This is a genomic window from Microbacterium sp. CFBP 13617, from assembly GCF_014839445.1.
Taxonomy (GTDB): Bacteria; Actinomycetota; Actinomycetes; order Actinomycetales; family Microbacteriaceae; genus Microbacterium.
This window is the reverse complement of record NZ_JACYNW010000001.1, coordinates 1-57671: the sequence shown is the minus strand read 5'-3', so window position 1 is coordinate 57671 and position 57671 is coordinate 1. Positions and strand designations below refer to the sequence as shown.

Annotated in this window: 49 protein-coding genes and 1 pseudogene (1 of these 50 running past the window's edge); 24 read left to right on the top strand and 26 right to left on the bottom strand. The window is 71.5% G+C overall.

The features are described from left to right. From IFU40_RS00250 to IFU40_RS00230, 5 genes are all read right to left on the bottom strand, one after another. Window positions 1-428: the start of an LCP family protein gene (locus tag IFU40_RS00250; protein ID WP_070408687.1), read on the bottom strand. 817 nt of this gene lie to the left of the window's left edge; 428 of the gene's 1245 nt are visible here — the first part of the coding sequence; it begins with the start codon at window positions 426-428; the stop codon falls past the left edge of the window. Between the two features lie 132 nt (window positions 429-560). Beyond that, window positions 561-1583 carry a pirin family protein gene (locus IFU40_RS00245; RefSeq protein ID WP_191924984.1) on the bottom strand — a complete coding sequence of 341 codons (1023 nt, stop codon included), beginning with the start codon at window positions 1581-1583 and terminating at the stop codon, window positions 561-563. Then, the gene (locus IFU40_RS00240; RefSeq protein ID WP_055935615.1) at window positions 1580-1918 is read right to left on the bottom strand and encodes a GNAT family N-acetyltransferase; all 339 of its coding nucleotides are present in this window, start codon (window positions 1916-1918) and stop codon (window positions 1580-1582) included. The genes IFU40_RS00245 and IFU40_RS00240 overlap by 4 nt, the downstream gene beginning before the upstream one ends. A 121-nt stretch (window positions 1919-2039) precedes the next feature. Beyond that, window positions 2040-2984 carry an alpha/beta fold hydrolase gene (locus IFU40_RS00235; RefSeq protein WP_191924983.1) on the bottom strand — a complete coding sequence of 315 codons (945 nt, stop codon included), beginning with the start codon at window positions 2982-2984 and terminating at the stop codon, window positions 2040-2042. 132 nt (window positions 2985-3116) lie between these two features. Further along, a complete protein-coding gene (locus tag IFU40_RS00230; RefSeq protein ID WP_191924982.1) occupies window positions 3117-3638 on the bottom strand; it encodes a CGNR zinc finger domain-containing protein in 522 nt (173 codons plus the stop codon). A gap of 25 nt (window positions 3639-3663) precedes the next feature. On the opposite strand from IFU40_RS00230, the gene IFU40_RS00225 reads away from it, so the two are divergent. Then, complete coding sequence (locus IFU40_RS00225) at window positions 3664-3858, top strand: hypothetical protein (protein WP_055935621.1); 195 nt, start codon at window positions 3664-3666, stop codon at window positions 3856-3858. A gap of 62 nt (window positions 3859-3920) precedes the next feature. Then, the gene (locus tag IFU40_RS00220; protein ID WP_191924981.1) at window positions 3921-5147 is read left to right on the top strand and encodes a DUF5684 domain-containing protein; all 1227 of its coding nucleotides are present in this window, start codon (window positions 3921-3923) and stop codon (window positions 5145-5147) included. On the opposite strand, the gene IFU40_RS00215 is transcribed toward IFU40_RS00220, so the two are convergent. The 10 genes from IFU40_RS00215 to IFU40_RS00170 form a co-directional block, all read right to left on the bottom strand. Continuing rightward, window positions 5144-6469 carry a S8 family serine peptidase gene (locus tag IFU40_RS00215; RefSeq protein ID WP_191924980.1) on the bottom strand — a complete coding sequence of 442 codons (1326 nt, stop codon included), beginning with the start codon at window positions 6467-6469 and terminating at the stop codon, window positions 5144-5146. The two genes, IFU40_RS00220 and IFU40_RS00215, sit on opposite strands and share 4 nt — an antisense overlap. After that, window positions 6466-7800, bottom strand: a complete 1335-nt coding sequence (gene eccB, locus IFU40_RS00210; protein ID WP_191924979.1) for a type VII secretion protein EccB — start codon at window positions 7798-7800, stop codon at window positions 6466-6468. The genes IFU40_RS00215 and eccB overlap by 4 nt, the downstream gene beginning before the upstream one ends. A gap of 4 nt (window positions 7801-7804) precedes the next feature. Beyond that, a complete protein-coding gene (gene eccD / locus IFU40_RS00205; RefSeq protein ID WP_191924978.1) occupies window positions 7805-9139 on the bottom strand; it encodes a type VII secretion integral membrane protein EccD in 1335 nt (444 codons plus the stop codon). A 138-nt stretch (window positions 9140-9277) separates the two neighbouring features. Further along, window positions 9278-9565 carry a WXG100 family type VII secretion target gene (locus tag IFU40_RS00200; protein WP_055831861.1) on the bottom strand — a complete coding sequence of 96 codons (288 nt, stop codon included), beginning with the start codon at window positions 9563-9565 and terminating at the stop codon, window positions 9278-9280. Window position 9566: 1 nt separating this feature from the next. Continuing rightward, window positions 9567-9884, bottom strand: coding sequence for a WXG100 family type VII secretion target (locus IFU40_RS00195; protein WP_191924977.1), 318 nt, complete (start codon window positions 9882-9884; stop codon window positions 9567-9569). Then, entirely contained in the window at window positions 9877-11439 is a 1563-nt protein-coding gene (locus IFU40_RS00190; RefSeq protein ID WP_191924976.1) for a hypothetical protein, read from the bottom strand. Before IFU40_RS00190 ends, IFU40_RS00195 begins: the two co-directional genes overlap by 8 nt. Continuing rightward, the gene (locus IFU40_RS00185; protein ID WP_070408678.1) at window positions 11436-12734 is read right to left on the bottom strand and encodes a S8 family serine peptidase; all 1299 of its coding nucleotides are present in this window, start codon (window positions 12732-12734) and stop codon (window positions 11436-11438) included. The genes IFU40_RS00190 and IFU40_RS00185 overlap by 4 nt, the downstream gene beginning before the upstream one ends. Continuing rightward, on the bottom strand, window positions 12734-13102 hold the full coding sequence (locus tag IFU40_RS00180) for a hypothetical protein (protein WP_055831853.1): 369 nt from the start codon (window positions 13100-13102) through the stop codon (window positions 12734-12736). Before IFU40_RS00180 ends, IFU40_RS00185 begins: the two co-directional genes overlap by 1 nt. A 173-nt stretch (window positions 13103-13275) precedes the next feature. Then, window positions 13276-13563, bottom strand: a complete 288-nt coding sequence (locus IFU40_RS00175) for a WXG100 family type VII secretion target (protein ID WP_070408677.1) — start codon at window positions 13561-13563, stop codon at window positions 13276-13278. A 29-nt stretch (window positions 13564-13592) separates the two neighbouring features. Continuing rightward, on the bottom strand, window positions 13593-13904 hold the full coding sequence (locus tag IFU40_RS00170; RefSeq protein ID WP_055831852.1) for a WXG100 family type VII secretion target: 312 nt from the start codon (window positions 13902-13904) through the stop codon (window positions 13593-13595). 292 nt (window positions 13905-14196) lie between these two features. Between IFU40_RS00170 and IFU40_RS00165 the strand changes: the two genes are divergently transcribed. The 5 genes from IFU40_RS00165 to IFU40_RS00145 all read left to right on the top strand — a co-directional run bounded on the left by IFU40_RS00165 (window position 14197) and on the right by IFU40_RS00145 (window position 25067). Continuing rightward, entirely contained in the window at window positions 14197-15558 is a 1362-nt protein-coding gene (locus IFU40_RS00165; protein WP_191924975.1) for a hypothetical protein, read from the top strand. Further along, window positions 15555-16577 carry an RDD family protein gene (locus IFU40_RS00160; protein WP_055935640.1) on the top strand — a complete coding sequence of 341 codons (1023 nt, stop codon included), beginning with the start codon at window positions 15555-15557 and terminating at the stop codon, window positions 16575-16577. The genes IFU40_RS00165 and IFU40_RS00160 overlap by 4 nt, the downstream gene beginning before the upstream one ends. After that, window positions 16574-20575, top strand: coding sequence for a type VII secretion protein EccCa (gene eccCa, locus IFU40_RS00155; RefSeq protein WP_191924974.1), 4002 nt, complete (start codon window positions 16574-16576; stop codon window positions 20573-20575). Before IFU40_RS00160 ends, eccCa begins: the two co-directional genes overlap by 4 nt. Before the next feature lie 84 nt (window positions 20576-20659). Beyond that, window positions 20660-22702 (top strand): DNA helicase RecQ, encoded by a 2043-nt coding sequence (recQ, locus tag IFU40_RS00150; RefSeq protein ID WP_441004779.1) that lies wholly within the window; start codon window positions 20660-20662, stop codon window positions 22700-22702. A 262-nt stretch (window positions 22703-22964) separates the two neighbouring features. Next, on the top strand, window positions 22965-25067 hold the full coding sequence (locus tag IFU40_RS00145; protein WP_191924973.1) for an acyl-CoA dehydrogenase family protein: 2103 nt from the start codon (window positions 22965-22967) through the stop codon (window positions 25065-25067). A 67-nt stretch (window positions 25068-25134) separates the two neighbouring features. Here IFU40_RS00145 and IFU40_RS00140 read toward each other — a convergent pair whose 3' ends face one another. Further along, window positions 25135-25908, bottom strand: coding sequence for an IclR family transcriptional regulator (locus tag IFU40_RS00140; protein ID WP_055935650.1), 774 nt, complete (start codon window positions 25906-25908; stop codon window positions 25135-25137). 241 nt (window positions 25909-26149) lie between these two features. Between IFU40_RS00140 and IFU40_RS00135 the strand changes: the two genes are divergently transcribed. From IFU40_RS00135 to IFU40_RS00070, 14 genes are all read left to right on the top strand, one after another. Next, window positions 26150-27400, top strand: coding sequence for an ABC transporter substrate-binding protein (locus IFU40_RS00135; RefSeq protein ID WP_198424660.1), 1251 nt, complete (start codon window positions 26150-26152; stop codon window positions 27398-27400). Window positions 27401-27419: 19 nt separating this feature from the next. Then, window positions 27420-28430 (top strand): branched-chain amino acid ABC transporter permease, encoded by a 1011-nt coding sequence (locus IFU40_RS00130; RefSeq protein WP_055935656.1) that lies wholly within the window; start codon window positions 27420-27422, stop codon window positions 28428-28430. Beyond that, a complete protein-coding gene (locus IFU40_RS00125) occupies window positions 28427-29503 on the top strand; it encodes a branched-chain amino acid ABC transporter permease (RefSeq protein ID WP_191924972.1) in 1077 nt (358 codons plus the stop codon). Before IFU40_RS00130 ends, IFU40_RS00125 begins: the two co-directional genes overlap by 4 nt. Continuing rightward, window positions 29500-30234 carry an ABC transporter ATP-binding protein gene (locus IFU40_RS00120; protein WP_191924971.1) on the top strand — a complete coding sequence of 245 codons (735 nt, stop codon included), beginning with the start codon at window positions 29500-29502 and terminating at the stop codon, window positions 30232-30234. Before IFU40_RS00125 ends, IFU40_RS00120 begins: the two co-directional genes overlap by 4 nt. Then, window positions 30224-30925, top strand: a complete 702-nt coding sequence (locus IFU40_RS00115) for an ABC transporter ATP-binding protein (RefSeq protein WP_198424659.1) — start codon at window positions 30224-30226, stop codon at window positions 30923-30925. The genes IFU40_RS00120 and IFU40_RS00115 overlap by 11 nt, the downstream gene beginning before the upstream one ends. Window positions 30926-30927: 2 nt before the next feature. Next, entirely contained in the window at window positions 30928-32301 is a 1374-nt protein-coding gene (locus IFU40_RS00110) for an MmgE/PrpD family protein (protein ID WP_191924970.1), read from the top strand. Continuing rightward, window positions 32298-32969, top strand: a complete 672-nt coding sequence (locus IFU40_RS00105) for a cysteine hydrolase family protein (RefSeq protein WP_191924969.1) — start codon at window positions 32298-32300, stop codon at window positions 32967-32969. The genes IFU40_RS00110 and IFU40_RS00105 overlap by 4 nt, the downstream gene beginning before the upstream one ends. After that, the gene (locus IFU40_RS00100; RefSeq protein WP_191924968.1) at window positions 32966-33919 is read left to right on the top strand and encodes a polysaccharide deacetylase family protein; all 954 of its coding nucleotides are present in this window, start codon (window positions 32966-32968) and stop codon (window positions 33917-33919) included. The genes IFU40_RS00105 and IFU40_RS00100 overlap by 4 nt, the downstream gene beginning before the upstream one ends. Further along, entirely contained in the window at window positions 33916-34839 is a 924-nt protein-coding gene (locus IFU40_RS00095) for a polysaccharide deacetylase family protein (protein ID WP_191924967.1), read from the top strand. The genes IFU40_RS00100 and IFU40_RS00095 overlap by 4 nt, the downstream gene beginning before the upstream one ends. A gap of 5 nt (window positions 34840-34844) precedes the next feature. Next, window positions 34845-36260 carry an MFS transporter gene (locus IFU40_RS00090; RefSeq protein ID WP_191924966.1) on the top strand — a complete coding sequence of 472 codons (1416 nt, stop codon included), beginning with the start codon at window positions 34845-34847 and terminating at the stop codon, window positions 36258-36260. Then, window positions 36257-37369 carry an NADH:flavin oxidoreductase/NADH oxidase gene (locus IFU40_RS00085; RefSeq protein ID WP_191924965.1) on the top strand — a complete coding sequence of 371 codons (1113 nt, stop codon included), beginning with the start codon at window positions 36257-36259 and terminating at the stop codon, window positions 37367-37369. The genes IFU40_RS00090 and IFU40_RS00085 overlap by 4 nt, the downstream gene beginning before the upstream one ends. Window positions 37370-37460: 91 nt before the next feature. Then, the gene (locus IFU40_RS00080; RefSeq protein WP_055831839.1) at window positions 37461-38033 is read left to right on the top strand and encodes a DNA-3-methyladenine glycosylase I; all 573 of its coding nucleotides are present in this window, start codon (window positions 37461-37463) and stop codon (window positions 38031-38033) included. Between the two features lie 219 nt (window positions 38034-38252). Next, entirely contained in the window at window positions 38253-39806 is a 1554-nt protein-coding gene (locus tag IFU40_RS00075) for a DEAD/DEAH box helicase (protein ID WP_055935685.1), read from the top strand. 162 nt (window positions 39807-39968) lie between these two features. Further along, complete coding sequence (locus tag IFU40_RS00070) at window positions 39969-42314, top strand: ATP-binding cassette domain-containing protein (RefSeq protein ID WP_191924964.1); 2346 nt, start codon at window positions 39969-39971, stop codon at window positions 42312-42314. A 116-nt stretch (window positions 42315-42430) separates the two neighbouring features. Here the strand turns inward: IFU40_RS00070 and IFU40_RS00065 are convergent, their stop codons facing one another. The 8 genes from IFU40_RS00065 to IFU40_RS00030 all read right to left on the bottom strand — a co-directional run bounded on the left by IFU40_RS00065 (window position 42431) and on the right by IFU40_RS00030 (window position 50784). Then, a complete protein-coding gene (locus IFU40_RS00065) occupies window positions 42431-42907 on the bottom strand; it encodes a hypothetical protein (protein WP_055831833.1) in 477 nt (158 codons plus the stop codon). 199 nt (window positions 42908-43106) lie between these two features. Beyond that, window positions 43107-43859, bottom strand: a complete 753-nt coding sequence (locus tag IFU40_RS00060) for an SDR family NAD(P)-dependent oxidoreductase (protein ID WP_055935692.1) — start codon at window positions 43857-43859, stop codon at window positions 43107-43109. 185 nt (window positions 43860-44044) lie between these two features. Beyond that, window positions 44045-45793: a cation:proton antiporter gene (locus IFU40_RS00055; RefSeq protein ID WP_342343447.1), complete on the bottom strand. Its 1749-nt coding sequence runs from the start codon at window positions 45791-45793 to the stop codon at window positions 44045-44047. A 68-nt stretch (window positions 45794-45861) separates the two neighbouring features. Further along, on the bottom strand, window positions 45862-47103 hold the full coding sequence (locus IFU40_RS00050; RefSeq protein WP_342343446.1) for a kynureninase: 1242 nt from the start codon (window positions 47101-47103) through the stop codon (window positions 45862-45864). Next, window positions 47093-48031 (bottom strand): hypothetical protein, encoded by a 939-nt coding sequence (locus tag IFU40_RS00045; protein WP_070408670.1) that lies wholly within the window; start codon window positions 48029-48031, stop codon window positions 47093-47095. Before IFU40_RS00045 ends, IFU40_RS00050 begins: the two co-directional genes overlap by 11 nt. 11 nt (window positions 48032-48042) lie before the next feature. Beyond that, entirely contained in the window at window positions 48043-48300 is a 258-nt protein-coding gene (locus IFU40_RS00040) for a glutaredoxin family protein (RefSeq protein ID WP_055831826.1), read from the bottom strand. 43 nt (window positions 48301-48343) lie between these two features. Beyond that, a complete protein-coding gene (locus IFU40_RS00035; RefSeq protein ID WP_055831824.1) occupies window positions 48344-49471 on the bottom strand; it encodes a glycosyltransferase in 1128 nt (375 codons plus the stop codon). Window positions 49472-49629: 158 nt separating this feature from the next. Next, entirely contained in the window at window positions 49630-50784 is a 1155-nt protein-coding gene (locus IFU40_RS00030; protein WP_070408669.1) for a polysaccharide deacetylase family protein, read from the bottom strand. A gap of 129 nt (window positions 50785-50913) precedes the next feature. On the opposite strand from IFU40_RS00030, the gene IFU40_RS00025 reads away from it, so the two are divergent. The 3 genes from IFU40_RS00025 (at window position 50914) to IFU40_RS00015 (ending at window position 54775) form a co-directional block, all read left to right on the top strand. Further along, window positions 50914-51870 (top strand): Gfo/Idh/MocA family protein, encoded by a 957-nt coding sequence (locus IFU40_RS00025; protein WP_191924962.1) that lies wholly within the window; start codon window positions 50914-50916, stop codon window positions 51868-51870. Window positions 51871-51911: 41 nt separating this feature from the next. Beyond that, entirely contained in the window at window positions 51912-53108 is a 1197-nt protein-coding gene (gene chrA / locus IFU40_RS00020) for a chromate efflux transporter (protein ID WP_191924961.1), read from the top strand. Between the two features lie 83 nt (window positions 53109-53191). Further along, window positions 53192-54775, top strand: coding sequence for an AMP-binding protein (locus IFU40_RS00015; RefSeq protein ID WP_191924960.1), 1584 nt, complete (start codon window positions 53192-53194; stop codon window positions 54773-54775). A gap of 59 nt (window positions 54776-54834) precedes the next feature. Here IFU40_RS00015 and IFU40_RS00010 read toward each other — a convergent pair whose 3' ends face one another. Together IFU40_RS00010 and IFU40_RS00005 are read right to left on the bottom strand one after the other, a co-directional pair. Next, the gene (locus IFU40_RS00010) at window positions 54835-56895 is read right to left on the bottom strand and encodes an MDR family MFS transporter (RefSeq protein WP_249404010.1); all 2061 of its coding nucleotides are present in this window, start codon (window positions 56893-56895) and stop codon (window positions 54835-54837) included. Window positions 56896-57082: 187 nt separating this feature from the next. Continuing rightward, window positions 57083-57671 (bottom strand): annotated as a pseudogene (locus tag IFU40_RS00005) (lamin tail domain-containing protein); the annotation flags it as partial.

Here is a 57671-nt window from a genome sequence, read left to right as displayed (position 1 = left end):
CCGTCGGCGGTGTCGCAGGCCGGGGCGTCGAAGAGCAGGTCGCGCGGGAACGACACCACCGTCACCCGACGCGGGGCATCGGAGATGTGCACGAGGATGTTGACGTCGTTGAGTTGCCCCTCGGCGTCGGGGCCCTCGCAGCGCTCGCCGAAGACCTCGCGCAGGCTCTCTTCGCACGCGTCGATGCCGACGACCATCATGTTCACGCCGCCCTCGAGCTCGCTGAGGTCGGGCGGGACGGGCGGCTGGTTCTCGACGACGACGGCCTCTTCGGTGAAGCTCGTGGTCAGGTCGTAGGCGGTGTACGCGGCAACGCCCGCGGCCGAGACGAGGACCACCACGACGGCGACGGCGAGAACGGTGAGCAGCTGAGCGATCGGGTGCGGGGACCGCAGGCGCGCGTGCTGTGCGACGGTGCGACGGCGCATGGTTCCTCCTCGAATTCCCCCGAGTCTAGGGGCACCGGATGCCGCGGCTCGGCGGTCTCGGCGAGGCGTTTCACGCCGGGCTCGCTGGTCGGGTCGGACTCGTGCGCCCTGCGCGCTCCGCGGACTGACGCGTCAGTCGCGCCGCCGCCGCGGCGTCAAGCGCACCGCGGGCAGGGGCGGAGCGGGAATGCGCTCGGGGCCGTGATCGATCACCGTGCCGAAGCGGTCGGCCCGGGCCTCCCAGGCGTCGCGCGCCTCGACGATCTCGTCGTGCGAGCGGCCGACGAAGTTCCACCACATCACGATGTCGGCTTCGAACGGCTCTCCGCCCAACAGGAAGACCCGGGCGCCGCCGTCGCTGCGCAGTTCGAGGTGGTCGCGTCCTTTGCCGACGTACACCAGCCGGCTGTCGTCGATCGCCGCGGTGGATCCCGGCTCCAGGCCCGGCGCCGGTCGTCGCGCGGCGTCGGCGTCGACGGCATCCATTCCCGTCACGGCGTCGGCGTGGCCGGTCATTCCGTAGAGGGCATACTCCCATTCGGGGCGAAGGGGCACGCGCACGGTCACGCCGGCGGGCAGCCGGACTTCGGCCCCGACGATCGGGGTGTGCACCGTCGCGGGAGAGGCCACGTCGCCGAGTTCGCCCATCACGACGACCGCGTCGGCGCCGTCGCCGAGGTCGATCGTGGGCAGGTGCTCGTGTCGCTCGAAGGCGGGAGCACCGTGCCGGCGCGCGTCGGGAAGCGCGACCCACAGCTGGAGGGCGTCGAGGGGGATGGGGCCCTCGCCGACGGAGTATTCCGAGTGCGCGATGCCCGCACCACTGGTCATGAGGTTCAGCGCCCCCGGTCGCACCACGACGTCGCTGCCCACCGCGTCGCGGTGTCGCACCTCGCCCACGATCGGCCACGTCACCGTCTGCAGGCCGATGTGCGGGTGCGGTTCGACCCGCATGAGGGTCTCTTGCGGGCCGAACCGGTCGAGGAAGCACCACGCCCCCACCATCGGCAGGGCGCGATGCGGCAGCGTGCGGTGCACCTCCATGCCCCGGACGCCGCCCAACGGCACCTCGCGCGCCTCGATCACGAGGGAACGCGGTCCGTCGCACGCGATCGGACCCTCGGATGCCGGCGGGGCGACGTCGAGTCGGGTCACGAGGGTTCGCCGGGCCCGGCGGCGTCGGCCGCGTCGTCTTCGTTCGGCCACTCCACGACGAGGCCCGGCACGTCGTTCTCGCGCAGGTAGTGCGCCACGAAGGGGCACGACGGGATGATGCTGCCGCCGCGTCGGGCGAGGTCGGCCAGCGCCTCGCTCGCGAGGACCTTGCCGAGGCCGCGACCGGCGAAGGCCGGGTCGACCTCGGTGTGGGGGAGGGTCGTGCGGTCCTCACCCGCGGGGCGGAAGTCGAGGAAGCCACCGAGCTCGTCGCCCACGTGGATCTCGTAGCGGCGCGCCTCGTCGTTTCGGGTCACGGTCAGTTCGTCGGCCATGGGCGTCTCCTGTCGTCGGTGTCCGTCGTCGGTGTCCACGACAACGTACGTGCGTCCCGTGGTGTTCCGCCATCCCCGCCCGGTCGGGGACGGATCTGGTACCCCCGGTCCTGTCGGGGCCTCACTCGCTGAGGGACCCCACGAACCGCGTCGTCTCGGCCGAGATCTCCGCGGCCGCCGTGTGGTGCAGGTAATGACTGCCCGACACCAGGACGACCTCGCCGTTCTGCACGCTCGCCGCCTGGCGCTCGTGCAGCCCGACCCAGTTCTCCCCGTCGGGATCGTCCGCGCGCACGAACAGCAGCACGGGCAGGTCGGGGGCGAACACCTGGGCGCTGACCTCGGCGAAGTTCGCCGCGGTGCGATCCATCTCGTCGAGCATCGTGGATGCCGCCGCGTTGCGCGTCGTCAGGATGCGCATCTGCTCCTTCGCGCTGTCGTCGAAGTCGGCGCGCGCGTAGGGGTCGGGGCCGATCGCCTGCAGGACGCGTGTGATGCCCAGGGCGTTCATCGTCGCCAGGGCATCCGTCGGCAGCGCCTCGGTGCTGCCCGGCTGGTCGGGCACGCTGGAGTCGATGCCGACGAAGGCGTCGACCTCGTCGCGATAGGCGGCGGTGTACGTCAGGGCGTAGATCCCCGAGATCGAATGCCCGGCCAGGATGTAGCGGTCGACGCCGAGGTACTGCAGCGCCTCGTGCACCTCGCGCGTGATGTTCTCCGCCGTGCGCGGCACGTCGGTCTGGTCGCTGAGGCCGGTGCCCAGGGGTTCGACGGCGATCACTCGGAAGGTGTCGTCGAGCTCATCGATGAGGGGCGCGAAGTCACGGCCGGGGGCGCCCGTTCCCAGGCCCGGGAGCAGCACGATCGTCCGGTCGTGATCGCCTTGGACGACCACGTTCATGCGGTGTTCCCCCACCGGGACGAGCTGGCCGTAGGGGACGATCCGCTCCGCCTCGGTGGCCGTGGCGACGGCGTTGACGGTCGAGGTGACGCCGACGGTGAGCAGGGGCACGCCCAGCAGCAGGACGGGCACCAGTACCAGGGCCACTTTCGTGGTTTTCCTCATTCTCGATCTCCTCGGGTGCGACGGCGGGCGCCGTGAGCGTCACCCGTCTTCCAGCACACCCGAGGCGCGCCTCGGCGGGCAGTGTCGTCGGTCACCGCTCTCCGTGACATTCGTCACGCCCCGCCGAGGGGATCAGCGCGGGACGCGCGCGCGATGGCGGCGCACCGCGGCGCGATTCGCGCAGCGCACCGAGCAGTACCGTTGCCGGCCGTTGCGCGTGACGTCGACGACCACGCGATCGCAGGGCTCGGCGGCGCATCGAGCGAGGCGGGTCATTCCCCGGGTGACGAGGTGCAGCGACGTGCCGACCGAGATGACCGCCGCGAGCACGCGGGGGAGCGATTCGTCGCTGTCGCGGTAGTGCAGGTGCCATCCCTCGCCGTCGTGGTTCGTCAGGCGCGGGTAGGCCGTCACGGCGGCCATCTGGGCGTTCAGCCGCGCGGCACGCGCATCGGGATCGGTCTCATCGACGATCCGCAACCACTCGTCGACGACGGTGCGGGTGCGTTCGTGGTCGTCGGGCGCCGCGGGGAAGGTCATCGTCATCCCCCTCTCGCGCGTGCGGCGTTCGATCCCCTCGCGGTCGGCCGGCCAGTCGTTCGCGAGCGAGGCGGCCAACAGGACGGCGTACTCACCGTAAGGGTTGAGATGCATAACGGCATTACATCACGCTGGTTCCATGACCGCCCTCCCGACCGTCCTGCCCGCCGCCCCGGCATCCGTCCACGAACACGCCTGGCTCACCGAATCGGTGCACGCCACGAGCGCCGGTCGCGTGCGTTACGTGCGCTGCACGGGCTGCGCCGCCCGACGCGTGGACCTGGATCCGGTGTCACCGGCGCCGCCCGTTGCGATGACCCGACCGATCGGCTGACCACGCCTCCGCGCGCGCCGCGCGAGACGGTAGCGTCGGAGCAGACCATCGACGGGGGATGCATGAACGCTCTGGGCCTGATCGCCACGACCGCGGGCGCGGTACTCGTGCTCGCCGTGGTGCTGCACGTCTGGTACGCGATGGGCCTGTCGCGCGTCTTCGCGGCGCGCGGCGCGGAGCCCTGGCGCGCGTGGGTGCCGATCGTGAACGACGCCGAGGTCTTCCGGCTGGGGCGGGTCGACCCGGTGCGCGCCGTGCTGCTGCTCGTGCCTTTCGTCAACGTCTACGCCCTCGTGCTCAAGGCGACCGCGGCGCACCGCCTGGGCGCTGCGTCGGGACGCGGTGCCGGTACGACGGCGCTGGCGCTCGTTCTGCCGCCCGTGTGGGCGGGGATCCTCGCCGCACCCGGAGCGACCCCGGATGCCGCGAAGCCCCACGACGCGAACGACCCCGCGGTCGACGAGGCCGCGGTCGACGACGCCGAGGAGCCCTCGTCGGGTCCCCTGACCGCGGTCCCCGGGGCGGGAACGCCGGCCGCGGCCGCCGGAACCCGCCGCGCTTCGCGCTCGGTCGAGGTCCCCGCCGCCGTACCGGTGCTGGCCGGACCCGTCGACGTCCCCCCGCGGGGCGCGTCGGTCCTCACGACGACGCCCGAGGTCGGATCCTCCGTGCCGGTCGCTCCCCCCTCCGGCTCCGCTGTGCACGGCGACGATTCCGGCCCGGCCGAGCACGACGACGTCGCGCCGGTGAGTGCCGCCCCCGTCGCCCCGACCGCCGAGAGCGGCCTCGGGGGGATCGACGCCGCGGACGGACCCGCGGCCGCCGACACCGGCGCGCCGTTCGACCGGGTCGCCGAGACGACCGACGCCACGGCATCCGCCGCCGACCGCGCCGAGATGCCGGTCGCGGCGCCGCTCGACGAATCGACGCAGACCGCTCGGCCCCGCTCCCGCCGCCGGGGGGAGTGGATCCTCGGCCTCCCCGACGGGGAGCAGGTGAGCATCACCGGACGAACCGTCGTGCTCGGACGCAAACCCGCGCAGACCGAGGAATCCGTGCAGTACATCGCGGTCGCCGACGACACGCGCACCATGTCGAAGCAGCATGCGCGGCTCGACTGGACGGTGACGGGCTGGACCATCACCGACCTGGACTCGACGAACGGCGTGACGCTGCTGCACGACGACGGGCGCAGCGAACGGCTGCGCGCGCAGACCCCCGCTCTCGCCTCGGAGCGGCTCCGCCTCGGCGATGCGCAGATCGATCTGCGTCCCGGCGCGATCGCCTAGTCGGCCGGGGCGTCTCCGTAGAGTCCACGGCCCGTGGGAGCGGGGCGGCGGGGCTCGGTCTCTTCGCGGCGTCGGCTCACGAGGACCGCGAGGGCTCCGATCGCGCCCAGCACGATGAGACCCCCGACGCCGATCCCCGTCGCCAGGGTGATGGCCGCGGCATCCGGTCCGGGTCCGACGACCACCGCGACGGCCTCGGGCGTCTGCGTCGGCTGCGGCGTGGACGCGGCACCCGGGAAGGGGCTCTTGGGGCCGCGGAGCCCTGAGCCGGGCACGAGCACGATCGCGTCGTAGGGCTGCACGATGCCCCAGCCCGACGAGTTCGAGCGCGTGTCGGGCTGCGCCCGCACGGCCGTCGCCTCGAGGCGGTAGGCCCACTGCGCGGGTGTCTCGTCGGGATGGGCGGCGGCGACGAGGGCCGCCGCGGCCGAGACGTAGGCGGCGGCGTAGCTGGTGGCGGGGGCGTCGGTGGCGACCGCGCAGTCGCCGCCCTGCGGCCACGCCGACGCGATGTTCTGCCCGGGGGCGGCCAGCGCGACATGGGAGCCGCGGATGCTCGCACTCGTGACGACGCCCGCGTCGTTGGCGGCCGCGACCCCGATGGCGCCGGAGAAACCGGCGGGGTAGCGCGTGCCGTCGGAACCGTTCTCTTCGACCGCGGAGGTGGAGTCGCGGTTGCCGGCGCTGGCGACGACCAGGCTGCCGCGATCGCGCGCGTACGCGACCGCGTCGGCCAGGGCCGCGTTCTTCTCGGTCGTGCTCATCGAGACGTTGATGATCTGCGCGCCACGGTCGGCCGCGATGCGGATGCCCTCGGCCATGCGCGCGGTGTTCGGACCGAACCCGGCCTCGACCTGCTGATCGGAGTCGCCGGCGTACACGCGCACCGGCAGGATCCGCACCTCGGGGGCGAGTCCCTGAACGCCCGACTTCGGGATGAGCCGGGCGGCGATCTGCCCGGCGATCACCGTTCCGTGACCGTAGACGTCGGTGCGCCCGATGCCGTCGGTGCCGTCGGGCACGAGGTTGACGCCGGCGATGATCGCGTCGTCGAGGTGGGGGTTCGGGGCGACGCCGGAATCCACGACGGCCACCGTGATGCCCGCGCCGCGGGTGAGCTCCCACGCCGCCTCGCTCTGCAGCTTGTCGAGGGCGGGCGGGGTCTGGCTGATCCGCGTCGCCGCGAGGCACTGGTCGCGCGACGACGACACGACACCGGATGCCGGGCCCGAGGCCTGAGCGGCGGCGGGCGAGGCCGACAGCAGCAGACCCGCGACGAGGATCGCCGCACCGAACCCGCCGGTCCGCCGGCGAAGGGTCACTTCGACCCCGTGGTCGGGGACTGCTGCGCGGCGCTCTCGCTCAACGACGGGCCCGTGCGCAGCAGCGCCGTCCACCCGTCGGTCACGGCGGCGACGTCGGAGGGGGAGTAACCGAGGCGGGCGATGGTCTCATCGGTGGCGCTCGGCAGCGGGTAGGCCGTGCCCGTGGCATCCACCAGGGTCAGCACGCTCGAGCTCTGGTCGCCGCGGCCTCCGGCGCGCACGAGGGCACCGTGGCTCGGGTCGACCCGTACGCCGGCCGTGACGGGCGCCGAGGCCGGCTGGGTGGCGAGAGCGGTCGTCGCCTGGCCTTCGCCGCTCGTGAGGATCGCGCAGGGGCGCTCGCCGGCGGCGACGGTCTCGAAGCCGGTGCGCGGCCACTCGTCGCCGAGGCCGGTGGGCGCCGTCGAGAGCGTGCGGATCTCGTCGGCGGTGACCTCGGTCACGGAGCCGTTCAGCGCGCTGCCGCTGCCCAGTTGGTAGAGCTGCCAGGCAAGGGGGGTCAGCGCCTCGAGCACCCCGCCGGTCTGCACGAGGAACCGCTCGTCGTCGGCCGACCCGGCCTGTCGGATCACCTGGCCCACCTTGAGGTTGGTCCCGGGCACCGAGGCGCCGTAGTTCTGTAGCGTCAGGGGGGTGAGGGGCGTGCTGGCGGTGAACAGATCGAGCCACGCCGCGGGCACCGTCACCGGCGACAGCGCCGAGATGCCGGCCGCGCGCAGCACGGCGTCGGCGTCGCTGCTCGACACCGCGAAGCTGCGACCCCCCAGCACCACGTGCAGGATGCCGTCGACCGAGACGACGACCGCGCGGTCGGTCGCGGTGGCCGGACCGCTCGCCGTGGACAGGCGCACGTCGAGGCCGGCGACGTCGGAGACGCACGCGCTCCACCCGGTGTTGATGAGCCCCGACGCGGGTGGGATCTCGTCGGGCGCTCCCGTGATGCCGAGGGTGTCTCCCACGGGCGTGCCGGCCAGGGTCGCCTGGTCGGTGGAGATCACGCCGAAATCGCTCGCGGGCAGCAGCAGGCGGGCGCTGGCCGTGTTGATGACGGGGTGCAGGACGCCCTCGACGGTGACGAAACGCGCCCCGGTGTCGGAGACGAGCACGAGCTTGCCGTTCTCCCATCCCGTCGGAAGGCCGGGGCGGATCAGGCCGTAGAACACGCCGACCAGCACGACGATGACCGTGAGGGCGATGGCCGCGATGACCGCGCGCAGCGGAGACGTCGGCTGCAGTTCCTTGCCGCCCGGAGCGCCGCTGACGAACGCGGTGAGCAGGCGTCGGCGCGAGAAGTTCTGCGCCTCGATCAGGTCGCCCTTGGTGGCCACGACGTCAGGCCAGACCGGAGGCGATGACCGACAGCGGAAGCAGCGACGCCAGCACCAGCAGTTCGGCGGTGTCGGCGATCCGGATCAGCCGCAGGCGCGTCTTGGGGGCCAGCAGGGTGACGGTGACCACGCTGACGGTGGCGATCGCGAGCACGACCAGGATGCCGACACGCAGATCGGGCTGCGTCAGCGAGGCGACCACGCCCGAGACGACGAGACCCAGGATGCCGGTCGTCATCACCGTCAGCACGCCCGCTCGCGCGAACGTCTGCCGGGAGGGGAACATCATGCCGGCGAAGGCCAGGGCGCCCAGGAGCGCCCCCGCGGCGTTCTGCGCGGCGACGAGGGGGACGGCGAGGAGCACGGACGCGGCGAGGGCGAGCCGCAGGGCCATGAGGATGCGCTTGCCCTGCGCCACCCGCTCCGCGACGTCGTCGGCGTCGATGGGCTCCGGTTCGGCGAACATCTCGGCGTCGCTCTGCGGCGAGACGATGCGCAGTCGAGTGGTTCCGAGGGCGAGCCACGGGAGTGCGCCGCCGAGGGTCGCGATGATGCCGACCATGAGCGTCCACACGGTCGCGGCGGGGAAGAAGGCGGCGAAGGTGCCCGTGACGCCGATGACCCCGCCGGCGATGAGGGGCGCCAGCTGAAGTTCGGCGCGGTCGCGGGTGAGGGCCAGAGCGACGCCGGCGATGACGAAGGCTCCGCCCCCCGCGGCGGCGAGCGGCCAGCCCCAGATGTCGAACGCCGGCGGGACGGAGAGGAACCCCGCGACCGCCGCGAACACGGCGGCCGCCATTCCCAGGCCCTGGCCGGCCTCGCGTTGGCCGAGCCGCGCGACGACGGCCGCGACGACGAGCAGCACGACCGCGCCGCCGCCGGCGACCAGGGCGCCGAAGGGGAGGGCACGGCCGGCGGCGAGGAGCAGCACCGCGCAGACGCCGAGCAGGGCCAGGCTGACCGCGAGGGCCGTGCGGGCGTTGTCGCGCGTCGTCCAGGGCCGGTTCTGCTGCGACGTGGCGTCGATGACGGCCTCGACGATGTCGTCGTAGACGCGCGGCTGAGCGACGAGCCCGCCACGCACGAGGGTGAGCACCTCTCCGTCGACGATGCCCTGGGCCGAGGCCCCGCGCGACGGGTCGACGGTGGTGCCGTCGGCTCGCTGCAGGGCGTAGCCGGCGGAGGTCATCGACGGGTCGAGCACCCCGAGCGATCGTGCGAAGCCCGGCAGGAACTCGATGACGGGCACCTGAGCGGGAATCGCGATGTCGAGCCGGCGGCCCTCGCTCTGCACGGACAGGCGCAGCAGCGCCCGTGTGGCGTTCATGACGTCAGCCATCCGCGGCCCCCTCTTTCCGGACCGAAGCCCCCTGCGGTCAGACCCCGAAATCCTATCGTCGGGGCACGGCGTTCCGCGCGCCGAGCACGGGACCGCGCGTCCGATCGGAGCGCCCGGTCACGTGCTCGGTCGACGCGTTCAGCCGAAGCGCGCCGCGGACGCGCGGTCGGCCGTGACGTAGTCGTCGGCGATGTTGTCGGTGGCGGTCGAGATGCGGTGCAGGGCGTCCCTCATCTGCTCGAGGGTGGCGCTCCACTGCTGCTGCGCGTTGTTGTAGGCGACCTGGGCGGTGCCCTCCCATTCGCCGCGCAGTCGGGACACCTCGGCATCGAGGCCGCTCAGAGCGGCGTCGATGCGGGCACTCTCGGCGCGCAAGCGGCCGGCCGCAGCGTGCAGGGATTCGGGTGTGACGCGGAGATCACTCATCTCATTCGCCTCCCAGCAGTGAGCCCAGCCCGTGGATCGTCGTGCTGTGCGCCTCTTCGACGGCTTCCTGGTCGCGCGCCGTCGCGGTCAGGGCGGCGCTGAGGGTGACCAGCACGTCGTTGAGACGGTTCGCCCCGGCCGTCCACTCGTTCACCAGCACCCCGTACGACGTGGCGGCGTCGCCCGTCCAGTTGGCGCGCAGCTCGTCGAGCTCGGCGAGGACCCGGCGGGCGCTGTCGGCGATGTCGGCGTGCGTGCCCGCCACCACTTCAGCGCCTCGGACGAGGGCGCCCTCGCCCGCGGAGATGCGATCAGACATTGTCCTCACTCCTGTCGGACCCGTCGCGACCGCCCGCCTGGGCGTTCTCGGAACGGGGACCGATCTCTTCGTCGTCTTCCATGCGGGGAGCGATGGGGCCACCGAGGCCGCGTGCCGCCTCGTCCTTGCGGTCGGACCGCGAACCAGGTCCGCCCATCCCACCGACGCCCCGGTTACCGCCCGCTGCGCCGCGCGTCGCGCCGGCCGCGGCGCCCGCGCCGCGCGCTCCGCCCGCGGCGGTCGCCGCTCCACCGGCACCGCGGCGTCCTCCACCGGCGGCTGTGCCGCCGCCGGCCGTACCGCCGCCGGCCGCGCCGCCCATGCCTGCACCGCGCATGCCCGCGCCGCGTGCCGTCGACGAACCCGCCGCGCCGCCGCCGACACCGCCGAGCCCACCGACACCGCGGGCGCCGGTCCCCCCGCTGGGGGTCTTGCCCAGAAGTCCGCCCGCGCGCCCGCCGGCGCCGCCGCCACCCGCCACGGCCCCGCCGCCGCCGAAGAGGCCGCCACCGGCGCCCCCCGTCGGGGCGCCGACGCGACCGAGCGCGAGGGCGCCGCCGCCGCCGGCGACGAGTCCGGCCGACAGGCCCGAGCCGAGGCCCGCGCCCGGACCACCGGGGGTGCCGATCAGTCCGCCGCCGCCGCCGCCTCCTCCGCCGGGCAGGCTCGGGATGCCGCCGGGAAGGGTGGGCGTGCCCGAGATCGGGCCGTCGGGAGTCGGGTCGGGCGGGATGTTCTCGAGGTCGATCGGCGGCCGACCGGTCGGCAGGTCGGGGTGGCCGTTCGGGAAGGGACCGTACTCGCTCGGGCCCGAGGGGGTGCCGGGCAGCGTCTCGTAGTCGCCGGGGGTCTCACCCGTCGTGGGGGGCGGAATGTCGATGCCGCCGTTTCCCCCGCTGCTACCGCCGCCGCCGGGGCCGAGCGGCGACACGTCCCAATTCGGGTACTGCTCGATGCTCCGACCGCCGACGCGTCCAGGCCCGGGTTGCGAGCCGGGTCCCGGGGCGGGCGACGGATCGTCGTCGGGCGTGGCCGTCGGGTTGAACGGGGGCGGGTTGGTCATCGAGATCTGGTCGAGCTCGTCGGAGTGCGCTTGGAACTTCGTCCTCGCGTCGTCTTCGCGTCGATCCGCCAGGTAGCCGTTGATGACGTTGGTGGCACCTTCGCCCGCGAGGAACGACACGGGACCGAGCATGAAGGTGGAGCCCATGGCGGCCCCGCGGACCGCGGTCTCCTGCCCGGGAGTCATCTCCCCGGCGGGCAGCGAGGCCAGCGAGTCCCGCGCGCGCGAACGGATGTCGTTGGCATCCGCCAGGTATCGGGGGATCTCGTCTTCGACGTAGCCGATCTGCTTCGAGACCTCGGACGCGGTGGAGCTGAAAGCCGCTTGCGCCGACGTTCCCGCTCGTCCCACCAGGCCCGGGTCGCTGGCGACGCGATCGAGGACGTTCTTGAGCGCCGTGAGGCCGCTCACCAACTCGGTGCGCGTCGGAACGTCCCATGGAACGCCACCCTCGGCGAGGCGCTGCAGGCGCAGTTCCCAGTCTCCGGTCATGACGACTTTCCTCCCTCTGCCTTGCGGCGTCGGCTGATGGTGATGATGACGATGGTGATGACGATCGCGAGGACCACGAACCCGACGACCGCGCCGATGATCCAGGGGACGAGCGCCCCGATGTCGAAGCCGCTGGGCTCGTCGCCGTAGGCGTCGAAGCTGCGCGACCGCGCAGCGGGGGCGACGTAGCCCTGCGTCTTGGCGGTGGCGATCTGTTCCGCGGTCGGCATTCCCGCGGGCTTGTCCATCAGCGGGGTCTCATCGGGGTACTGCAGCGGATCGACGGAGAGAAGCGACGACAGCCAGGCGGCGCCGTAGCCGTAGCCGTCATCGGTGCGGGCCGGCGTGTGCACCTCGTCGTTCGTGGTGGCGATGAGGGCCTGCACCAGCTGGTTCCCCGTCGCCTGGGGCGTCTTCTGGGCGGCCAACGCGAGCATTCCCGCGACCAGGGGAGCGGTGTTCGACGACCCCGTCCCCGATCCGGTGGCCGACCAGTCGCCCTCGCGCCCCACCCCGGGGATCCGGAACCCTCCGGCGACCACGGTGGTGTGGGTGATGACGTAGTCCGAGCCGTCCGAGCTCTTCTGGATGTGGCCTTCGCGATCGATGGCCGTGGTGGTCACGACGCCGTTGAGCGCACCGACCGAGGTCTCGGAGTCGCCGAGTTGGCTGGGGTTCGCCGAGGCGCTGACGACGGCGACACCCTTCGCGATGGCGTACGCGATCACCGGGGCGTCCCGCTCGTCCCAGGGCTGGCCGACGGCCGTGTAGACGATCTCGTTGCCGTCGTCGACGGCGGTCTTGACCGCCAATCCGAATTCGCTGATGTCCTCGTCGGAGTTGACGTCGCACCGCTCGTCACTCTCGGGCCCGTATCCGTAGACGGTGACGTCGGCGTCGGGGGCCACACCGTTGATGTTGCCCGACCCGGTTCCGTTGCCGATGAGTAGTGCGGTCATCGTGGTTCCGTGACGCGCTGCCGAGTTGGCATCCGCCGTCTTCACCTCGGGGGCGTTGGAGCAGATCGGGAAGTCCGAGATGCGGAGGTTGCGTCCCTCGAACACCGGGAGGTCGGGATTGATCTGCTTCTCGATGACTCCGACCTTGACGCCCGCGCCGGTGAGGCCGGCCGCGTGCGCCGCGTCGACGCCGTAGGTGGAGTACCAGAACGCGAGGTTCTCTTGCGGGTTGTCGCTCTCGCCCTCCGCGAGGGCGGGAGAGGCGGCGCCGAAGGAGACGATGGTGGCGACGAGAACGGCGCCGACGGCGCGGCCCGCGGAACGGGGCGCGCTCATCACAGAGGGATGTTCCGACTCGAGAACGGCGATCGGCTGCCCGCCGACGGGGGCGTCGCCGCCGCGTCGATCAGCGAGAGGGCGTTGGTGGCGTCGCTGGCGTTCATCTCGTCGCGATCGCGGAGCGTGGTGACGGCCTGAGCGAGCGCTTCGGCGTTCTGCTGGACGTACTGGCGTACCTCTTCGATGCGCATACCCAGCATTTGGGCGCGCTGCTCGAGGTGCGACGTGAATGCGGCCGCGGGGACCTCGGTCGAGTTGCCTTCGACCATCGCGATGACGGCGGCGGACGGCAGCTGATCGGTCGATGTCGTCAGCGTGCTCGAGTTGTGAAGGGGAAGGTCGCCTTCGTAGCCGATGTCAGACATGGGATCACTCGTTTCTCGAGGTCAGAAGAGGGTGATGCGCGGAGTCTCCGCGCCCGCGACGCCGGGCCGGGGCGGTGCGTGCGACTCCGACGGCGGCGCAGCGCCGCAGAAGAAAGCCTGTCAGGGCCGAAAGAACCGGCGGTCGCGAGTCGCGACCGCCGGTTCGATGCGACTCAGACGAAGCGGCCGGCGGCGGACTTGTCGGTCGAGGTGTAACCCTGGGCCATCTCGTCGGTCTTGGCGGCGATCTGCTGGAGCAGTTCGTTCAGGCGCGTGATGGACTGCGTCCACTGAGCCTGGGCCTGGTCGTAGGCGGTCTGCGCTTCACCGTCCCAGGAGGCGCGCAGCGCGCCGACCTGCGACTCGAGGTCGTCGAGACGGGTGCGGATGCCGGAGGCACCGTTGCGGATCTGACCGGAGAGGGCGATGACCTGCTCGGGACGAACGGACATGGACTGCATGGGAGTTCCTTCTTTCGTGTCGAGCGGGGTCAGCCGAGCAGCGAGCCCAGGTTGCCGATGGTCTGCTGGTGCGACTCTTCCGAGGCCGCCTGGTCGCGCTCGGTGCCGCGCAGAGCGTCTTCGAGCGTGACGAGCACGTTGTTGAGCTTGGTGGTCTCTTCGTTCCACCGCTGCATGAGCTGCGTGTAGGAACCGGCGGCGGCGCCGGTCCAGAAGCCGGCCACCTGGTCGAGCTCGGTACGAACCTTGCGAACCTGCTCGTCGATGCCCGACTTCGCGGTGTTGACCGCTTCGGCTCCGCGACGAAGCGCACCCTCCTGGGCTGCGATGAGATCTGCCACGTCTGTCTCCTCGTTGTTCCTCCGGGCGCGCCCGGGCGTTGCGGATCATGTCTTCACGCACGGGAATCGGACCCGGACGCGGGATCGATGGAACAACCGGAGCCCCCCACCGACCCACTGAATGTACGTAAAGGAGGGGGTCACGGCAAGCCTCTTGCGCAAACCCAAAAATGACAAAATTCTCATCTTCACACCCCGGCCGTCGAGGACCACGCGGCCGGTGCCGGGCGGCTACGCTGGTGCGGTTCCCGCGCCTTCCGAGGCGGACGGGCGGCGAGAACGAGGGGGACCGTTGAGCGCTGAGGTGGTGCACGGGCGACGTGTCGCGCTGGTCGACGGCGCCACGCGGTTCGATCTCGTGGTTCCGCTGCACGCCAGCGTCGACGACGTCCTGCGCGCCGCGGCCGTCACGGGCGACGGCGTGCGGGTGGTGGGCATCGCCGGCCGCGAGATCGATCGGTCCACGACCATGCGCTCCCTCGAAGACGGCTCCGTCCTGGTCCTCGTCGATCCCGCGGCCTCGTTCGCCGCCGCGACCGCCGACGCGAAGCGGCCCGTTCTCGCCCGTCGGGCACCGGCCGTGTGGTCGGTGCTGGCGGCGGGGGGCGGCATCCTGGCCCTTCTGCGTCTTCTCGGCGGCGACGCCCTTCCGGCGTCGGTCCGCGTGCCGGTCGCGGTCGTCGCGCTGATCGCCGCGCTGGCCTCGGCCACCGCGTTCTCGCTTTCGGCCCGCTCGACCACGTCGACCCTCGTTCCCGTGGTCGCCCTGATCTCGCTCGCGTTCGGGGGAGGGGTGGCCGTCGTCCCCGACGTGCCGGCGTCGTCGGCGTCGGTGGCCGTGTTCACCGGGCTGCTCGGCGGGGCGATCCTCGCCGGCGTCATCGGCGTGCTCGGCGCTCCCGAGACCCTGCGCGCGCAGGGTCGGACGGCCGCGATCGTGGTGGGCGTGCTCGCGGGCGTCTGGGGCCTCTCTCTTCTTCTGCATCTCGACCCCACGGCGCCCGCGGCCGTCACGCTCGGTCTCGTCCCCGTCGCGCAGCGCGTGCTGCAGGCGAGCCTCGTCGACGTCGCGCCCGGCACGTTCGTCGACTACGCCCGGTTCCAGACCACGCGGTGGACGGTGCGGCAGAGCCTGCCCGACGAGGTGCGCACGATCGAGGCGGCCGATGCCGACGCCCTGGTCGAGCGCTCCACGGCCCGACTCACCATCGGGGTGCTGCTGCTGATCCTGGCGGGGGCGGCCAGCGCGTTCACCGCGCTGCCGTCGTTCCCCTCCGACGATCCGGTGATCCTGGGCGGGCGGATCGCCTTGGCGACGACGGTCGTGCTGGCGTTGCTGCTCGGCTCGCGCAAGAGCACCGTGCCGTTCCTCCGCTGGGTCGAGCGAGCGGGAGCCGCCGTCGTCCTGGCCGCGGTGCTGGTGGCGCTGCTCCCCGCGATCTCGTCGGGCCTGCTCGTGGTGATCGCCGGCATCTGCCTCGCGGTGGGTCTCGGATGCGCGCTGCTGACGGTGCCCATCGGCCGCGGCTTCCGCTCCCTCGGCTGGTCGCGCACGGGCGACGTCTTCGAGGCGCTCGCGACGGCTCTGTCGCTCCCGGCGGGCATGCTCGCCGCCGGAGCGATCGAGATCGCGCGTGCGATGATGGCGACATGACGCAGACGCCGCCGTTCGGCGCGCCCGCGACGGTGGGGGTGCGCGTGGGCGCCTTCAGCGTCGACGCCGCCCTCGTGGTCATCGCCGCGGGCGTGGCATCGCTTCTCGGCTCTCCCGTCCTCGGTGCCGCGGTCGCGGCCGAGGCGTTGTTGGGGCTGTGGATCCTGCAGGCGCGTCGGGGGTCGACCCCCGGTGCCCTGCTGTTCGGTGTGCGCACGTCGCGGATCGAGGCGCCGCTCGTCCCGGGCGCCGGGCGCGCCTTCGTGCGCGGCCTGCTCGTCGTGCTCGGCGGGCTGGTGCTCGTGGCGGGGGCGTGGGTCGTGGTGGCCTCGGCCGCCTTCGACCGCTCGGGTCGGCGACGCTCGTGGGCGGATCGCGCGGCGGGAACGGTCCTTCTGGCCGTCCCGCGGGGCGAGAAGGCCCCGGATGCCGACGACCCCCGCGCTCTGTCGGAGCCCACGGTCCATGCGCGACCGGCGTCACCGCGCGAACCCCTCCGCGTCGACGCCGGCGTGGCGGCGCTTCCGTCCGCCCCCGAGTGGGACTCCCCGCTCATCGCGATCGAGGCGCCCACGTCGGCGGGCGCACGCCCGGCCCCCGTGGCTCCGGCCGCGACCGTCGACGCCGACGGTGACGGCGACGCCGCGCCGACTCCGCGCACCGGTGTGACGGGCGCCGAGCTGCTGGTCGTCTTCGACACCGGCCAGCGCGCGCAGTTCGCACTCCCCGCCGCGGTCAACTTCGGGCGCGCACCGGTCGCCGATCAGGCCGGCGACGTACTCATCGCGGTCGACGACCCCGACCGCCTCATCTCCAAGACGCACCTGCGCCTCGAACACGACGGCGAGGTGGCGTGGGTCATCGACGCCGGATCGACGAACGGCTCCGAGCTCATCGACGACGACGGCGCCGTCCATCCCCTCCCTCCCGGTGCGCGCACCCTGCTCGAGGACGGCACCCGCGTGCGCCTCGGCGAACGCGTCTTCACCCTCAGCCGCCTGATCGGAGGTCCCGCGTGAGCACGGGTCCGCGCATCGCCCCGCCGTCGCTGCCGAACGGGCGGATCGTGCTGCAGCCGCCGCCCGAGCTCGTGCCGAACGAGGGCGGCAGCGGCATTCTGACCTCGCTCCTGCCGATGCTCGGCAGCGTGGGCGCCATCGTGATGGTCACCATCTCGAACAGCGGGCCGACGGGCTTCCTCATCGGCGGCATGTTCCTGCTGTCGTCGCTGGGCTTCGTCGCCGTCAACGGCTGGCGTCAGCGCGCCCAGCGCAACGCCGAGGTGCTGGGCAATCGGCGCGAGTACCTCGCGTACCTGTCCGACCTCCGCGAGACCGTGCGGGTCGCCGCGCGCAAGCAGCGTCGCCACGGCGGATGGATCATGCCCGCTCCCGCCGCCCTGCCGTACATCGCCGAGGAGCGGTCCCGCGTCTGGGAACGCCAGCCGGGCGACGAGACGTTCCTCCTCGCGCGCATCGGCGTCGCCGATCAGCCGCTCAGCCTCGCGCTCGAGGCACCCGAGCTGCCGCCCCTGGCGCAACTCGATCCGGTCGCCGCCTCCGCCGCCCACCGCTTCATGCTGACGCACGAGATCCAGCGCGACCTTCCCCTCGGCTTCCCCCTCGGCGACTACGCGCGCATCGAGCTCGTGGGCGCCGACGAAGACGCCGTGCGCAGCCTCGCGCGCTCGCTCGTCGCCTCGGCGGCGACGCTGCACGATCCCGAAGACGTGATCGTCGCGGTGCTCGCCGGCCCCGCGCAGACGGCCGCCTGGGACTGGGTGAAGTGGCTGCCGCACGCGATGTCGTCGCGGGTGCAGGACCGGCTCGGCCCCGCGCGCATGATCTCGGGCTCGCTCGACGAGCTCGTCGACATGCTGCCGACCCAGCTCGCCGGTCGTCCGCGTTTCGCGCCCGGCGGCGGGGTCACCCCGCACGTCGTTCTCGTCGTCGACGGTGTCGACACGATGGCGCACGCCTCGTTCGCGGGGCTCGAGGGCGCGCAGGGCGTCACCGTGATCGACCTGCCCGCGCGGTGGGACGAGCTCGACGATCCGTCGATCGCGCGCGTGGCGCTCGCCGAGACCGTGGCTCCCGTGCGGCCCCGCCGCGGCGAGACCACGGCCGTCGTCGCGCCCGCGGAGTTCATCGACGGCGCGGGGCGTGCGCAGACCTTCTACCCGGATGCCATGACCATCGCCGAGGCCGAGGCCACCGCGCGCCGGCTCATGCCGCTGCGGCCCGCGCCCATGGTGGTCGTCGACGCGCCGACGACGCAGGGTCAGGCCGAGCTGACGGAACTGCTCGGCCTTCCCGACGTGCGCGCGGTCGACTTCGACCAGGCGTGGAGCCCGCGCCTCGAGCGCGACCGCTTGCGCGTCCCGATCGGTCAGGAGCCGTCGGGGGCGCCGCTCATCCTCGACCTGAAAGAGTCCGCCTCGCAGGGCATGGGGCCCCACGGCGTGATGGTGGGGGCGACCGGTTCGGGCAAATCCGAGGTGCTGCGCACCCTCGTGCTCGCGCTCGCGATGACCCACTCGCCCGAGCAGTTGAACTTCGTCCTCGTCGACTTCAAGGGCGGCGCGACCTTCGCGGGCATGGCCGACATGCCCCACGTCTCGGCCGTCATCACCAACCTGGGGGCCGAGCTCGCTCTGGTGGACCGCTTCCAGGACGCCCTGCAGGGCGAGATCGTGCGCCGTCAGGAGCTGCTGCGCGCGTCGGGCAACTTCGCCAACGTCGGCGAGTACGAGGCGGCGCGCCGCGGCGGGCGCTCCGACCTGGCTCCGCTCCCGGCCCTGCTGGTCGTCGTCGACGAGTTCTCCGAGCTGCTGTCGGCCAAACCCGAGTTCGTCGACAGCTTCCTCAACATCGGGCGCGTCGGCCGATCGCTCCACGTGCACCTTCTCCTGGCATCCCAGCGCCTCGAAGAGGGCAAGCTGCGCGGGCTCGACACGTACCTGTCGTACCGGATCGGTCTGCGCACCTTCTCGGCCGCCGAGTCGCGCACGATCATCGGCACGCCCGACGCGTACACGCTGCCGCAGGAACCGGGCGTGGGCTTCCTCAAGAGCGACACCGAGAACCTCGTGCAGTTCCGCGCGGCGTACGTGTCGGGGCGGCCGAGGGGCAATCCCGGCGTCGCCGTCGACGAGTTCGACGCCGTCTCGTCGGGGCCCGCGCGGGTCGAGGTGTTCACGGCCATGGCCCAGCCCGATGACGACACCGACATCGAGATGGATGCCGCGCCGGCGGCGATCTCGGCGCCCGTCGCCGAGAAGCGGTCGACGTTCCAGATCGCCGTGGACCGCATGAAGGACCGCGGGCCCGAGGCCCACCAGGTATGGCTGCCGCCACTGGCCGAACCGTCCCCCCTCGACGAGCTCATGCCCGACCTGGCGGAAGACCCCGTGCTGGGCCTCGTCTCGCGCCGGTGGCGTGACGCCGGAGCCCTCACCGTGCCGATCGGTGTCGTCGACATCCCGCTGGAGCAGCGCCGCGACCACCTCACGGTCTCGCTCGGCGGTGCGGCCGGTCACGTCGCGATCGTCGGCTCGCCGCTGAGCGGCAAGTCCACGCTCGCGCGCACCCTCGTCTCGGCGCTGGCGCTGACGGGCACCCCGCAGGAGCTGCAGTTCTTCGTGCTCGATTTCGGCGGCGGCGGCTTCACGGCGATGCAGCGGCACCCGCACGTGGCCGGTGTCGCCACGCGAACCGAGCCCGAGGCCGTGCGTCGCGCGGTGGCCGAGGTCGAGGCCGTGCTCGACGCGCGCGAGCAGTACTTCCGTCGCAACGCCGTCGACTCCATCGAGACGTATCGCTCGCGACGGCGCGACGGGCGGCTCGACGACGGCTTCGGCGACGTCTTCCTCGTGGTCGACGGGTGGTCGACGCTCCGGGCCGAGTTCGAGCCCCTCGAAGCCCGCATCCAGACGATCGCCGCGCGCGGCCTGAGCTTCGGCGTGCACGTCGTGGTGACCGCGAACCGGTGGCTCGAGATCCGCGCAGCACTGAAAGACCTCATCCAGACGCGGGTCGAGCTGCGTCTGGGCGACCCGACCGACTCCGACGTCGACCGCAAGCAGGCGGCCAACGTGGCCGCGGGCCAGCCCGGCCGTGGCCTCAGCGCGACCAAGCTGCAGATGCTCACCTCGGTGCCGCGCATCGACGGCTCCGGCGACGCGGGCACCCTCGCCGACGGTGTGGCCGACATGATCGGCAAGGTCGCCGCCGCCTGGCACGGCGAGCCCGGCCCGAAGATGCGACTGCTCCCCGAGACCATCTCGCTCGACGAGGTGCGCGCGCTCGCCGCGCCCGACGACCCGCGCCTGCTGCTCGGCATCGAGGAGGCGCAGCTCTCGCCCTTCGGCGTCGACCCGCGCGTCGAGTCGCACCTGTTCGTCTACGGAGACTCGGGAATGGGCAAGTCGGCGTTCCTGCGGGGCGTGGCGAAAGAGATCCAGCGCCTGTACACGCCCGCCGAGGCGAAGATCTTCGTCGTCGACTACCGTCGCGCGCTGCTCGGTGAGATCCCCGACGACTACCTCGGGGCATATCTCACCTCGCACGACCTGGCCACGGGCGGAATGAACGACCTCGCGCAGTACTTCTCCACGCGCATCCCCGGCCCCGACGTGACCCCCACGCAGCTGCGCGAACGCAGCTGGTGGAAGGGCGCCGAGGGCTTCATCCTGGTCGACGACTACGACCTCGTCGCCACCAGCCAGGGCAACCCTCTCGCGGTGTTGCAGCCGCTGCTGGCGCAGGCCGGCGACCTCGGTCTGCACGTCATCCTGACGCGTCGGTCGGGCGGTGCGAGCCGAGCGGCCTACGACCCGATCATCCAGCGCTTCACCGATCTCGGCGTGACCGGCATCCTGCTGGGGGGGAACCCCGAAGAGGGCGCCTTGATCGGTCGGGTCAAGCCCGAGCGGGCAGCGCCGGGTCGGGCGCAGATCGTCAGCCGCGAGCACGGTCTCGTCGCCTCGCAGCTGGTCTTCTCGCCGCCGACGAGCTGATCACCCCTCCTCCCCACCGCCCCGGCCTCCCCCGATGGAGGTCGGGGCGGTGTCGGTGTCGGTGGGGCGGGTTACCGTGGAGGGGTGACATATCCCGGCGCCGCACCCGAGTCGTACGCCGACGCGCCGCCCGAGTCGTACGACACCCCCGACGACCCGTACGCGGGAGCGGACTGGGACCCCGATCTGTTCGCCCCGCCCGACGACCTCGACGCCCCGCCGCCGCCGACGGATGCCGCGAACTCGCGGTTCGCCCGCGCCGCGGTCGCGACGGGCACCGCCCGCGAGCTCCCGGCCGTGCGCGACTTCACCGGACGCGACCCGCGCGAGGTGCTGCACGAGGTCTACGGCTACGACGCGTTCCGCGGCGATCAGGCCGACATCGTGCAGCACGTCGTCGACGGCGGCGACGCGGTGGTGCTCATGCCCACCGGCGGCGGCAAGAGTGTCACGTACCAGGTGCCCGCCCTCGTGCGCCCGGGCACGGGCCTGGTCGTCAGCCCGCTGATCGCCCTCATGCACGACCAGGTCGAGGCGCTCATCGCCAACGGCGTGCGTGCCGGGTACCTCAACTCCACGCAGGCCCCCGCCGAGCGGCAGGCGGTGGAACAGGCCTTCCTCGCCGGCGAGCTCGACCTGCTCTACGTCGCCCCCGAGCGCCTCAACGGCGCGCAGACGCTGGGGCTGCTGTCGCGCGGACGCCTGAGCGTCATCGCGATCGACGAGGCCCATTGCGTGTCGCAGTGGGGTCACGACTTCCGCCCCGACTACCTCGCGCTGGGCGACCTCGCCGAGCGCTTCCCCGGTGTGCCGCGCATGGCCCTCACCGCCACAGCGACCACGGCGACCGCGCAAGAGATCGTCGAACGTCTCCGTCTGCGCGACGCCCGCGGGTTCGTCGCCAGCTTCGATCGCCCGAACATCCAGTACCGCATCGACGCCAAGGTCGACCCGCGTCGTCAGCTGGTGCAGTTCATCAAGGCGCAGCCCGAGGGCTCGGCCGGCATCGTGTACGCGCTCAGCCGCAAGAGCGTCGAGCAGATGGCGGCGTACCTCTGCACGCAGGGGCTCGACGCGCTGCCGTACCACGCCGGTCTCGACGCCTCGGTGCGGGCGGCGAACCAGTCGCGCTTCCTCCGCGACGACGGCGTCATCATGGTCGCCACGATCGCCTTCGGAATGGGCATCGACAAGCCCGACGTGCGCTTCGTGGCGCACATCGACCTGCCGAAGTCCGTCGAGGGCTATTACCAAGAGACGGGCCGCGCCGGCCGCGACGGCGACCCCTCGGTCGTCTGGATGGCCTACGGCCTGGGCGACGTCGTGCAGCAGCGCCGCATGATCGACCAGTCGCCGGGCGACCGCTCGTACAAGATGCGCCTGGGGCAGCACCTCGACGCCATGCTGGCGCTGTGCGAGACGGTCGGATGCCGTCGGCAGAACCTCCTCGAGTACTTCGGGCAGAAGTCCGACCCCTGCGGCAACTGCGACACCTGCCTCACCCCGCCCGACACCTGGGACGGCTTGGTCGCGGCGCAGAAGCTGCTGTCGACCATCGTGCGTCTTCAGCGCGAGCGGGGCCAGGCGTTCGGTGCGGGCCACCTCATCGACATCCTGCGCGGAGCCAAGACCGAGCGCATCGCCCAGCAGGGGCACGACCGACTGAGCACCTACGGGCTCGGCGCCGACCTGTCCGATCAGGACTGGCGCAGCGTCATCCGTCAGCTCCTCGCCCGCGGGATCATCGCCGCGCAGGGCGATTACGGCACGCTCGCGCTCAGCGAGGCGTCGGCCGGGGTGCTTCGGGGCGAGTCGCCCGTTCCCCTCCGCCGCGATGCTCTCGGGCGCACGGGCGGCGGCGGCGGTTCGACCCGGCAGCGCAAATCGAGCGCCGACGACGTCGCGCCCGCCGATCGCGACCTGTTCGAGGCCCTGCGCGCCTGGCGCGCCGAGAAGGCCCGCGAGCAGGGGGTTCCGGCGTACATCGTCTTCGGTGACGCCACTCTGCGCGCGATCGCGGCGGCGCGACCCGCCTCGACCGGCGACCTCGATGGCATCACCGGCATCGGTGCCAAGAAGCGCGAGGCGTACGGCGACGGCATCCTCACGGTGGTCGCGGCGAACTGACGGGATGACAGGGCGCCGTTTCCGCGGCGTCGGCGGCCCAGCTCCAGCGGTCGACGCCCGCGGTCGAGCGGGGTGAGCACGCGGTGGGTGCTGCCGACGGCTCCGGCGCGCGGTCAGCGCATCCTCGGAAATGGTGACCCCCCACAACCTCCGGGCACGACGTCCGCCGGACGAGTTGTGTACATCCCACAGGTCGATTGCCGGGGCGTTGTGGGACACCTACCGTGGGGGTATTCCTTTGCAACGTCGAAAGGTGCCGAGAATGACCGACGCCGCCGTCCGTCCCACCACGCCCGCCACGAGCACGCGTACCCCCGTCGGGGGAGCCCCCGCCGCCCCGCACACCGCCGCCGAGGCCGCCGAAGCGCGCATCGACACCGGGCGGGTCACCGACCTGCTGCTCGGCACGTGGGCCGACACCCGCCGCCAGGCGCGCGAGATGCTCAAGGATCCCGCGCTGTGGCGCGACGATTCGCTGGGCATGGACGCCCACCGCGAGCGCACGCTCAGCCAGCTGCACCTCCTGGTGCAGAACAAGGCGGTGCACCGGGCCTTCCCGAAGCGCTTCGGCGGAGAAGAGAACAACGGGGCCAACATCGCCGGCTTCGAGGAGCTGGTGGCGGCCGACCCCAGCCTGCAGATCAAGTCGGGTGTGCAGTGGGGCTTGTTCGGCTCGGCCGTGCTGCAGCTCGGCACCGCCGAGCACCACGATAAGTGGCTCCCCGGCATCATGAGCCTCGAGATCCCCGGCGCCTTCGCCATGACCGAGACCGGCCACGGCTCCGACGTCGCCGCGATCGGCACGACGGCGACCTACGACGCCGACACCGAGGAGTTCGTCATCCACACGCCCTTCCGCGGTGCGTGGAAGGACTACCTCGGAAACGCCGCCCTGCACGGCAAGGCCGCGACGGTGTTCGCGCAGCTCATCACGAACGGCGTCAACCACGGCGTGCACTGCTTCTACGTGCCGCTGCGCGACGAGTCGGGCGCCTTCCTGCCCGGCATCGGCGGCGAGGACGACGGCCTCAAGGGCGGCCTGAACGGCATCGACAACGGCCGTCTGCACTTCGACCACGTCCGCGTCCCGCGCACGAACCTGCTCAACCGCTACGGCGACGTCGCCGCCGACGGCACCTACTCGAGCGACATCGCCAGCCCCGGCCGTCGCTTCTTCACCATGCTCGGCACGCTCGTGCAGGGCCGCGTCTCGCTCGATGGGGCCGCCGCGTGGGCCTCGGCCATCGGCCTCACCATCGCCATCACCTACGGCAACCAGCGCCGCCAGTTCGACTCGGGCAGCGGCACCCCCGAGGTGACCCTGCTCGACTACGGCAAGCACCAGCGGCGTCTGCTGCCGCGCCTGGCGACGACGTACGCCGAGATCTTCGCCCACGACGAGTTCCTGCAGAAGTTCGACGGCGTCTTCAGTGGCGCGCTCGACACTGACGCCGACCGCGAAGACCTCGAGACCCTCGCCGCAGCCCTCAAACCGCTGTCGACCTGGCACGCGCTCGACACCCTGCAGGAGTCCCGCGAGGCGTGCGGCGGCCAGGGCTTCCTGTTCGAGAACCGTCTCGTGGGCCTGCGCGCCGATCTCGACATCTACGTCACCTTCGAGGGCGACAACAACGTGCTGCTGCAGCTCGTCGGCAAGCGTCTGCTCGCCGATTACGCCCGGTCGTTCAAGGGCAAGGATGCCAAGCAGCTCGCCGCCTTCGCCGTGGGCCAGACGGCCGGAAAGCTCTTCCACGGTGCCGGCATGCGCCAGCTCGGTCAGGCCGTCAGCGACTTCGGCTCCACCGCACGCTCGGTCGAGAAGGGGCTCCGCGCCGAACAGCAGCACGAGCTGCTGGCCGGCCGCGTGCAGCAGATGATCGCCGACATCGCGGGGCGCCTGCGCCCGGCATCCAAACTGTCGCGTGAAGACGCCGCCGCCCTCTTCAACGAGAACCAGTCCCAGCTCATCGAGGCGGCGCGCGCGCACGGCGAGCTCCTGCAGTGGGAGGCCTTCACCGACGCGATCAACCGGATCGACGACGACGGCACCCTGCGGGTGCTCACCTGGTTGCGCGACCTGTTCGGCCTGCAGCTCATCGAGAAGCACCTCGCCTGGTACCTCATCAACGGGCGCCTCTCGACGCAGCGCGGTGCCGCGGTGTCGAGCTACATCGACCGCCTGTGCGCGCGTCTGCGTCCGCACGCGCAAGACCTGGTCGACGCCTTCGGCTACGGTCCCGAGCACATCCGCGCCTCGATCGCGTCGGGTGTCGAAGACGATCGGCAGAACGAGGCGGCGTCGTACTACGCCGCGCAGCGGGCGTCGGGCAACGCCCCCGTTCCCGAGAAGAAGCCCGCGAAGTAGCGGCGTTCCGCGGCCGATCTGCGCGACGACGGGCCGGTACCCTCACGGGGCCGGCCCGTCGTCGCGTCTAGCGCGTCTCCTGCTCGCGCAGGCGTGCCGTCGCGTCGCGAGCCGCCGACAGCACCAGCTGGGCCAGGTCGTAGTGCTGGGCGTCGTCGAGGCGCTCGACGAGGTAGGCCACCGACAGTGACCCGACGGGGGAGTCGTCGGCGTCGAAGATCGGTGCCGCGACACTGCTGGAGAAGCGCACGCGCTCGCCCGCGGTGTGCGCCCAGCCGCGCTGCCGGATCTCGGCCAGCCGGTCGCGTATGCGCGCGGGGTCGGTGAGGGTCGTCTCGGTGTAGGACGGGCGGTCGCCGCTGAGGACGTAGTCGATGTCGACGGGGTCCATGAACGCGAGGATGCTGAGCCCGCTGGCACCCGACCAGAGGGGGACGTTCTCGTTCGTGCGGACGGTGATGCGGATCGGGTTGATGCTCTCCACGATCCCGATGTACTGCCGACCGTGACCGCGACGCTCGGTCAGCGTGGTCGTCTCACCGGTGCGGTTCGCCAGATGAGCGATGGCGGGCATACCCGCCGCGTGGAGGGCATTGCCCCGCGTGGCTCGCCGCCCCAGGGCGATGGCCGCCGGTCCCAAGCGGTAGCGACGCGTCTCGGCGAGGTAGTCGACGAGGCCCGACGTGACCAGGGACTGCAGGATGCGGTGCACCACGGCCTTGCTGAGGCCGCAGGAGCGAGCGATCTCGGACACCCCCAGCGGCGCCGTCGCATCTGCGAACGCCAGGAGGACTTCCGTCACCCTCGTCGTGGTCGATACCGACCCCTCTGCCACGCTCATGCATCCTCCGGTCCTGGTGCGCCTGGAACGCTGCCCCCGCCGGAGCATACCGAACTGTTTCATTCATCGGAACACGCGTGCGGCGTTCCGAGCCTGGCGAAACAGTCTGGTTACATCCGCGCAACTGCGGCTGTTGTCACGCGGCGTAGTTTCGCAGTCAAGCCCCACAACTTTCAGACTTCATGCGTTCCGCTCAACGAAACATATCCACCAGACGGAACACCAGCCCCAAGGAGATGCGTTGAACACCACCCGCAGAATCGCGACCTCGGTCGCGGCTTTCGCCCTCGGCGCGGTCGCCCTCGCCGGATGCGCCGGATCCGCCGTCGGCTCGAGCCAGGCCGACGCCTCGTCCGAGGCGCCCGAAGAGATCGTCATCGGTGCCCTCCACCCCCTGAGCGGGTCGAATGCCGCGGACGGACAGCAGATGAGCAACGCCGCGCAGATGGCCGTGGACGCCGTCAACGACGCGGGGGGAATCGCATCGCTCGGAGGCGCCCGCCTCGTGCTCGAAGCGGCCGACACGCGCGGAGAGCCGGAGACGGGCCAGAGCGAGGCGACCCGCCTCATCCAGGAGGGGGCAGCCGCCCTCGTCGGTTCGTACCAGAGCGGAACGAGCGCGAACATCGCCTCGGTGTCCGAGCGCAACGGCGTCCCCTTCGTGATGGACGTGTCGGCGCTGGACTCGATCCTCGAGCAGGGCTACACGTACTCGTTCCGCATCCAGCCCTCGGCCAGCATGATGGGCACGCAGAGCGCGACCTACCTCTCCGAGATCAGCACGGCCGCCGGTGACCCCGTGCAGAAGGTGGGCTACCTCTACGAGCAGGGCAACTTCGGAGCATCCGCGTACGAGGCCTTCGCCGCGAAGGCCGCGGAACTCGGAATCACCGTCGACCCGGCGATCAGCTACGACCCGACCTCGAGCGATCTGAGCACGCAGGTGCAGCAGGTGGCCGCCGCCGGCGCGGACGTGCTCGCCGTGTCCGGCTACTACAACGACAGCCTCGCGGTCGCCCGCGCGGTCAACTCGATCGCGCCGGAGCTCGACGCCGTCTTCGGTGTCGCCAACGGCGGGTTCGACCAGGTGCAGTTCACCAGCGACGCTCCGAACGGTGGTGCGAACTACCTCGACGCCAACTACCGCTGGGATGCGACGAACGAGGATGCCGTCGCCGTCGCCGACGCGTTCGAGGAGAAGTTCGGTCAGCCGATGCGCACGAGCGCGATGCTCACCTACGACGCCGTCACGCTCATCGCGGAGGCGATCGAGACCGCCGGCAGCGCCGACCCCGCCGCGATCCGCGACGCCATCGCGGACTCCGACTATCAGCCGCACGTGGTCAACGCGGGTCCGGTCTCGTTCGATGAGACGGGCCAGAACGTCAACGCCTCCGTCGTGACGATGCAGGTGCTCGACGGTGCCGTGCGCCAGGTCTTCCCGGCCGACCTCGCCCAGGAGCAGGTCGTCTACCCCGCCCCGGTCAACTGAGACCCGAGGAGTGAGCCCCATGACGATCCAAGCTCCCCCGCCCACCGCGTCCACCGCGACGGGGGTGACCGCCGTCCGCCGCTACAACGGACCCTCGGTGCGCACCCTCGTCGTGACCCTCGGCGTGCTTCTGGTCGCCGCCGTGGTCGCCGGGGTCGTCTCCGGCAGCACCACGGTGCTGACGCAGGCCCTAGTGACGGGTCTCCTGACGGGCGGGATCTACAGCCTGGTCGCCATGGGGCTCACCCTCGTCTACGGGGTGCTGCACATCATCAACTTCGCCAACGGTGCGATGGTCGCGCTCTCGATGTACCTGACGTACGTCCTGGTCGACGCGACCGGGATGCACCCTTACCTGACACTGCTCATCACCATCCCGGTCATGTTCGTGCTCGGGGCGCTCACCCAGGCGGGTCTGCTGAACCCGATCATGCGGGCGCCGATCCACACCCAGCTGCTCATCACCATCGGCCTGGCGCTCGCGATCGAGAACATCCTGCTGCTCGTCTTCGGACCCAACCCCCTGTCGGTCCAGCTCCCCGGCAACGCCGGCGTGCCCATCCTGGGGGCCACCGTCGACGTGAGTCGCGTCTACGCCTTCATCGGCGCGCTGATCCTGGTGGCCGTGCTGTGGATCATCCTGCAGAAGACCCCCGTGGGCACCGCCGTCCGTTCCGTCGCCGCCAATCCGGAAGGGGCGCGGCTCGTCGGCATCGACATCAAGGCCATCTACGTCTTGACGTTCGCGCTCGGCGCGGCCGCCGCGGGGGCCGCGGGAACGCTCGTCGCCCCGTTCACGACGATCGAGCCGACGGCGGGGTCCGTCTTCAACCTGACCGCCTTCGTCGTGGTCGTCCTCGGGGGAATGGGCAACGTGCCCGGAGCCCTGGTCGGCGGGCTGATCGTCGGTCTCACCGAGCAGCTCGGCGGTCTCATCATGCCCGGCCAGTCTCCGCTTCTGGCCGTGTTCGTCGTCTTCCTCGTGGTCTTGTTCGCCAAGCCGCGCGGCATCTTCGGGAGGGCCTCATGACACTCGCCGCACGACCGACCGCGCCGACGCAGGTTCGGCCCGAGGCCTTCGCCGCCTCCGCCCGCGTGCCGGTGTACCGCACCGTCACGTTCCGCCACTACGTGGTCCTGGGCATCCTCGCCCTCGTCGGGGTGGCACTGCCCTTCGTCCTGCCGACCGCGGAGCTCGCGGTCGCGATGCGGGTGCTCATCTTTGCGCTCATGGGCATCGGGTGGAACATGATGAGCGGCTTCGGCGGCATGTTCAGCTTCGGCCACGCGGCGTACTTCGGCGTCGGCGCGTATGTCACGGCCGTCCTCCTGGTCGACTTCGGCGTCAGTCCCTGGGTGGGGCTGCTGGCGGGAATGGCCACCGCCGCCGCGGTGGGGGTGGGGATCAGCTATCTCGCTCTGCGCTACAAGCTCACCGGCGCCTACTACGCCCTGTCGACGTTCGCCTTCGCCGAGATGCTGCGCCTGTTCACGGTCGGCAACGAGGGGCTGAACAAGACCGTCGGCTTCACCGTCCCCGTCCTGCGGGGCGAGGACTGGTGGATGTTCCAGTTCCCGGTCGGCTCGCCGAACTACTGGTGGATCGGCGTGGGCATGGTCGTCGTCGCGCTCGTGGTGGTCATCGAGTTCCTGCGGCGCCGCACCGGGCGCTTCACCCTCGCCGCCCGTGACGACGACATGGCCGCGGCCGCCATCGGCATCGACGTGCTTCGCTACAAGCTCACCACCGTCGCCCTGTCGGCGGCGATCACGGCGGCCGCCGGAACGCTGTACCTGCAGTACTACATGTTCATCGATCCCGAGCTCGCCTTCGGGGCGCACGTGTCGAACAACGCCATCATCACGGCGGTGGTCGGCGGAGTGGCCACGGTCTGGGGCCCCGTGGTCGGAGCGATCGTGATGGCTCCGCTGTCGGATCTGGTCGCGGCCTTCCTCCGCCACCCTCCGGAGCAGCTCGCCTTCCTCCAGGGCAACGGTGGGCTCGACGTGCTCATCTACGCCGTCATCCTCATCGTCTGCGTGCTCCTGCTTCCCAAGGGCATCTACGGCACCGTCAAGAACTGGGTGGTGAAGAAGAAATGACCATTCTCGATATCCGCGGGGTCAGCAAGTCCTTCCGAGGGCTTCGCGCCCTCGACCAGGTCGACGTCTCCGTCGACGAGGGAGAGATCGTCGGCATCATCGGAGCGAACGGGGCGGGCAAGACCACGCTGTTCAACTGCGTGACGGGCGCATTCCCCCCGGATGCCGGAACGGTGACGCTCGACGGGCGCGACGTGACCGGGGTGAAGATGCACACGCTGGCACGCGCGGGGCTGGTCCGCACCTTCCAGCTCATGCGTCCGTTCGCCTCGATGACGACGCTGGAGAACGTCACGATCGCCGTCCAGAGCCGCGGAGTCCGTCGCGAGAGGGCTGCGCGCGCCGAAGCGGCGACGCTGCTGGAGCGCACGGGACTGGTGACCTGGGCGGACGCGGAGTCCTCGACTCTTCCCACCGCCGTGCAGAAGCGGCTCGAACTCACCCGAGCCCTCGCGATGCGGCCCCGGGTGCTGCTTCTCGACGAGGTGCTCGCGGGTCTCGTCCCGTCCGAGCGGACACCCGTGCTCGACCTCCTCGACGAACTGCGTCGCGAAGAGGGCGTGGCGATGCTCTTCATCGAGCACATCATGGCCGCCGTGCGGCGGCTCAGCGACCGCGTCGTGATGATGGACCAGGGGTCGGTCATCGCACGCGGAGACGTGGACGACGTCCTCCAGGACCCCCGGGTCATCGAGGCGTACCTGGGCAAGGAGTACGGCCATGCTGCTTGAGATCGACGACCTGCGCGCGGGTTATCACGGCCTGGAGATCCTGCACGGGATCTCGCTCACGGTCGGCGCCGGAGAGGTGGTCGCCGTCGTCGGCGCCAACGGTGCCGGCAAGTCGACGACGCTGAAGGCGATCGCCGGTGAGGTGCGACAGTACGGCGGCGCGGTCCGCTTCGACGGATCGCCCGTGACCTACGGCCGGAGCCACCTCGTCTCCCGACGCGGGCTCATGCTCGTGCCCGAGAACCGGGCCCTGTTCGGCTCGCTCACGGTGGAGGACAACCTCCGGATGGGTTCGTGGGGCAAGAAGGGGCGAGACGGCTTCTCGGAGGACGAGATCATGGATCTCTTCCCGATCCTGCGCCAGCGGCGCCAGCAGCTCGCCGAGACGATGTCGGGCGGACAGCAGCAGATGCTGGCGATCGCCCGGGCGCTGATGGGCGCCCCGCGCCTGCTCATGCTCGACGAGCCGTCGACCGGCCTGTCGCCCAAACTGACGTGGGACGTGTTCCACGCCGTCAACGCGATCCGCGACCGCGGGGTCGGGGTCTTGATCGTGGAGCAGAACGCCCATCAGGTTCTCCAGCTCGCCGACCGCGCCTACGTGCTCGAATCCGGGGCCGTCGCCCTCGAGGGCGAGGCCGCGGCACTCGCCTCGGATTCCCGCGTGCAGGCCGCGTACCTGGGGCATTGACCGTGTACGGGACTGATCGGGCGCTGTCCGCGCTCGGCGAGTGGGCCGCGAGCCGCCCCTTCGACCGCACCCCCGAGCCGGTCCGGCGGTCCTTGCGACGCGCCGTGACGAATCTGCTCGCGGTGACCGTCGGCGGGGCGATGCTTCCGGAGATGCGGCGCCTGCGGGCGGCGTGGTCGCCGGCGGGGGGACCGGCCTCATTGATCGGCACCGACCAGCACGTGCCCGTGGAGGCCGCGATCTGGTTGAACGGCGTTGCCGCGGTCGTCACCGAGCGCGACGAAGGCAACCGCTACGCCAAGGGACATCCCGCCGCCCAGACGGTTCCCGCCGTGCTGGCCATCGCCGAGGAGCGCGCGATCAGTGGTGAGACGCTGTGGAACGCCCTGTTCGTGGCGTATGAGGTGGCCGCCCGGGTCGGGCGCGCGACGGAATTCGCCCCCGAAGTGCACACGCACGGCCCCCTGGGGGCCGCGGGAGCGGCCGCCGGGTGCGCCCTGCTGATGGGGGCGGATGCCGACGGGATCGCCCGCGCGATCGATGCGGGCGCCGCGATGGCGCCCGCGACCTCGTGGGCATCGGTGCACCGGGGTGCGGCGATCCGCGACCAGTGGGTGGGGCAGGGCGCTCTCGCCGGTGCGGCGGGAGCACGCTACGCCGCCGCCGACGCCTCGCCCGGCGCCGGGGGACTCGACGGAACGCTCGCCGGCACCCTGGGCGTGGTCGATCCCGATCTGCTCGTCGCCGGGCTCGGCGAGGAGGCGATGGTCTCGTCCAGCTACCTCAAGCAGCACTCGTCCTGCGCGTACACCCATGGACCGGCGGATGCCGCGTTGCGGGTGCGCGACCGGATGATGGCCGCCGGGATGACCCCCGACGACATCGCCGCCGTACGCGTCGAGGGCGTGGCCTCCGCCGCCTCGCTCCCCGCCACGACGTGGAGCAGCCGCCACGGCGCCTACTTCTCGGTGCCCTTCGCCGTCGCCAGCGCGCTGCGCTTCGGCGACGTCGCGGTGGATCGGGCGCAGGTTCCCCCCGACCCCGCACTCGCCCGCCTGGCCGCGCTGGTCGGCGTGACGGATGCGACCTCCTCGCTGTCGCCCGCGACCCCCACCTCGCGGCCCGCCCGCGTCACGGTGCACCTCACGGACGGGACCTCCCACACGGCATCCGTCCGCCACCCCGACGGCGACGCCGTCGACACGCCGTTCTCGGCGGGGAGGATCGACGACCTTCTGACGGAGGCCGTGCGCCCCGCGGGTCTCACCGCCGCGGACGTCCATCTCGCCGTCGAGCTCTTCGACGATCCCGATCCGCGTGCGCTCACCCGCGCGCTCCGCCGACTCGTCCCCTCTTCCCAAGGAGTATCAGCATGACCGACACCGTCGACTGGAACCACGAGATCGACACGATCCGTCACCTGCGCGCCACCCGCACGAAGGTGGGCCCCGGCTCGTCGCCCGCCGTCCTCGTCATCGACTTCCAACGCGCGTTCACCGAGCACGAGAAGATCGGCCCCGGCACCGCCGTCGCCCTCGCTCACACCCAGGACGTGCTGGAAGCAGCCCGCGCGGCCGGCATCCCGGTCATCTACGCGGTCATGGTGCTGGACTCCCTCGACGACCGGATGCTCGCCCAACGTGTGCGGTCGAGCCTCACCGAGCGGTGCGAGCGGGGCAACCCGTGGACGACGATCAGCGATGCCGTGCCGCCGGCGCCGACGGACCACATCGTCGAGAAGACCGTGGCATCGGCGTTCTACCGGACCCGCCTGCACGACCTCCTCCAGGAGCTCGGCGTCGACGAGCTCATCGTCACGGGCACCTCCACCAGTGGGTGCGTACGCGCGACCGTCGTCGACGCGGCCTACCGGAACTATCGCCTCAGCATCGTCGAGGAGTGCTGCGACGACTTCCGGACCGTGTCCGGAGAAGTGTCGCTGTGGGACATGCAGGATCGCTTCGGCGACGTGGTCGACAAGAGGTGGGTGCTCGATCGGTTGTCGGCGTCGACCCCGGCGCAGCGGGAGGACGGCGCTGCATGAGCATCCCGAACAACCGTCGACTGTTCTCCGCGCCCATGCCGACGCGTCCGCGCGTGACCTGGCCGTCCGAGAAGCCGCTCGCCTTCTGGCACGCACCCAACGTCGAGCACTACGACTGGATCCCCCCGGGGGGCGGTTCGCCGCAGGGCCGGGTCGCCGCACCCGACGCTCAGCACTACATGCACCGCGACGGCGGCAACCGGGTGGGCCTGTGGCGGCTGCTGCGCGTGGTCGACGAGTTCGAGATGCCCTCGACGGTCTCGCTCAGCCTGTCGCTGCTGGAGGAGCAGCCCGAGGTGCGCGACGCGATGGCCGCTCGCGACTGGGAGATCATGAGCCACGGGATCTCGAACCTCCGACCGCTGTACGAGATGTCGCGCGACGATGAGAACGCCTTCTACGACCTGTCGCAGCGTCTGAGCGAGACGTACTACGGCGGTCGCCGTATCAAGGGGATGCTGGGACCCAAGATCTCCGGCACCGACAACACCGTCGATCTCATGGCCGCGCACGGGATGCAGTACATCGCCGACTTCATCCACGACGAGCAGCCCCGTCCGCTCCGGACGGTCGACGACTCCCGTTTCGTGTCGGTGCCCTACAGCTACATGCTCAACGACGTCCCCATGATCCACGTGCGCAGCCTCTCCGCCGCGGACTTCGTCGCCCTCGCCCTCGCCCAGATCGATCGATCGCTGCGCGATTCGATGACCGACGGACAGGCACGGGTCGTGTGCCTCGCGACGCACCCGTTCCTGGCGGGTCAGCCCTGGTTCACGCAGGCGCTGCGCGAGATCTTCGCAGCGGTGCGCGCCGACGAACGCATCTGGTGCACCACGGCGGGGGCCATCACCGATCACTTCCTCGCCCACCACTACGACGAACAGGTCGCCTTCGCCGAGGCGCTCGCCGAAGAGCACGCGGCCTATGCGGCGGAGGTGCGCTCATGACGCTCATCACCCATCCGACCGACGCGACGGTGTTCGTCCCCGACCTCCCGCGCGCCTACGAGCCGCACCGAGAGCCGTGGGTCCTCCCGGGTGGCGAGAAGCTGGCCGTCAGCGTGCTGCTGCACGCGCCGTCCTACCAGGACGTCGTCCCCGCCGACGCGTTCACCCCGACGGCGATGCAGGGCGGGGTGGGACGTGACACCTCCGAGCCGCGGCACGGGCAGGTCGCGCGACTCTCGCAGTGGGACTTCGGTCTCACCACGGGTATCTGGCGCCTGCTCGACATCGCCGAGCGCGCCGGCGTCCCCGTCGCGGTGGCACTCGACGAGGCGGGTGTCACGACCGTGCCCGGCCTCGCTCGCGGCATCGCCGACCGCGCCCAGGAGATCGTCGTCCGCGGCACCGCCGCGAACATCATCCTGTCGCCGCGGATGGACCTCGAGCAGGAGCGGGCGTCCATCGTGCGCGCCAAGGACGCGGTCCAGCGGTTCACGGGGCGCGAATGCGTCGGGTGGTTCGGACCGGAGCGCGCGGGCACCTCGCGGACGACGGCTCTGCTGCGCGACGCCGGCTTCCGCTGGTTCGGCGACTGGCCGCTCGACGAGCGACCCGTCGCCCTGGCGGGTGCCTCGAGCGGTCTGACCGCCGTCAGCCACGCGCTCGAGACAGAGGACATGTTCGAGCTCTACGCGCGCGGCATCCCGGCCGCGGACTACGCGCAATTGCTGTCGGCGACGATCGACCAGCTGGTGCGCGACGCCGACGTCGTGGGTGCGCGCCATCTCGGGCTGAGTCTCTTCGGCTGGGTCTCGGGGCAGGCCTGCTTCGCCGACGTGGCCGAGCAGACGTTGCGCGCGCTCGCCGCTCACCCCGACGTGCTGCTCGTCACGCCGGGTCAGGTGGCGGAGCTGGTCGGTTGACGGGGGTGGTCGAGCGCGCCGCGACGGGAGACGCCCCGGGCCTGCCGCTGAGGATCCCGTGGTCGCTGGGCAGCGGCACCATCCTCCTCGGACTCAACTCCTCGGTCATCGCCGTCGCGCTGGTGCCCATGGTCGCCTCCTTCGGCGGGGGCGACGCCGCGACCGCGACAGCCTGGATCGTCAGCTCCCTCTACATCGCCGCCGCGATCGGCTCGCCCACCGCGGGGCGCGTCGCCGATCTGTTCGGACCGCGACGCGTGTACCTCACGGGTCTCGCCCTCATCCTCATCGCCTCCCTGGCGGGACCGTTCATCACCTCGAGCGCGTGGATGATCGCCGACCGGGTCGTGCTGGGGCTGGGCGCCGCCGCACAGTTCCCCGCGGCGATGGCGATCATCCGCCGCACGGCGGACCAGGCCAAAGCCCGTCCGTCGGGCGCGATCGGGGTGATCGCACTGTGCGGTCAGACCACGGCCGCCCTCGGCCCGACCGTCGGTGGGGTCGTGGTGCTGCTGTGGGGGTGGCCCGGCATCTTCTGGATCAACCTGCCGCTGGTCGCGCTGTGCGCGACGCTCGTGCTCGTCTTCGTGCCGGCGGACGAGCGTCGTCCGGCATCGACCGCCGCCGAAACGCTGCGCATGCTCGACCCCACGGGGATGCTGCTGATGATCGGCTCCCTCGTCGCCGCCATGACGGCTCTGTTGAGCGTGGACACCGACCCCCTCCTGGCCCTCGTCGCGGGCGCGGCGGCCGTTCCTCTCGGCATCCTGTTCGTGTGGCGGGAGCGCCGTGCCCGCCATCCCTTCGTGGACGTGCGATTGCTCGTGAGGTATCCGCAGTTCGGGGCGACCTGCGTTCGGGCGCTGACGACCTTCGTGTCGTTCTACGTGATCTTCTACGGACTGCCGCAATGGCTGCAGGCGACGAGGGAGCTGGACCCGGCGACGACGGGTCTCATGATGCTCCCGGTCTTCGCGATCGGCGCCCTCTCGACGGTGGGAGCCACCCGGCTGAGCAGGCACTGGCAGCCGCGCACCCTCCTGGCGATCGGCACCTCGGCGATGGTGGTGGCCGGGACGCTGCTGGCGATGCTGGGCTCGGCGTCGACGCCGCTGTGGCAGCTGGTGATCGTGGGCGCGCTGCTGGGAGTGCCGAACGGGTTCAACAACCTGGGTAATCAACTGCTCCTGCACCACGCCGTCCCGGCGTCCGCGGCCGGTGCATCCACGGGGATCTATCGCACCGCCCAGTACGTCGGTGCGGCGCTCGCCGCCGTCGTGGTCGCCCACCTTCTCGACACGGGCGACGAGCTCGGCGGCATCCGTGAGATCGGCGCCACGATCGCCGCGATCGGCGCGCTGCTCCTGCTGCTCACCCTCACCCATCTCATCCGGCATCGCCGCGACGGAGGAACGACATGACCGCGACCGAGTACGCCCCGACGGTTCCCTCCCTCGGGCACCCGCGCCTGCTGAGCCCGCTGCGACTGCGCGAACTGGTGCTGCGCAACCGCATCGGGGTCTCTCCCATGTGCATGTACGCCGTCACGGACCGCAGCGGGCGGGTCGACGACTGGCACGTCGCGCACTACGCGCAATTCGCCCTGGGAGGTGCCGGTCTCATCGTCACCGAGGCCACGGCCGTCGTGCCCGAGGGGCGCGTCACCCCGCAGGACGCGGGGCTGTGGAGCGACGAGCACATCCCCGCCTGGCGGCGCGTCACCGACGCCGTCCACCGGGCGGGTGGGGCGATCGCGGTGCAGCTCGCGCACGCCGGACGCAAGGGGAGCAAGTTCGCGGGGCCGCCGATCGATCAGCCGGGCGAGAGGGGCTCGGTGCCGCCGGCCGGCGGAGGGTGGTCGACCCTGGGAGCGACGGGGGAGCCCTTCGGCCGATTCGCCGCACCGTCCCGCGCGAGCGACGACGACCTCGCCCGCGTCGTCGACGGCTTCGCGTCGGCTGCACGCCGGGCGGTGGAGGCGGGCTTCGACGCCGTGGAGCTGCACGGGGCGCACGGCTATCTTCTGCACGAGTTCCTCTCGCCCGTGACGAACACGCGCGGCGATCGGTGGATGCGTGAGCGCTCTGCGCTCCTGAGAGAGACCGTCGACGCCGTTCGCGCGAGCGTGCCCTCGGGCATGCCGCTGATCGTGCGTCTCTCGGTCGACGACGTCGCCCCGGGAGGATCGGATGCCGAGGCGTCGGCGCAGCTGGCGGAGACGCTCTCGCACCACGGTGTCGACCTCATCGACTGCTCGTCCGGGGGGCTGGTCGCGGGCGCCGAATACGCGCCCTTCCCCGGTTACCAGGTGCCCGGCGCCGCGACCGTCCGCGCACGCGGCGTCGCGACCGCCGCCGTGGGCCTCATCAGCGATCCGAGCCAGGCCGAGGCGATCCTCGCCGACGGGCACGCCGACCTGATCCTGTTGGGGCGCGAGATGCTCCGCGACCCGCACTGGGCGCGCCGTGCCGAGCTGGTGCTGACCGGCGGCGCGTCGATCGAGCCCCGCTATCACCGCGCTTATCTCTGACGCCGCGAGTCCTGCTGCCTGGGGCGACCCGCACGCGGTGCTTCCCGGACACGGGCGGCGCGATGTCGTCAGCCCCCTCTAGCCTGGGCGTATGACCGACCTGGTGACCGGCGCCGACGGCGTCGTCCGATGCGCGTGGGCGGGCTCCGACGCCGAGTATCAGCGGTACCACGACGAGGAGTGGGGCTCCACGCTGCGCGGCGATCGCCCGCTCTTCGAGAAGCTCAGTCTCGAGGGCTTCCAGGCCGGGCTCGCCTGGATCACGATCCTCCGCAAACGCCCGCGCTTCCGCGAGGTCTTCCACGACTTCGCCCCCGAGGTCGTCGCCGCGTTCGGTCCCGACGACGTCGCGCGTCTGCTGCAGGATGCCGGGATCATCCGCCACCGGGGCAAGATCGAGGCGGTGATCGGCAACGCGGCCATCGTGGCCGCCCTGGCCGAGGGCGAGTTCGACGCGCTGATGTGGTCGTTCGCCCCCACCGGGCACACGCCGCCCGCGACGTTCGCCGAGGTGCCGGCCGTCACGCCGGAATCCACCGCGATGAGCAAAGAGCTGCGGCGCCGCGGATTCCGCTTCGTCGGCCCGACCACGATGTACGCCCTCATGCAGTCCTCCGGCATGGTCGACGACCACGTCGCCGGCTGCTGGCGCGCGTCGCACTGAGGCCGACCGGAGTCGCCGATTCCGCGTGTCGCCACTCCAGGCGGTAGACTGTTCGATTGGAGCGTTCCGCTCCCAGCGTCGTCGAACGCACCGGCCCCTCTCTCGGGCCTTTGACCTTCACGGCGAACGGATGCGCCACCCGGCGCCTTCGCCCATTGCAGCCGCAGCATCGCGGCATCCCGAACCGCCGTGCGTGCCCGCGCGCCGGCAGGAGTATTCATGACGTCTCAGACTTTCGCCGACCTCGGCGTGCCCGCCCCCCTCATCGACGTTCTCGCCGCCCAGGGCAAGAACGAGCCCTTCCCGATCCAGGCCGACACCCTGCCCGACACGCTCGCCGGGCGCGACGTGCTCGGCCGCGGCAAGACCGGCTCGGGCAAGACCCTCGCCTTCGCGCTGCCCCTCGTCGCCCGCCTCGCGGCCACGAGCGACCGTCGTCGCGGCCGTCGCCCCCGCGCTCTCGTGCTGGCGCCCACCCGCGAGCTCGCGAACCAGATCGACGAGGTCATCAAGCCCCTCGCCGCCGCCTTCGACCTGACCACGACCACCGTCTACGGCGGCGTGAACCAGAAGCGCCAGGTCGACGCTCTCGCCGCCGGCGTCGACATCCTCGTCGCCTGCCCCGGGCGCCTCGAGGACCTCATCGGTCAGGGCTTCGCCAACCTGGGCGACATCGAGATCACCGTGCTCGACGAGGCCGACCACATGGCCGACCTCGGCTTCCTGCCCGGCGTGACCCGTCTGCTCTCGCGCACGCCCGCCGACGGCCAGCGCCTGCTGTTCTCGGCCACGCTCGACAACGGGGTCGACAAGCTCGTCAAGCGATTCCTGCGCAACGAGGTGCTGCACTCCGTCGACGAGGCCCACTCGCACGTCGCCGCGATGACCCACCACGTCTTCGCGCCGGCCGACACCGAGGCGAAGAACCGCCTCGTGCAGACCCTCGCCTCGGGTACCGCCCGCCGCATCCTGTTCATGCGCACCAAGCACCAGGCCAAGAAGCTCGCGAAGGCGCTGACCGCGGCCGGCATCCCCTCGGTCGACCTGCACGGCAACCTGTCGCAGCCGGCGCGTGACCGCAACCTCGCCGCCTTCGGCGACGGCCGCGCCCGGGTGCTCGTCGCCACCGACGTCGCCGCCCGTGGCGTGCACGTCGACGGCGTCGAGCTGGTCGTGCACGTCGACCCGCCCGTCGAGCACAAGGCGTACCTGCACCGCTCGGGCCGCACCGCCCGCGCCGGTTCCGCCGGTGACGTCGTGACGATCATGCTCCCCGAGCAGCGTCGCGACACCCTCGACATCCTGCGCAAGGCTAAGATCTCGGCCACGCCCACGGTCGTGACCTCCACCTCGCCCGAGGTCGTCGCGCTCGTCGGCGAGGTCGCCGAATGGGTCAAGCCCGAGCCCGTCGTCGCCCCGCAGCAGCAGGGTGGCGGACGCTCGCAGGGCGCCAACGCCCAGCGCAAGCGCGCCGCTCGCGGCGAGGGCCAGCAGTCGTCGGGCCGCGGTGGCGCCCAGGGTGCCGGCGGCGGTCGTCGTCGCAGCGCCGGCGCCCCGGCGGCCGACGCCGCATCGGGCGCACGCGCTCCCCAGGGCGGTCGTGGCGGTCAGCGTTCCGGTGCGGGCCGTGGCCAGGGCGCAGGCGGCGCACAGCGCGCCGGTGCCGGCGCCGCACGTCCGCAGGGCGCGGGCCGCTCGGCATCCGGCGCCCCCACGACCGGCATGGTCGTCGGCTCCCGCTCGCCGCGCACCAACCGTCGCGCGCAGGGCTGACCTCACCTCGATCGACGCCCCCGCAGCTCCGGCTGCGGGGGCGTCGTCGTCTCAACCGGCCGTCGTCGTTCGGGGCCGGCGTGCGGGGAGCCTCGCGGATGTCGGGGGTCTGCGCCACACTGGGGGCGGCCCACCCGGGGCCGATCCTCGAAGGAGCGCCGCATGAGCGACCCCGTCCCCGATGCGCACGACGTCATCCGCGTGCGCGGCGCGCGCGAGAACAACCTGAAGGGCGTCGACCTCGACGTTCCCAAGCGTCGGCTCACGGTGTTCACCGGGGTGAGCGGCTCGGGCAAATCATCGCTCGTCTTCGGGACGATCGCCGCCGAGTCGCAGCGGCTCATCAACGAGACCTATCCCACGTTCGTGCAGCAGTTCATGGGTCAGCTCTCGCGGCCCGACGTCGACGCGCTCGAGAACCTCAGCGCGACCATCCGCGTCGACCAAGAGCGCATGACCGCCAACGCCCGCTCGACGGTGGGCACCGCCACCGACGTGCACGCCATGCTGCGCATGCTCTTCAGCCGTCTGGGGCAGCCGCACGTCGGGTCGTCGCAGGCGTTCTCGTTCAACGTCCCGTCGATCTCGGGCGCGGGGGCCGTGACCGTCGCCCGGGGCGCCCGCAAGGGCCAGAAAGAGCGACGCTCGTTCGAGATCACCGGGGGCATGTGCCCCGAGTGCGAGGGGCTCGGCAAGGTCAGCGACATCGACCTCGACCAGCTCGTCGACAAGACGCTGTCGCTGAACGCGGGCGCCATCCTCGTTCCGGGATACACCGCCGACGGCTGGATGGTGCGCGTGTTCAGCGAGTCGGGGTTCGTCGACGCCGACACCCCGATCGAGCAGTACTCGGCGCAGCAACGTCACGACTTCTTCTACAAAGAGCAGACCAAGGTCCGCATCGCGAACACCAACATGACCTACGAGGGACTCGTTCCCAAGATCACGAAGAGCATGCTGCAGAAAGACCGCGATGCCCTGCAGCCGCATGTGCGGGCCTTCGTCGATCGCGCCGTCACCTTCGTCGCGTGCCCGGCGTGTGCGGGAACACGGCTGAACGACGGCGCCCGCTCCTCGCGCATCGGCGACGTGAACATCGCCGATGCCGCCGCCATGCAGATCACCGACCTCGCGGCCTGGGTGCGGACGATCGACGACTCCTCCGTGGCGCCCCTCGTCGAGGGGCTGGGCGACACCCTCGACGCCTTCGTGCGCATCGGTCTGGGTTACCTGTCGCTCGATCGTGCGAGCGGCACACTCTCGGGTGGCGAGGCCCAGCGCACCAAGATGATCCGGCATCTCGGCTCGAGCCTCAGCGACATCACCTACGTCTTCGACGAGCCCACGGCGGGACTCCACCCCCACGACATCCAGCGCATGAACGAGACCCTCCTGCAGCTGCGCGACAAGGGCAACACGGTGCTCGTCGTCGAGCACAAGCCCGAGGTCATCGACATCGCCGACCACGTCGTCGATCTGGGCCCGCGCGCCGGGCGCGACGGGGGCCGGGTGCAGTACGAGGGCGACGTCGCGGGGCTCCGCTCCTCCGACACCCTGACCGGCCGGTTCCTCGACCACCGTGCGCGGCTGAAGCCGGCGGTGCGCGCGGCGACCGGCGCCCTGCCCATCCGCGGAGCCGTCGACCACAACCTGCGGGGCGTCGACGTCGATGTGCCCCGCGGCGTCCTGACCGTCGTGACCGGGGTCGCGGGGTCGGGCAAGTCCTCGCTCATCCACGGCCACCTGCCGTCGTTCGACGACGTCGTCGTGGTCGACCAATCGGCGATCAAGGGCTCGCGCCGCAGCAGCCCGGCGACCTACACGGGCATCCTCGACGCGGTGCGCGCGGCGTTCGCCAAGGCCAACGGCGTGAAGCCCGCTCTCTTCAGCGCCAACTCCGAGGGCGCATGCGTCGCCTGCAAGGGCCTGGGAGTCATCGTGACCGAGCTCGGGTTCCAATCGACCGTCGAGACCGTGTGCGAACTGTGCGGGGGAACGGGCTTCTCCGACGCCGTGCTCGAGTACACCCTCGACGGCAAGAACATCGCCGAGGTGCTGGCGCTGTCGGTCGCCGAGGCGGCGGAGTTCCTCGTCACCGGACCGGCCGTCGCGGTCCTTGCTCGTCTGAACGACGTCGGCCTCGGGTACCTGACGCTCGGTCAGGCCCTCAACACGCTCTCGGGCGGTGAACGTCAGCGTCTCAAGCTGGCGATCTCGATGGCCAAGTCGGGGGCCGTCTACGTGCTCGACGAGCCCACGACGGGCCTGCACCTGGCCGATGTCGACACTCTGCTCGGGCTGCTCGACCACCTCGTCGACGCCGGCAACACGGTCGTCGTCATCGAGCACCACCAGGCCGTGATGGCGCACGCCGACTGGATCATCGACCTGGGGCCGGGCGCCGGTCACGACGGCGGCACCGTGGTGTTCGAGGGCACGCCTGCCGACCTGGTCGCCGCCCGCTCGACGCTCACGGGCGAGTATCTGGCGCGGTACGTCGGGAAGTGACGCGCGGGCCCACGTCGACCGAACGCGAATTGTGAGGCTCCGCCCGACGGGCGGGACCGCGCGCGAACGGATGCGATGCGCTGCCCGCGTCGGACAGACGCGGGGCGCCGCCCGCGTCAGGCGGGTGCGGTGAGCGACGCGTCGTGCAGGTGGCGGTCGCCGTGCGGCAGCACCTTCACCATCACTCCGCGGCGGCGCAGGTCGGCGACCGCGCGCGTCTCGTCTTCGCGCGTGAGACCGAGGGCGTGGACGCTCGCGACCACGAGCACGTCCCCGTGCGTGAGGGTTCCGAAGAACCGGTCCAGCCGCTTCGCCCACCCCTCGAGCGTTTCGGGCGCGGGGTGGCGGAATCCCTCGATCGGCACACCGAAGCGCGTGAGGTCGTCGCGCTGCTGTACCACCGTCGGCATGTCGGGGCGCGAGACGACCAGCCCCACCAGGCGTGAGCCCGCGGGGCGGGCACGCCACCAGTCACGGTCGCTCTGCAGCTCGGTGAAGCACTTCGGGCACTCGGCCGCGGCGTGCACGAGGGGCACGGGGCTGGTCCCGGCGGCATCCGCAGATGACGGCATCGTCGGGATCGGATCGCTCATGGAAACCTCCGTCACCATTGTGCCGTACGCCGCGAGGAATCAGTCAGCTCGCCCCGGCGCACTCTCGTGTCGGTGTCCGGTTCTTGCGGGAAACGGCCGCCCGGATGCCGTCCGTCCAGCCGTCGGGGAACAGGCCTCGCCGTGCCGGACGCACCGCGGGCCCGTCGCGATGCGCGCGACGGGCCCGGGAGCGGTCGGCTCAGTGGGCCGAGTAGCCGCCGTCGACCAGGTGGTAGCTGCCCGAGATGAACGAGGCGGCGTCGCTCAGCAGGAACAGCGTCAGCGCGGCCACTTCGGCGTCGGTGCCCAGGCGACCCGTCGCGTGCTCGTTCTCGAGGTGGGTGAGGGCCTCGGGCGACAGGCTCGAGCGCACGAGCGGGGTGTCGATGAACCCGGGGCCGACGGCGTTGGTGCGTACGCCCTGCGCGGTGTACTCGAGCGCGGCGACCTTCGTCAGGCCGACCAGGGCGTGCTTGCTGGCGACGTACGCCGCGTTCTGGGCGATGCCGACCGAGCCGAGGACGGAGGCCATGTTCACGATGGCGCCGCCACCGGCCTCGACGATCGCGGGCAGCTGGAACCGGAGGCCGTAGAAGACGCCGTCGAGGTCGACCGCGCGCACGCGGTCCCACGCCTCGATGTCGTAGTCGCCGATGTTCTGCGGGGCGGCGCCGATGCCGGCGTTGTTCACCGCCAGGTGAAGGGCGCCGAACGTCTCTTTCGCGAAGGCGACGGCGGCTTCGGAGTCCTGCCACTTCGCCGTGTTCTGGGCGAAGGCGGCGGCCGATCCGCCCGCGTCGGTGATCTGCGCGACGACGGCGTCAGCCGCCTCGCGGTTGATGTCGGTGACCACGACCGAGGCGCCTTCTTCGGCGAGTTCCCGCGCGATCTCCGCGCCGATGCCGCTGCCCCCACCGGTGACGAGTGCGACTTTGCCGGTGAACCTGCTCATGAACGAACTTCTCTCCCGCCGTCGAGTCACCACGGCTTTCGCGGTGACCGCAGGCGCCTGGGGGAGAACCCACCAGCCGTCGCGCCTATTCCAGCCCCACCCCCGCGCGAGTCGCCGAGAATTGTCGCGTCGGCGTGCCGAAAGCGACACATCCTCGCGACTCCCGCGGGGGTTGGGGGCAGGGATCAGTCGTCGGTGCCGTCGTCGATGCGCAGCTCCAGGCTCAGCTGGTCGGCGTCGAGCTCGGCCAGGGCGTGGCGCAGGGCGGCGGTGCTGTACCGGCCGTCACGGCTGAGGCGGTCGAGTCGTCGGCGCATGGCATCCAGCGACGCGAGGCGCAGCTCCAGCAGGTCGCGCACCCGGCTGGTCGCCTCGTCGTCGGGCGGCCGGGTGAGCCGCGCTCCGGCGCGTTCGACCATCTCGGCGGGGAAGGTGCCGCCGTCGCGTCGGGTGAGGGTTCCCGACTGCACGGCGGCGATCGCGGCGTCGCGCAGCTCGGCGTCGAGCGCGCGCTGCTCCTCCCGTGACAGTCCCTGGCCGCCTTCCCCGGCCAGCCCGACCGTCCGCACCACCGCGGGCAGCGTGATGCCCTGCAGCACCAGGCTGAAGAGCGCGACCAGGAAGGCCACGAAGATCAGCAGCGGCCGCTGGGTCGTGTCTTCGGGCAGCGTCTGGGCGGCGGCCAGCGTGACGACCCCGCGCATGCCCGCCCACACGATCACCGTGCCGTGCCGCGCGCCCAGGGGCGTGTCGCGGTAGTAGTCGAGGTCGGCCATCGTTCGCGAGATGCGCGTGCGCATCCAGCCGATGCGCCGCGCGGCGCGGGCCGGGTCGTCGGCTCGACCCCTCGTGTCGAGCGCACCCGCGTGGTACGCCTCTTCGAAGTCGTCGAGGCGCTGTTGCGCGTTCTCGACGCGGTCCTGGTGACGCCAGAGGCCGTGACTGCGGCGGCCCTGCACCCAGACGAGGCCCGAGACGTACAGGCCGCGCACGACGAGAGCGATGCCGAGGGCCGACAGGGCGAGCCAGGTGCCGTGCCACAGGCCCTCGTGCTCGCGCAGGTTGCTGGTGACGATGTCTTTCAGCTCGAGCCCGAACACCAGGAAGACGCCGCCCTCGAGGATGAGCTCGATCGTGCGCCAGTTCAGTCGGTCGCTCATGCGCTGCTCGGGGGTGAACCGCCGGGCGGCGCCCTGGCCCGTGACGATGCCGGCGACCACCGCGGCCACCAGACCGGAGCCGCCGAGGTGCTCGGTGGGCAGGTAGGCGATGAACGGGATGGCGAAGCTCAGCGCGGTGTTGGCGGCGGAGTTGGTGACGCGCTCGCGCACGCGCAGGTTCACCCAGCCGACGACGGCGCCGAGCACCAGGGCGAGCACGACGGCCCACGCGAAGTTGGCGAGGGCGTCGGCGAACGCGAACCCGGATGCCACGGCGGCCACCGCCGTGCGCAGGAGCACCAGGGCGGTGGCGTCGTTGAGCAGGCTCTCGCCCTCGAGCATGGTCACCACGCGGGGCGAGATGCCGAGGCGCTTGGCGATGGAGGTCGCCACGGCGTCGGTGGGACTGAGGATCGCCCCGAGCGCGATGCCCAGAGCGAGGCCGAGCCCCGGGACCACCGCCCAGAAGAACAGCCCCAGAACGATCGAGCTGAAGACGACGAGCAGCACCGACAGCCCGGCGATCGGGGCGAAGTCGCGGCGGAACTCGATGGCGGGCAGTTGCACCGCGGCCGAGTACAGCAGGGGTGGGAGCACCCCGATCAGGATCACCTCGGGGTCGACCGCGAAGGCGGGGACGAACGGCAGCAGGCTCACGGCCGCGCCGATGGCGAGCAGCACGAGCGGGCCCGCGACGTTGAAGCGGGGAGCGATGACCGTCACCAGCGCGACGACCACGACGCCCGCGACGATGGCGAGGAGGGGATCGATCACCGTCCGAGGCTATCCCTCGCGAGCGTCCGAGTCCCGGCCGGGAGCCGCCAAAGCCCGATGCGGAGCCCTCACCCCTCGCGAGCGACGGCGGCGGCGACCGCACGCATACCGGCGAGGGTCTCGGCGAAGCTCGTCGACAGGGGCGAGAGTCCGATGCGCAGCCCGTGCGGGTCGCGGTAGTCGGGGATGACGTCGTCGGCCCAGAGCCGTGCGGTCACGGCGCGCATCGAGGGGTGCGAGAGCGTGAGGTGGCCGCCGCGCTCGGCGGGATCGCGGGGGGAGGCGAGCCGCACACCCAGCGGACTCAGGATGCCGTCGGCCAGGCGCAGCGCGAATTCGGTGAGGGCGACGGACTTGGCGCGCACCGCCGCGATGCCGGCCTGCTCGAGAAGATCGAGGGTGTCCTGCAGGGCGATCATCGCCAGCACCGGAGGCGTCCCCGACAGGAACCGACGCATGCCGTCGGCGGGGCGGTAGAGCGGCCCCATCGAGAAGACGTCGGCCGCTCCCATCCACCCCTGGACCGGCTGGGTGAGCGTCGGCTGGTGCCGGGCGGCGACGTAGGCGAACGCCGGAGACCCCGGGCCGCCGTTCAGGTACTTGTACGTGCAGCCCACGGCGAGGTCCGCACCCCAGGCGTCGAGCTCCACCGGCACGGAACCCGCCGAGTGGCAGAGGTCCCACAGCACGAGGGCGCCGGCGTCGTGGGCGATCGCGGTGAGACCGGCACCGTCGGCGAGGAATCCGGAACGGTACGACACGTGGCTCAGCAGCACCACGGCCGTGCGCGGGCCCACGACGGCGCGGAGCAGGTCGGCATCCACTCCCCGGGCGGTGTCGACCTCGACCCACACCACCCGAGCGCCCCGTTCGGCGGCGATCCCCTCGACGAGGTAGCGATCGGTGGGGAAGTCGTCGCGCCCCACGACGATCTCGACGCGGTTCACGTCGGCGGTCATCTGCGCGTCGAGGGCGGCGCGCAGCAACTTGTAGAGCAGCACGGTGGTGGAATCGCCGATCACCGTCTGGCCGCCCGCCGAGCCCAGGGTCGACGCGCCGATCCGGTCGCCGATGACGAACGGCAGCTCCATCCACGCCTCGTCCCACCCGCGGATGAGGCGACCGCCCCACTCGTCGGTCACGAACCGCGCGAGTCGGTCGGCGGTGGCGCGGGGCGGTCGTCCGAGCGAGTTGCCGTCGAAGTACACCAGCGGGCTCTCGGCGCCGACGAAGGCGTCGCGATGCGCCGCGAGGGGGTCGGCGGCGTCGAGGGCGGCGGCTTCGGCCTCGAGGGCGGAATCAGTCGGCACGGGGGAGCTCCTCGGTGGGGACGACCGTTCCGCGGCTGAGCCAGGTCGGCACGTCGTCGGGGTCGGTGGGGGCGGGACCGGCGACGAACGTCGACACGGCCTCATCGGGGACGGTGGCGGGCCACGGGTCGGCGAGAGCGGCGATCAGCGCGTCACCGCGCACGCCGGCCTCGTGCAGGGCGAGGAGTTCTCGGCGATTGAGACCGACCGGCAACGCGCCGTTGCCGAGGTCGGTGCCGTACAGCACGCGTCCGCCACGGGCGGCGAAGGCACGGAGGTTGGCGACCGCGTGATCGCGTGCGGCGCCGCGATGGATGTCGAGGGTCGAGATCCACGCCTGTCCCGCCGTGACGGCGCGCGAGACCAGGCGGCGCGACACGGGGGCGTCGAAGGGGGTGTGTGCCAGGGCCGACACGCCGGCCTCGACCGCACGGTCGACCTGCCCCGCACCCTGCGCGTGGGCGACGACGGCGAGACCGCGTTCGGCGGCGGCCACGATGACGGCGGCGAGCACGTCGTCGCTCACCACCGGTCCCGCGTCGGCGTGCAGGGCGATCTTGATCACCGACGCACCGGCGTCCGCCTGCTCGTCGACCGCCGTGCGTGCGCCCCCGACGACTCCCGGATGCAGAGAGGCGTCCCAGACGTCGCGCACGATGGCATCCGGAGCCCATCCCCGGCCACGCGGATACCCGCCGGGCGCTGTCAGGAAGGCTCCCGCGTAGGCGACGCGGGGCAGGCCCGTCGTGCGACGGGCGAGGGCCACCGGATCGCCGCCGAGGTCGACCACCCCGGCGATGCCGCGCGCCGCCAACCGCTCCGGATCGATCAGGTGCAGATGCACGTGGTGATCGACGAAGGCGGGAAGCGCCGTGCCGGCGACGCCGGTGAGCGCGCGGCGGGTGGGACGCGCGGTGGCGAGGGTCATGCCGACCCCGGTCAGATCAGCGACAGCTCGCGGAGCTTGGCCTCGACGTCGGCGTTCGAGGGCTCGACGTGGTGGCTGGAGTCGGGGTACAGCACCACCGGGATGCTCGTACGCCCGGAGATCTCTTTCGCGACGTCGGCCGCGGCCGGGTCGGCCACGAGGTCGACGTACTCGTACGCGACGCCGAGCTCGTCGAGCTGCTTCTTGGTGCGGATGCAGTCACGGCACCAGTCGGCGCCGAACATACGGATGGGAGCTTCGCTGGACATGCTTCCAGCGTACGCCGCCGCACGGCGACGAGCGCCTATCGGATCAGGCCGTCAGTTCGTCTTCGAGCGGCTCGACGGCCCGCACCGCCTTGCCCACGCGGCTCTTCTTGGGCGCGTAGACGACGAGGGCGTGGAAGACGAAGCGCACCACGAATGCCGCGACCAGCGTGAGGGCGGCCGCGATGACGCTGGGCATGTGCGCGCGCTCGACGAGGATCGCGATGACGGGGATGCGCACGATCGCCTCGACGCCGTTGAACGCGAACGACTTGACGAACCGGTGGCGCATGAGCCCCGACTCGGCCCGCATGTCGGCGAACACGAGGTACTCGAGCGCGAGGAAGTTGGCGACGATGGTGATGACGCTGGCGATGACCGCGGCGAGGATGTACTCGACGTGCACGGCCACCAGGGCCCACATGATCGCGAGGTTGGCCACCGCGCCGATGCCGCCGACCAGGGCGAACGCCGACATGCGGCCGAAGCGCAGCATGGTCAGCTGCGTGAGGAAGCGCATTCCCTGGCTGAACGAGGCCTTGGATTCACCGGCGAAGCGCGGCGCGAACGAGAAGGGGACCTCGGCCACGCGCATCTGCTTGCGGGCGAGGATCTCGAGCAGGATCTTGAAGCCGCGCGGGTGCAGTTCTTCGAGGTCGAGCGAGCGACGGTCGATGAGGAAGAAGCCCGTCATGGGGTCGGAGCAGTTGTGCAGCTTCTTCGGGAACATCGACTTGGTCAGCAGGGTCGACGCGCGCGAGACCGTGGTGCGCACCGCGTTGGCGAGCCCGTCGGAGGTGCCGCCCGCGATGTAGCGCGAGGCCACGACCACGTCGGCGTCGCCGACCTCGACCCGGTCGAGGAGTTCGGCGATGACCTCGGGCGGGTGCTGCAGGTCGCCGTCCATGACGACGCAGTAGTCCGCCGCAGCGGCCCGGATGCCGTCGACGACGGCGCCGCCGAGGCCTCCGACGGGGTCGTCGCGGTGGATGAGGCGCACCGGGACGTGCGCGGCGGCGGCGACGGCGCGGATGATGTCGGGGGTGTCGTCGGTCGAATCGTCGACGAAGATGATCTCGACGTCGCGACCGAGAAGCGCCTGCGTCGTACGACGGACGAGTTCGGCGACGTTCGGACCCTCATTGAAGGTCGGAACGATGACGGAAAGGTCCATAGGTGCTCGCGTTTTCTCGGTGAGACAGAAGTACACAGCGTAGACCGGCCGACGCGTGCTCAATTGGGCATTGTGGCCGAGTTACCTGGGAGACTGCGGATGCCCACCCCTGCGAAGCACGGGAATCCCCTCGGAAACGTCGGGAATCGGCATCCTGATCAGCCGATGTACCCCTTCAGGTCATCGACGGTCATTCCGTAGTTCATCCGGACGACCGGCAGGGCGAGCTTGTCGGTGCCGATGCGCACGTACCCCTGCTCGACGGTGCGCCCCATCTCGAAGCCGGCCTTTCGCACCGCCTCTTTCGTCGTGTCGTTGTAGTGGCCGAACGGGTAGGCGACCACTTCTTTCGCGCCCAGGATCTCGGCGGACTTCTCGAGGTCTGCGGCGATCGTGTCGACGTCGTCGTTGACCATGCGGCCCTTGCCGTTGGCCCCGGCGCGGTGCAGGTCGTGGGTGTGCGAGCGCTGCAGCACGAACTGGTTCGGGGTGGGCTCGGTGCGCGAAGAGGTGATGACGAACGAGGTCGTGAGCAGGTTGCGCCCGTCGACGATCGGTGCGGCGAGCTCGAGCCAGGAGCTGTCGGCGTCGTCGTCGGTGATGATGACGGAGTGCTTCGGCAGGTACAGAGCGCCGTCGATGAACGCGCTCAGCTCGTCCCACGTGGGCAGGTAGAAGCCGGACTGCTGAATGTACGCCATCTGCGCGTCGAAGTCGCCGACGTAGGCGTAGTTCAGACGCAGCCAGGTGTCTTCGCCCTGCGGGTTCCGCGTGAACTGGTGGTACATCAGGATCGGGATGCCGGCGGCCTCGGCCGTGTTCGCCTCGGGGGAGGTCCACCCGGCGTGCAGCGTGCGCTCGCGATCGGTGCACGACACCAGGTCGGCGCCGTTCAGTCGCGCGGAGAGGTTCAGCGCGGCGGCGTCGGTGGCCGCGGCGTACCACCCGGCGAACACGCGACCGGCGGTCCGGGGGATCGGCAGGCCCTGGTACCGGTTGCCCTCGGTCTGCAGCACGGGGGCGATCTCGATGCCTTCTCCCTCGTACGACACCGCGCAGGCTCTCGCGTCGGTCGAGGTGGCGAGCAGCTGCTGGGCGGCGCTCAGCGTCGGCGGGGTCGGCGTCGGGGTGCTCGTGGGGGTCTCGACCACGGCGGTCTCGTCGGCGACGGGTGGGGCGGCGGGCCCGCGGGTCAGAGCGAGAGCGGTGACGCCGGCGGCGATGACCGCGACCGCGACGGCGGCGACGAGCGTGCGGCGGGCACGGACGCGTCTCGAGGAGCGGCGACGGTGCTGGGCTCGGGTGGTGGTCATGGTGCCTCGGGCTCGGGTGGCGATTCGCGCCGATCCTATCGGGACGGTTCGCGGCGCCGATGAACGGTTTCGACGGGCGCGAGGACGGGGGGCGAGGACGGGCGCGAGGACTCGCGCGACAATGGGGGCATGATCCGCATCGGCATCGTCGGCACCAGCACCATCTCCGAGCGTCTCGCCGGGGCGGTGGCAGAGGTCGAGGGCATCGAGGTCTCGCGCGTCGCCTCGCGCGACCCCCGGCGCGCGCGCGAGTTCGCCGACGCGGTCGGGGCGCCCGGCATCGCCGTCGGCCTCGACGACCTGCTCGCGGCCGCCGACGTCGACGCCGTCTACCTCGCGAGCCCCAACGCGCTGCACGCGGAACAGGTGCGGACGGCCGTGGATGCCGGCATCCCGGTGCTCGTCGAGAAGCCGGCCGTGCTGACGGCAACGGACTGGGATGCCGCGGTCGCGCACGCCCGTTCCCGCGGCGTCGTGCTGCTCGAGGCGATGCGCACGGCGTACGACCCGGGGCTGGCCGCCGTGCGCGACGCCCTGCCGCGGCTGGGGACCCTCCGCCGCGTCTCGCTGCGCTACGAGAAGCGCTCCGCGCGGTACGACCACGTGCTCGCCGGGGAGCAGACGAACATCTTCGATCCCGCGCTCGGGGGCAGCGCCCTGCGCGACCTCGGCGTGTACCCGCTGCACGCCCTCGTGCGGCTCTTTGGGGCGCCGCGGAGCATTCACGGCGTGCGCGTGGGCATCGCCTCGGGCACCGACGGGCTGGGCAGCGCGCTCGCCGCCTACGACGGGTTCGTCGCCGACGTCGCCTGGTCGAAGATCACCGACACGGCACTGCCCAGCGAGCTCCAGGGCGAGACGGCCTCGCTCTCGATCGATGCGATCGACGCCCCGAGACGCCTGACGATCACGCCCCGCGACGCCGAGCCGCAGGTCATCGACGTCGCCGCTCCCGCCAACCCGATGGTGGCCGAGGTGGAGCGCTTCCGCGACGCGGTGCTCGGCGCCGACGTCTCCGCGGATCAGGACCTCACCGCCCTCACCCTGCGTCTGGTCGACGACCTGCTGCGGGTGCCGCTGACGTAACGGTTCACCCGGTGTTTCCCCCGGGGCGAGAGGATCCGGCCATGCAACGACCGGGACGCGTGAGCGAGGTTTTCCTCGCCTTCCTGCGCCTGGGGCTGACGTCGTTCGGCGGCCCGGTCGCCCACCTAGGGTATTTCCGCGACGATCTCGTCGAGCGGCGGCGGTGGATGGACGACCGCGCCTACGCCGACCTGGTGGCGCTCTGCCAGTTCCTCCCGGGGCCGGCGTCGAGCCAGGTGGGCTTCGCGATGGGTCTGCAGCGCGCCGGGATGCTCGGCGCGCTCGCCGCGTTCGTGGCGTTCACGCTGCCCTCGGCCGTGATCCTCGTCGCCTTCGCCGCGGGTGCGTCGCTCGTGGGCGGTCCCGTCGGCGACGGCGTGCTCTCGGGGTTGAAGATCATCGCGGTCGCCATCGTCGCCCACGCGGTGTGGGGCATGGCGCGCACCCTGACCCCCGACGCCCGCCGCGCGGGCATCGCCGTCATCGCCCTGGCGGTGGCTCTCATCGCGCCCGGCGCACTCGGACAGATCGGCGCGCTGGTCATCGGGGTCGTCGCGGGCCTGTGGCTGCTGCGCGGTGTCGCCGAGCCGCCCGCGGCCGCTCTCGCGCCGTTCGGTGTGTCGCGCCGGGTGGCGGTCGTCTGCCTCGTGCTCGCCGTCGCCGGCCTGGTCGGGCTTCCGGTCCTGGTCGCGCTGACGGGCTCGGGCACCGTCGCGCTCGCCGACGCGTTCTTCCGCTCCGGGGCGCTCGTGTTCGGCGGCGGCCACGTGGTGCTGCCCCTTCTGCAGGCCGCGGTCGTCCAGACAGGTTGGGTGTCGCCCGAGGTCTTCCTCACCGGGTACGGCGCCGCGCAGGCCGTGCCCGGCCCGCTCTTCACCTTCGCCGCCTACCTCGGCGCCGTGTCGGACGTCGGACCGGGCGGTGTCGCGGGAGCCGCGATCGCGCTGCTCGCGATCTTCGTGCCCGGCTTCCTCGTGCTCGTGGGGGTACTGCCCTTCTGGGACGCCCTGCGGGGGAGACCCCGCGTCCGCGCGGCGATGCGCGGGGCGAATGCGGCGGTCGTCGGCATTCTGGCCGCGGCGCTCTACAGCCCCGTCTTCACCACCGCGGTGACCGGGCCCGGGCCGTTCGTCCTCGCGGCGCTCGGCTTCGTGCTGCTGACGGCGTTTCGGGCACCGGCCTGGGCCGTGGTGCTCGTCGGGGCCGCCGGGGGAGTACTGCTCGGCCTCATCGGGTGACAGGGTCATCGTCCGCTGTCAGGATGAACGCACCGCACCTCGCCGTACCGTTGTCGGCCGTACCGTTTTCGAAGGAGAGAACCGTGTACCAGAGCCCCTTCCCGCGCATCGACATCCCCGACCAGAGCATCTACGACTACCTGTTCGGCTCGCTTGCCGACGACGATCTCGATCGCGTCGCCCTGATCGACCCGGCCAGCGGCGCCGAGACGACCTACGGCGGACTCCGCGCCCAGGTCGACGGGTTCGCCGGGGCTCTCGCCGCACGCGGGGTCGACACCGACACCATCGTCGCCGTGCTCTGCCCGAACGTTCCGGCCTTCGCGACGGTGTTCCACGGCATCCTGAGACTCGGCGCCGTCGTCACCACGATCAACTCCCTCTACACCGCGCGTGAGATCGAGACGCAGCTGCGCGACGCCGCGGCGACCTGGCTCGTGACGGTGTCGCCGCTGCTGCCGCAGGCGCTCGCCGCCGCCCGGGCCGCGGGACTCGACGACGACCGCGTGATCGTTCTCGACGGCGCCGAGGGGCACCTCGACCTGCGCTCCCTGCTGGGCGAGGGGCGCACGCCGCCCGAGGTGCGTTTCGATCCGTCGACGCACGTGGCCGTGCTGCCGTATTCGTCGGGGACGACCGGGGTGCCGAAGGGCGTGATGCTCTCGCACCGCAACCTCGTGGCCAACGTGCACCAGTGCCGCCCGGTGATCGAGATCTCGAGCGCCGACCGGGTGCTGGCGGTGCTGCCGTTCTTCCACATCTACGGCATGACGGTGCTGCTGAACCTCGCCCTGAGGCAGAGGGCGAGCCTGGTCACCATGCCGCGGTTCGACCTGACGGAGTTCCTGCGGTCGGTGCAGGATCAGCGGTGCACCTTCCTCTTCATCGCGCCGCCCATCGCCGTCGCGCTGGCCAAGCACCCCCTGGTCGACGAGTTCGACCTCTCGAGCGTGCACAGCGTGTTCTCGGGGGCGGCGCCCCTCGACGGCGAGACCGCCGAGACCGCCGGGCGCCGCATCGGCGCGCGCTTCTTCCAGGGCTACGGCATGAGCGAGCTCAGTCCCGTGTCGCACGCGATCCCCGCCGGCGGCGAGATGCCCGTGAGCTCGGTGGGCGTGCTGCTGCCGAACGTCGAGGCGAAGCTCGTCGACCCCGAGACGGGCGACGAACTCGAGATCCACGGCGACGAGGGACTGACGGCGCCGGGCGAGATCTGGGTGCGCGGGCCGAACGTCATGCTCGGTTACCTGAACCGACCGGATGCCACGGCCGAGACCCTCGACGACGACGGGTTCCTGCACACCGGCGACATCGGCGTGCACCACGTCGACGGATACTTCACGATCGTCGACCGACTCAAGGAGCTGATCAAGTACCACGGGTACCAGATCGCCCCCGCCGAGCTCGAGGCCCTGCTGCTCTCGCATCCGCAGATCCAGGATGCCGCGGTCATCGGCGTGCTCGACGACGACGAGCAGGAGATCCCCAAGGCGTTCGTGGTGGTCGGCCCCGGCAGTGAGCTGACCGAGGACGACGTGAAGGCCTTCGTGGCCGCGGAGGTCGCCCCGCACAAGAAGGTGCGACGCGTGGAGTTCATCGACCTCATCCCGAAGTCGACGTCGGGCAAGATCCTGCGCAAAGACCTGCGGGCGCGCGAGCGGGCCTGACGACGACGAAGGGGGCGGGGAGTCCGCGTGACTCCCCGCCCCCTTCGTCGTCTCACGCGTCAGGGTGCGATCAGCGCACCCGTCTGCGCGGCGGCCTCTTCGGCGCGCTTGTCTTCGTCGTCCTTGCCGCGGCGCTCGTCGGCGGCTTCCTGCAGCGCCGACTTGGCACGCAGCGGCGGCGTGCGGAAGAACAGCGACAGCACGAACGCGAGCAGCACGACCGACATCGCGACCCAGTAGACCGTCGTCGACGACGAGTTGAACCCGACGAGGAACGGCTTGGTCAGTCGCGCATCGGCGCCGACCAGGAACGACGTGTCGTCGAGGGCGGCACCCCCGAGCGCGGAGGTGTCGCCGCCCGCCGCGAACTGGTCCTTCAGCGTGGTCGCCACCGTGTCGACGAACGCCGAGCGCTCACCGGCATTCGAGAAGTCCAGGCTCACCGTGCCGTCGGTGCCGATCCGCGCGACCGGCACCTGCTGCTGGATCTGCGCCGACGCGGCCGAGAGGGCTTGCGCGACGGCGGTCTGCGTCGCCGCGGCCTGCGCCGAGGCGGGGATCTGCCCGGCGGCGACCTGAGCGGCGACCGCCTGGGTCGCGGCATCCGTCGCCTGTTGCACGCCCGCCTGCACCTGGGCGGTCGTGCCCGCGGTGACCTGCGAGAGGATCGGGCCGTAGATCGTCGACATGATCTTCTCGTTCGCCGGCGCCGACGACACCGTGGGATCGAGGGCGGCGTCGAGCGCGTCGGTGAGGGTCGCGCGGTCCGAGAACGAGCCGATCACGTTCGTGGGCATGAGCGTGAACAGCAGCGACAGCAGCACGGCCGTGCCCAGCGTTCCACCGATCTGGCGGAAGAACGTCGATCCGCTCGTGGCCACGCCCATGTCGCGCACCCCGACCGAGTTCTGGCTCGCGATGGTGAGCGTCTGCATCAGCTGACCGAGGCCCAGGCCGATGACGAGCATGGCGATGGCCACGTGCCAGTAGGGGCTGTCGTACTTGAGGAACGTCAGCAGGAAGAAGCCGACCGACATGAGCAGCGTGCCGAGGATCGGGAACATGCGGTAGCGGCCGGTGCGGGCGATGAGCTGTCCGCTGACGATCGAGGCGACCATCAGGCCGAGGATCATCGGCAGCATCTCGAGGCCGCTCTGCGTGGGAGAGGAGCCCAGCACGAGCTGCAGGTACAGCGGCAGGGTCAGCATCGCGCCGAACATGCCGAAGCCGACGAGCACGCCGATGACCGTCGCCATCGAGAAGGTGGGGGAGCGGAAGAGCTTCAGCGGAATGAGCGCGTCATCCTTCATCTTCGTCTCGGCGATGACGAAGGCCAGGATGCCGAGTGCTCCGATCACGTAGCAGGCGAGGGCGATGGGCGAGCCCCAGCCCCACTCGCGGCCCTGCTCGGCGACGAGCAGCAGGGGCACGAGGGCGACGATCACCGTGGTGGCGCCCCACCAGTCGATGCGCACCGACCCGCGCGGCTGCTTGGGGATGTGCAGGAACCGCCAGACGATGGCCAGCGCCATGATGCCGATCGGCACGTTGATGAGGAACACCCAGCGCCATCCGGTGATGAACAGGATCTCGCTGGCACCGGCGAACAGGCCGCCGACGAGCGGACCGATGACGCTCGAGATGCCGAATACGGCGAGGAAGTAGCCCTGGTACTTCGCGCGCTCGCGCGGGGCGAGGATGTCGCCCATGATCGCCAGGGGCATCGACATGAGGCCACCGGCGCCCAGGCCCTGGATCGCGCGGAAGGCCGCCAGCTCGACCATCGAGGTCGAGAAGCTGGCGAGCACCGAGCCGATGATGAAGATCAGGATGGCGATCAGGAACAGCGGACGCCGACCGAAGATGTCGGAGAGCTTGCCGTAGATGGGCGTCGAGATCGTCGAGACGATCAGGTAGGCGGTGGTGACCCACGCCTGCAGGCTCAGGCCCTGCAGGTCGTCGCCGATCGTGCGGATCGAGGTGCCGACGACCGTCTGGTCGAGGGCGGAGAGGAACATTCCGGCCATCAGGCCGAAGATGACGAACATGATCATGCGGTGGGTCATGACCGTGTCGGTGCCGGCGGTGTGCGCGCGGCGATTGCGAGTGATGTCTGACATCGGGGCCTCATCGGGAAGGGTCGGCGGGCGACTCGATCGAGCGGAGTCGGGCGCCAGGTGTTTGCTAAAAGTCAACAAATAGTAGCGCTGTCTGGCAGCCGCGAGGAACCACACCTGTCTGAGCCCGCCTGATGCGGCGATGGTGCGGGTCGGCGCGCCGGCCCAGCCAACCCGCAGTATCCGAGAGTCAGCGAGTGACCGGCCGGGTCGGGGCTGAAGTCTCAACCTTGTTCACATAGCCCTGGAGCGTCCCCGTCACACGGACACTCAGGCGACTGCCGACATGCGCCGCCTTTGGTAGGAAGGTGGCGCTCGTTGCTCCGGCAATAGGCTGCGCGCCCGCGAACCACTGGTAGCGCAGTGCGGCGCCGGAAGTCCACGTCCCCGCCTTCGCTGTCAGCGTGCTACCAACTTTGGCTGCTCCGGAGATGGTGGGCGGGGCCGAGGTCAGAGTGGCCTTCGTGACCGGATTCGTCGCGGCGGAAGTTTTGGAGCTGGAGGAGTAGCCCGCCAGCGATCCCGTCACGCGGACCGTGATCTTCTTGCCCACGACCCCCGCGGTGGGAACGAAGGTTTTGGCTTTCTCCCCAGCGATCACTGTGCCGTCGGCCGACCAGCTGTAGCGGAACGTCGTGCCCGCGGGCCAGGACGAGGGCGCGGCGGTGAGGATAGCCCCCACCTTCGCTGTACCCGTGACTTTCACGGACCCGGCGGAGATCGCCGGGGCTTTGGCGGTGACGGTGATGGTGGCGATGGTGCGGAATCCGCCGACGCCG

Bases quoted from the DNA above. Each gene is read 5' to 3' on its own strand.
- IFU40_RS00035 (WP_055831824.1), bottom strand. From the start codon at position 49,471: ATGGACCTTTCCGTCATCGTTCCGACCTTCAATGAGGGTCCGAACGTC.
- IFU40_RS00120 (WP_191924971.1), top strand. From the start codon at position 29,500: ATGACCATTCTCGATATCCGCGGGGTCAGCAAGTCCTTCCGAGGGCTT.
- IFU40_RS00190 (WP_191924976.1), bottom strand. From the start codon at position 11,439: ATGACCGGAGACTGGGAACTGCGCCTGCAGCGCCTCGCCGAGGGTGGC.
- IFU40_RS00115 (WP_198424659.1), top strand. From the start codon at position 30,224: ATGCTGCTTGAGATCGACGACCTGCGCGCGGGTTATCACGGCCTGGAG.
- IFU40_RS00105 (WP_191924969.1), top strand. From the start codon at position 32,298: ATGACCGACACCGTCGACTGGAACCACGAGATCGACACGATCCGTCAC.
- IFU40_RS00085 (WP_191924965.1), top strand. From the start codon at position 36,257: ATGACCGCGACCGAGTACGCCCCGACGGTTCCCTCCCTCGGGCACCCG.
- IFU40_RS00125 (WP_191924972.1), top strand. From the start codon at position 28,427: ATGACACTCGCCGCACGACCGACCGCGCCGACGCAGGTTCGGCCCGAG.
- IFU40_RS00200 (WP_055831861.1), bottom strand. From the start codon at position 9,565: ATGAGTGATCTCCGCGTCACACCCGAATCCCTGCACGCTGCGGCCGGC.
- IFU40_RS00160 (WP_055935640.1), top strand. From the start codon at position 15,555: ATGACGCAGACGCCGCCGTTCGGCGCGCCCGCGACGGTGGGGGTGCGC.
- IFU40_RS00070 (WP_191924964.1), top strand. From the start codon at position 39,969: ATGAGCGACCCCGTCCCCGATGCGCACGACGTCATCCGCGTGCGCGGC.
- IFU40_RS00240 (WP_055935615.1), bottom strand. From the start codon at position 1,918: ATGGCCGACGAACTGACCGTGACCCGAAACGACGAGGCGCGCCGCTAC.
- IFU40_RS00130 (WP_055935656.1), top strand. From the start codon at position 27,420: ATGACGATCCAAGCTCCCCCGCCCACCGCGTCCACCGCGACGGGGGTG.
- IFU40_RS00065 (WP_055831833.1), bottom strand. From the start codon at position 42,907: ATGAGCGATCCGATCCCGACGATGCCGTCATCTGCGGATGCCGCCGGG.
- IFU40_RS00195 (WP_191924977.1), bottom strand. From the start codon at position 9,884: ATGTCTGATCGCATCTCCGCGGGCGAGGGCGCCCTCGTCCGAGGCGCT.
- eccD (WP_191924978.1), bottom strand. From the start codon at position 9,139: ATGGCTGACGTCATGAACGCCACACGGGCGCTGCTGCGCCTGTCCGTG.
- IFU40_RS00235 (WP_191924983.1), bottom strand. From the start codon at position 2,984: ATGAGGAAAACCACGAAAGTGGCCCTGGTACTGGTGCCCGTCCTGCTG.
- IFU40_RS00145 (WP_191924973.1), top strand. From the start codon at position 22,965: ATGACCGACGCCGCCGTCCGTCCCACCACGCCCGCCACGAGCACGCGT.
- chrA (WP_191924961.1), top strand. From the start codon at position 51,912: ATGCAACGACCGGGACGCGTGAGCGAGGTTTTCCTCGCCTTCCTGCGC.
- IFU40_RS00180 (WP_055831853.1), bottom strand. From the start codon at position 13,102: ATGTCTGACATCGGCTACGAAGGCGACCTTCCCCTTCACAACTCGAGC.
- IFU40_RS00140 (WP_055935650.1), bottom strand. From the start codon at position 25,908: ATGAGCGTGGCAGAGGGGTCGGTATCGACCACGACGAGGGTGACGGAA.
- IFU40_RS00100 (WP_191924968.1), top strand. From the start codon at position 32,966: ATGAGCATCCCGAACAACCGTCGACTGTTCTCCGCGCCCATGCCGACG.
- IFU40_RS00225 (WP_055935621.1), top strand. From the start codon at position 3,664: ATGACCGCCCTCCCGACCGTCCTGCCCGCCGCCCCGGCATCCGTCCAC.
- IFU40_RS00025 (WP_191924962.1), top strand. From the start codon at position 50,914: ATGATCCGCATCGGCATCGTCGGCACCAGCACCATCTCCGAGCGTCTC.
- IFU40_RS00185 (WP_070408678.1), bottom strand. From the start codon at position 12,734: ATGAGCGCGCCCCGTTCCGCGGGCCGCGCCGTCGGCGCCGTTCTCGTC.
- IFU40_RS00040 (WP_055831826.1), bottom strand. From the start codon at position 48,300: ATGTCCAGCGAAGCTCCCATCCGTATGTTCGGCGCCGACTGGTGCCGT.
- IFU40_RS00095 (WP_191924967.1), top strand. From the start codon at position 33,916: ATGACGCTCATCACCCATCCGACCGACGCGACGGTGTTCGTCCCCGAC.
- IFU40_RS00080 (WP_055831839.1), top strand. From the start codon at position 37,461: ATGACCGACCTGGTGACCGGCGCCGACGGCGTCGTCCGATGCGCGTGG.
- IFU40_RS00030 (WP_070408669.1), bottom strand. From the start codon at position 50,784: ATGACCACCACCCGAGCCCAGCACCGTCGCCGCTCCTCGAGACGCGTC.
- IFU40_RS00010 (WP_249404010.1), bottom strand. From the start codon at position 56,895: ATGTCAGACATCACTCGCAATCGCCGCGCGCACACCGCCGGCACCGAC.
- IFU40_RS00060 (WP_055935692.1), bottom strand. From the start codon at position 43,859: ATGAGCAGGTTCACCGGCAAAGTCGCACTCGTCACCGGTGGGGGCAGC.
- IFU40_RS00075 (WP_055935685.1), top strand. From the start codon at position 38,253: ATGACGTCTCAGACTTTCGCCGACCTCGGCGTGCCCGCCCCCCTCATC.
- IFU40_RS00175 (WP_070408677.1), bottom strand. From the start codon at position 13,563: ATGCAGTCCATGTCCGTTCGTCCCGAGCAGGTCATCGCCCTCTCCGGT.
- IFU40_RS00045 (WP_070408670.1), bottom strand. From the start codon at position 48,031: ATGACCCTCGCCACCGCGCGTCCCACCCGCCGCGCGCTCACCGGCGTC.
- IFU40_RS00220 (WP_191924981.1), top strand. From the start codon at position 3,921: ATGAACGCTCTGGGCCTGATCGCCACGACCGCGGGCGCGGTACTCGTG.
- IFU40_RS00230 (WP_191924982.1), bottom strand. From the start codon at position 3,638: ATGCATCTCAACCCTTACGGTGAGTACGCCGTCCTGTTGGCCGCCTCG.